Genomic DNA, 46,435 nt, shown 5'->3' on the forward strand with positions numbered 1-46,435 from the left:
CAGGGATTCTCCAGAGGAGACGCTACGCGTAGACGCGTCAGCGGCTTCTCATAGAGTACGGGGATTGGGGATTGGGGATCGCTTAGGGTGGGGTTCTCTCTGGGGATTGGGGATCGCAATTCGGATTGGGGATTGAGGATTATATTAAAAACCTATCCTAGTCTCCGTTCCCCTTTCCCCGATCCCTGATCCCTGATCCCCGATCTCCTTAGTACTTATACTTGCCGGACTAATTTTTTCATAGCGCACCAAAAGTCTATGCAAAAATTCCGCCGCAGTTAAACTTTGCTGGGATGGCGATTCCCCAATAGATGAGTCTACCCACCAACCTTGGACGGTCTGGGGCGATCGCCACATTTCTAAATGATCAACTGCTGGATCTGCATAAAAATTATTTTCACCGCTACCCAGTAGTTTAGAAGTCCAGTGAGTGAAGTAATCATGGCTCATTCTATGGATAGGAAAGTTTCCCCATAATGGTACTCCCCATCCATCTATAGCAATAAAAGCTTTTATTTTACCTCCTAGTAGTTGCCATAAAGATGCGGCTGCGATCGCTCCTACTACACCAGCACTAAAACTAATAAATATAAGCGGCGATTCCAGCCCGTCTCCTAAGTGTTTGTGTAAAAACTCTAAAATATGAAATGCTGATAACGATGAAAAAAAGTTACCTGGATATAGTAGTATATTTACTGACCCAGGGGACTGCAAACTGTGATCTACTGAGTCTCTCCAAGCCATAATAAAATTCTCAGTTAATTCTTGTGTATGTATACCTGGGCAAATAATTATACTCATTAGTATTTTGTGACAGCTTTTCTAATCATAATTATTTTTGAATTGAAATTTTGCAAATATAACGGTGTTTTATCCATCTCTACAACATAGAAGGAGTTGCTAGAAATTATAGAAAAGTCCCAGGGGTAAAACTCAAGTGCGGATAGCCCACCCATCTCTCATGTAAAATCAAATATCGAGCGATCGCACATCGGTTTCAAGTATCAAACTCAAACATTCTCATTTCAGACCCCAAAGCTAAGGGTTGATATCAGTAGGACTTACGCAAAAACTCTCCCAAACTGTTATTCCTACCTTTCAGGAAGCCACTGCGTGTCTACGTGTCCTACCCTACGGGAAGCCGCTTGCGCGTCTAATGCGTCCTACTCTACGAGAAGCCGCTGACGCGTCTACGCGGTTCGTTTTTTCATGATTTTGCGTAAGTCCTAATCAGGTTCGGATAATTAGTTATACTTCCCACAGTCATTGCACCCACCCCCAACAGGGGCTTTCAAGAGTAGGTTTTTGAACCTCAACATTCTCATTTCAAACCGGAACGTTCTGACTTCAAATTATTTTCCTGATCCCCAATCTCCCATCCCCAATTATCGGAACTCTAACCCAAATCACTGAATCTGTGGTTACTATTAGTTACGATTACTTGGATTTCATATATTAAATTTGGTCGGGTGTAAATGTCTGTCGGGTATCGTAAAAATCATATTATTGTTCCCATAACTGTAAGCCTGACTTTATTGCTAGTCGGTTGCAACGACAGCAAAACCTCCCAATGTCAGCGACTAATTAAGACTGTCAACGAAGGAAATTCTTTATTAGAAATTAATAAAGGTACTCAGGTTGCAACAAGCTTGAAACTAGCTAAGGATTTGGAAGCAGCAACCAAAAAAATTGAGCGACTAAACTTAAAAGATCCTAAGCTCAAAGAATACCAGACTCGGTTTGTCAAAGTATTTACAATACTCAGTCAAAATGTCAATAAAGCAGGTAAAGGGCTTAATACTGCAAAGCTAGCAAAAGCTTCAACATTTGGTAGACAACAAATACAAACATCCAGAAGTGAAATTGACAACGCTCTCAAAGCAGCCGAATTTGCTGGAAAACAATCAGATGTGCTTGCGGTACAAGTGAATAAATATTGTAGTCAGGCTGAATAGGGGAGTGTGGGGAGTGTGGGGAGTAAACAACCAACTTCTCTAATACCATTTCACGTTAATCACGATCCATATAAATTTTGTACCAGACGCGATATATCGCGTCTGGTACAGGGTCTGTATTTGTATCAGGTTTTTCGTGAAATGGTATAACATCTACTTGCAGACTGGGGACAGTATTTTGGTGGTGAGTATACATTTATAAGTGTTGGGCTGGATTTAAATTTGGGATGACTGTAATAAATTCTTCAAAGAGTTTCCTACTGCTAGTTTTACTACTAACTACAGTAGTAGGGTGCGAGCAAAATACTCGTGCTTCTGTCGATACTTCCACACCAGTAGCACAGAATTCTCCACAGTCTGAAAATGTTATCCCCACTAAACCACTCTCACCTCAACGCATTCGGATTAATTTGAAAAATTTACCAAAACCTTTTGCGACTAAAAGCGCCTCCAAATCACCTCAAGTTGTCTCAATTCCTGCTAACCCAACACTGCGGGTTCCACCTGGGTTTACAGTCAATGTTTTTGCAGAAGATTTAGATGCACCCCGTTGGTTAGCGTTAACCCCCAATGGTGATGTGTTGGTGACTGAAACCAGACAAAACCGCATTCGCTTGCTGCGTGATACCAACGGTGATGGTGTGGCTGATGTGAAAAAGACTTTTGCTACTACTAAAAATGGGCTGAATCGTCCTTTGGGTATGACTTTTGCAGCCAATTCTTTCTTTTTAGGTAACACCGATGCAGTGCTACGCTTTCCTTATACCCAAGGTCAGCAAGAACTTAATGGTAATGGTCAAAAAATAGCCGATATTCCTGCTAATGGTTACAATCAGCACTGGACACGCAACGTTATAGCCTCGACTGATGGTAATAAAGTATACGTTTCTATTGGTTCCGGTACAAACGTAGATGAGGAACCACTACCACGTGCTTCTGTGCAGGTGATGAACTTGGATGGTTCCAATCAACAGACTTTTGCTTATGGTTTGCGTAACCCAGTTGGTTTAGATTTTCACCCAGTAACTAAGCAACTTTACACAACCGTTAATGAAAGAGATGGTATCGGTGATGACTTAGTACCAGATTACTTGACACGCCTGCAACAAGGTCAATTCTACGGCTGGCCTTATGCATACCTAGCGCCCAACAATATTGATCCACGTCAAGCAAATAACGGTAAAAGTAAACGCGCGGATTTAGTCAAGACTACGACTACACCAGATGTCTTGTTTCAAGCCCATTCTGCGGCTTTGGGTTTGCAATTTTACAACGGACAAACTTTTCCGGAAAAATACCGCAATGGTGCTTTTGTTGCTTTTCGTGGTTCTTGGAATCGCGATCGCGGTACTGGTTATAAAGTTGTTTTTGTTCCTTTTGATGCTCAGGGACGTCCGCAAGGATACTATGAAGACTTTCTCACTGGATTTCTCTTAAACCCCACCGTTCCAACAACTTGGGGGCGTCCCGTCGGTTTACTAACTTTACCCGACGGTAGCCTAATTTTTACAGAAGAAGCCAACAACCGCATTTATCGAATTCAGTACAGTGGTTAGGGATCGGGGATCGGGGATCGGGGATTGGGGAAAAGGAGACAAGGAGACAAGGGAGAATTATTCAACAAGTCCCTTCCCAATCAATACCCAATTTCCTTATCCCCGATCCCTTATCCCCGATCCCTTATCCCCTTTTCCCCGATCAAAACCACCCTTCTTGTTCTAGGGTTTCGATCAACTGTAATCCTCGTGGATCGCCTACTCCTAAAAGTGCGGCTTTGGTGTCTTCCCGGACTCCTAAATCTTTGTCTTCGGCAAAAGCTTGAATTAAGGCATCAATTGCAGTGGCATAAACAATATTAGAAGGTAGTTCGCGACACAATTGTCCGATCGCCCAGGCGCTGTTACTCCGCACGGGTGCTACAGGGTCTTGTACCAAAGCTTCGATTAATGGTGGTATGGCTCCAACCACTGTTTCATAACCAATTTGTGCCATTTGTGCTAGGGAACTTGCAGCCCACAATCGGACTGCGGAAATATCTGTTCTCAGAGCATCGGCTAGAGGTGCTAAACAACGGCGATCGCGGCAATTACCCAAGGCCCAAACTACGCCTTTGCGTACGTACCCATTCCAATCTCGCCCCAATTGATTAATCAATGGTTCTACAGCGTCGGGGCTGGGGTTACGTCCGAGTCCATAAGCTGCACTTACCCGTACCAGAGGGCAAGTATCAGTCAGCAAACTAATCAAATGGGGAATTGCCCGTGCATCTTCGACGTCACAAAAGGCACGTGCCGCCAGCATTCTTTGCTGGGGTTGGGGATGCTCTAATAGTGGTAGCATTTCCTCTGGATCGGGTTTTGGCACTTCTGACTCTGGGGTCAGTGGTTCCATTTTATCTAGAGGACTTTCTAGCTCCACTTCTACATCAAGTAGGCTGAGGTCGTCTTCGTCATACATAAATAAAAAGTACCATTCCCTACTACCACTTACCAATTAATTCAAAATTTAAAATTAAAAGTCCAAAAAAATTAAAGTTATAAAAGTTTCTTCAGCCACAAGGACTGAGTTTCGTAACCCAAGTGACTGTAAAGATTTAATGCAGCTTGGTTAGATTGAAACACCTGCAACCCCATTTGGCGATCGCCTCTTTTTTTTGCCCAGTCTTCTGCATACCGCATCAAAGCTGTTGCAATCCCTCGTCGTCGATGTTCTGGTACGACGTAGAGTAAAAAAATGTGAGCATGGCGATCGCCTGTTACTTGATCAATCGCATTTCCCATCCACAGACAAGCTACGGAGGATGTAGAAGAGTGAGGGAATGATGATGTCCCCGTGTTTTTTTCCATTCCTAAAAAATCCACCCACCATAAAGGTGTTTGGCTAGAAAAGTATTGTTGTACTGTTTGTGCAAGATGAGAAAAATCCCCAGTCGAAAACATTTCTTGATAAGTCAATTGCATGAACTTTACCAACAATGCCCGATCTAAACTGGAGCCATGACGAATACAGTAACCTGGTAGCAGTTCCACAAATCAACCTCTAACAGGATTTTGGATTTTGGATTTTAGATTTTGGATTGACCACAGTCCCCATTCCCCCAAATTGGGGGTTAGGGGGAGGAGCTTTGGAATTTTTGGTTTTAGATTGCGGATTGATAGGATTTATCCGCTTTCTTGTATTCTGCTCGGAATTATCGGTCAAAATGCAAGTTTTTGCTGACTAGAATAATACCGGAGCTGAGGACGACATGGGAAATACAAAGGACACGCTTAATTTCTGTGCGTCTCCCACTTTTCCTATCCCCCCATTCTCTTCAACAGGTGCGGGTGCTGCCATATCCCCAGGTAAGAATATACGAGCACTGACTGCTACTAGCGCAAACAAAAATATCAACACTACGAGTAGAGGAGCTATGTATTGACGAAATATAGCCATTTTTGAGATATGAAGTTTAACTGAAGATTTGTGAAGTTAACATGATTTATTTTAGCGATGTTCAGGAGAAATCACTTATCAGTTATCAGTTATCAACTAGTAACTGTTCACTGTTCACTGATAACTGATTTCATCTACGATCGCGTTCTAAGTCCGCGATCGCTCTTTCCCAGTACCAACTTTCTGGCATTCCTGGGTAGTCCTGTCTTGCTTGTTCAACAAGGCGTTCTGCGGCGGCGGTGTCGCCAGCTACCATTGAAATTAGTTTATTTTTGAGACGATTCTCAGCTTCACGTGGGGTGGAAGGTCTGAGTGTTGGTTCGGTTGGTGAGTGTGTTACTGGCTCAATTAATGGCTGGGTTGCTGGCTGCGAGTTACTAGCTTTGGTTCGGTTAGACTGCTTACGCAATTCCCAAAATAAAACATAATAAAGTGTGCCGAAAATCAAAATCAGACTGAATGTTCCCAAAAAAGTTAGGAGGTTAAGTCCGAGAAATCCTAAAACTAATTGGGAAAGCACGTAGCCAAGTAACAATCCTGTAAATAATAGGATTGTTGTGGCAACAATAATTATTAGTTTTTGCCCCATATATCTTCTTCCTCATCATCTAATCCTGGTCTTGGCATTGCTATAGGTTGAGGGTTCCAAGGAGCGAAAACAGGTAGCAGCAGTAACCCTGGTACAGCAGCAATAATAGTAATTAAGAAAAATGTAGACCAACCTGTGCTTTTGGCGATCGCTCCAGCTGGAGCAGCCAAAATATCCCGGCTGACGGCCATTAAACTAGAAAGCAATGCATACTGGGTGGCAGAAAATCTCTGGTTACAAAGACTCATCAAAAAGGCAACAAAAGCAGCCGTTCCCAATCCACCACAAAAGTTTTCAATGTTAATAGTAATTACCAGTAATTGGTAATTTTGAGTAAATTGCGGTTGGGCAAGTATAAAGTAAGCAAGATTACTGAAAGCTTGCAACCCGCCAAAAACCCACAGTGAACGATTGATACCTATTCTGCTTAAAACTGCACCACCTACAAGAGCGCCAACAATAGTAGCAATTAATCCCATTCCTACTTGTATTGCTCCAATATCGGTTTTAGTGAAACCAATGGTGAGTAAAAAGGGTGTTGCCATATTACTCAATAAAGCATCACCTAGTTTATATAAGGTGATAAACACCAAAATCAATAAAGCTTGGATAACTCCTTGACGTTGGAAAAATTCTCCAAATGGTAGGATAACTGCTTCAGCTAAAGAAGCGGGAGGGCTAATTTGTCTTGGTTCTGGTGCAAGTAAAACACCAAAAATTCCAATTACCATCATTCCTGCCATAAACAAATATACCGACGACCAAGGCATCCGATCAGCTAGTATTAATCCTAAAGAACCAGCAACTAATAGCGCAACTCGATAACCTAAAATAAAAATTGCTGCGCCAGCACCCATTTCTAATTCTGTTAAAACATCGGTGCGGTAAGCATCAGCAGCAATATCTTGAGTTGCACTCAAAAAAGCAATAATTATGGCATTGATACCTAAAAGCTGTAACGCTTGTTTGGGTTGTTGAAAAGCCATAAAAGCGATCGCGACGACTAAAGCGATCTGCGTCACAATCAACCAACCCCGTCTTCGTCCCAAAAATGGCGGTGTAAACCGATCTAGAAACGGAGACCAAAGAAACTTTAACGAATAAGGTAATGCAGCAAGGCTTAACCACCCAATCACCGCCAAATCTACCTGTTCTTGAGTCATCCAGGCTTTAAGGTTATTCCCAATTAATAATAAGGGCAAACCCGATGCAAAACCTAGCAATAATAAAGCCGCCATCTTGCGGCTTTCAAATACCTTAAGCAGAGATTGAATTTGTTGCACAGTATTTTATTTTGTACGTTGATCAAGAATAAAAATTTAATTTACTTTTGAAAATGAGAATTTAAAGATAAAATTTTGTATTTCTTTATTGTGAGCTATAACTTGTGTATCTCTGTGTTTTTCCTGATCAGGGATTAAAATATATTGCCATAACCAGTGTGTAATTTAGTGCCAATTTGGCTCATACAATTTTGGATTTTGGATTTTGGATTGTGCATAGATTCTACATACAAATCCGGGGAATTTTACCATATATTACTCTCCAATCCCCGTTACCCCTTCGCCCCTAATCCCCACTCCCTTGGGGGAGTGGGGGCCGGTGAGTTCCCCAGAGGGGGCCCCACCTTAAGCGCTCCCCGCTCCCCAATTCATAAACCTGATGTCCTCTAATTTCTACCCCATGTTCAGCCAAACATTTTGTCCAACCTTCACGAGTACCGATATCGCTTTTGTTTTTGAGTAATCCTAATTCAATTTCTTGTTTGGTGAGTTGAGAAAATTCTTCGTAAAGATGATAGTCAGGAGTTACAAATGTTTCTTTGCGGTGGAGTATGGGTGGATTTGCTCTGCTAGCATAATCTCGGTGAGTTATGTATAAAGTTTTTAAGTCGATCACAATGCTTGTTTTTAAAGCCGGATGCGGATCAGTATCAAATTCTGGGTAAAGCAGATAAGAAATCTGTGATTTTTCGGTATCAAATTTTATTAATGTCGCATCATCAACACGTCCGATAGTCCTACTGGCACAGCCTTCGTAAATTCGTAACAAGGCATCAAGTTCACATAGAGCAGAAACGTGAACGTATAAAGCACTACGTGTACTTTTACCAATTTTACTTTTTTCGCAAGCAGTCTTTACGACTCCCGCTTTTCCTAAGCTAAACAGCTTCGCGTCAGCAACTTCACACGCTTCCTCATAGGAACCAAAAAAGGCTTTGATATCGTGGCGCATTTCTGGTGATAACTTGTGCCATGAGGGGCGAGTTTCAAAATGAGTCAAAGCGAGATAAACTTGAATATCGAGAGAACGACGGTAGGCGATCGCATCCCATTCTGCTTCATCAGTAGCTTGCAAAACCACAGCAAAAGCTCGACGGAAATTACCAAATTCTTTTAATAATTCCTGTTCATTCTCCAATTCGCCTTTGACTGGTAGTCTCCCGCGTTGAGCATGAAAATCCATTAACGGCTGAAGCATTTCTTGATAATCTTCAAACCGTTTAACTGGAATGCGGACTCTGGGCGTAGAATTTTTAGAGAAGAAGCGTAAAGCTTTGTAAGCTTCTTTTTCAGCTTCATCTCGAAACACAAAATAGATACCCAGCGCTACAGGTACAGCATCGACATTTAGTGTTTCATCAATGTATTTTTTGAGTTCTTCTTGCTGGTAATATTTCTGAAACGTGTTATGGCGGGTGACAACACCATCGCCATAGGGTATGAGATTGCGACTCGGAGCATTAACTAGGACTTGAGCAGCAACAATTAATACCTTTCGCGCCAGTGACCAGGCTTTTACAAGGGCTTGACGGCGTTCTTCTGTATCTTCAATCACATTCAGGATGTAACCCAAATTGACCACATCAGCAGGAATGCGATCGCGATCAGGAAAATAATAAGGGTCCCAGCCAGAACTGGTATAACCTAAATTGGTGATGCGATCGACATCACCACCGTATCCACAACCATAGTCAAAAAACGTAGTCTCTTTGTTTAGAATAGACCACTCGATTGCCAACCTTACAGGGCGAGACAAATCAATGCGGAATATCGCAGCTCTATGGCGTTCAATTTCGATGTAGCTCTCGGACATAAGAGCAATTAAATTTATTAGTAGTTGGTAGTGAGTAGTTAGTAGTGTTTGTATTAATCACTAACCATAATTTCAATTATTGGTCGCTAATTCAATCAAATCTTCAATTTTCTTGATATTTGGATCACCAGCTAAATACCCAATCCCACGATGCAAATGCAGGCGAAATTGGGTAACTAGGGTTTCTTTGTCTGTACCGTAACCGTCGTTATAACAGCGTTGTTTGAGAGCTAATAGCAGAATATCAGACATTTCGCCACCAAAAACGCGCCAAGTCATCTCGACATTACTATCTTGGGGAATTGGGACTGGGGAGGGTGCTGTGGGTTCTGCAAGAGAACGACAAAACGCCCAACGACACAGAATATTCCATTGGTCGATTTTGGTATTGCGTTTAAGTTTTGTCAGTTGTTCTTTGGCTGTTTGAGATAATTTGATGCGCTCGATAAGAGTTTCCATAATATTTTGAATAGTCCACACAGGGTGACTTTGCTTATTTAGTAGCAAATCTATAGTAATGATTTTGGCAAGTTTTTAAGACAAATTAACTTAAACGAGAGAATATACGGAATAATACAATAATTCCCCTGCAAATGTTCTAATCAGTAGGAGAGTCTCAATGAAACAAGTGTCACAACGCCTCGCTGTTATGTCACTTTTTGGAGGAGTACTGAAATAATTTATACCTTAATAACACCGCCAATTCTCTATAGTTCGTGCAACTAGATTGCGATCGCGGTAACGACTCAAATCAGCAGCAGATAACCTCAAACTCAGCATCAGGGGTTTTCAACCGTCCGCTGCATGTGACATTGTTGTGCCGCTTACACTGTTACCATTTCAGCTTTTGCATTGGGCGGTACTGGCTCGAAGTGCAAAACCATGATTTGCTCTGGACGTAACCCTAAAGACTCGTATGTACGCCCATTGCGATCGCTGAATTCAACTTCAAATGCAGTACCCTCCGCTAGTGTCTCAACAACTGTGCCAACCTGCCCACGCCACAAATTGTACTGGGGGAGGTCAACGACAAGAGCGACAACATCTAGCAACTTGACTGTATTGTTTATCATGCTTATCACCTCTGCCAATTATAGAGGATAGCAGGTCGTTAGTTTCGGAATCTCTGAATCATGCTCAATGATCCAGCCACTCCGAAGGGTTGCACTTTTATTTTGCCATTTGATCGTGAAATCTAGGGTGTAGCGTTGCCCAAACTCATCCCGTCTTCCCAACTGGGCTTCTTGAACTTTGACAACATCAAGAAGAATTTGACGCAGTTCCTCAGCATTATCAGCCGTCATTCCAAGAATTGACGAAAAAAGGCGTGCCTTGTGCTTGCCATCGTTGTGTTCCAAATTGAGGCAATAGTCACGCAGCTTACGAATAAAAATAACCTGCTTGTATGGTTGTTTGGCGGGTGGATGAGTCGTATTTGAGGAGATATTCGCGGGCGATCGCTTCGTTTTCGCGCAAAGTTTTCACTTCTTTTTCTCCGATTTCGGTATCAGTGGAAAGTAATATTACTTGATGAGAAGCTGACGGAAAGTAACGTTCGACTAAGTTAGTACGGTGCGATGAATCTAATCTTCCTAGTGGCGTATCAATTGCTACTGGTAAGCGCAGCCCGGAGACTCGTGCTAATCCCCAGAGGAAGGCGATCGCTAAAAGTTGTTTTTCCCCGGCGGAAAGGCGATGTTTGGGTACTGGTTGCGAGTGCAAATCAAATAGAGATAGGCTAAAAGTATTGGTATCAATGACGATGCGATGTACTAAGTCTGATTTGTGCAACAGATAGCGAAAGCATTCGGTGACTTCATTTTCTAATTTATTTAATTTTCTCAAAGTCAAGCGTTCACGAAACAGTTTGAGGGTTTCTTGAACTCTGGCTGAAGCTGTAATAATATGCTCTCTATTCTTCCGATCAATTGTTTGTTCGGTATATTCTTTTAAATCTTTTTTAGACTTTTCAATAGTTGTTTCTAATTCAACTAAGTAACGGCGTGCAGTTTCGCAGCTAGCTTTAATTTCAGCAACTTTTTGTTGTGCTTTTCGCACCACATCACGGAGTTGTTCATACTCTTCTGGAGATGCTGCGGTTTGCATTTGTCTCTCGATATTAATTATTTCTTCTTCTTTGTTTTTCAAATTTGATAATTGCTGTTTTGCAGAGTTTTTCGCATTTTGTAAATAATAAATTACATTACCTAGTTGACTTAAAGCTTCATCATCCGCTAACAACCAAGGTAGTTCTTTTTGTAAATTAGCATTTCGCGTCTTTTCGTCTTCTTTCAAAAAGAATTTGATTTTTTCAAGTTTTTGATTTTCGATTTCTAATTGACTAATTAAATTAATCAAACGTTGATCTCTTTCAAGTATAATATCCTGTGCTATTTGTGCTTGTCGGGTACGAAATTCTGTTTCTCCTTGTGCTTGGACTTGGGTAAGTAATGGTTGAATTAATGCTAACGGTAAAACATCAGCCGCAGATTCACATATTGTCTGACGAATTGCTTCTGCTGCGGTAGTTACTTCTTGTTTTTGTTGTTCTAAATGACTACGTTCTGCGGCTATTTTCCCGCCTTCCGAAAGGAATTTATCAACAGCCTCTTGTTCTTCTTTTTCTGATAATTTTAATTCTGCTTGTAGGGAAGTTAAATTTTGCTGTTGATGCTGAAATTCTTCCTGTAGCTGCTTGAGATTTTGTTCAATTTCTTCTAAGTTATCTAAGTCTTGTTTTTCGGCTATTTCCTTGCGTTTGCGATTGACTAAAATTTCTATATCTACCGCTAATTTTTCCGCCAATTCTAGTCCTAAAAGAGCGCGAATTGCATCCACTACCATTGGTGGCGGTACTTCCTGTTCTGCTAGTTCTTTTACCTGTTCACCATCAAATAGAAATAAGTTAGAAATTCCTAAAGGTAGGAGATTTTCAATATAATCATCCCAAGTATTAACTAAAGCTTCAACAGGCCATGTATCATCATCACCTAAAATTCCTAAATGGTCTTTACCATCTTTAGGATTTTTTTCCCAAGTTCTGACAATTCTATATTTGATGGGTTTGTCATTTTCAATATGTTCAAAGACTAACTCAACACGAGTTTTTTCATTCGGTTCTGCTTTACTATTAACACATTGAGTCAGAAAATGACTATAACTTAAATTTCCACGAGTAGAACATTGAGCGCGATGTCCATAAAGTGCAAGGCGAATTGCATCCATGAGTGTGGTTTTTCCACCACCATTCATCCCACCTAAAAGTAGAATTGGGCGAGTATAATCATGGTTTTTTGGATTCAGATTGATTATTTGACGTCCATTATAGGGACCAAAGTTTTGCAGAATAAGTTCAAGAAAAATCATAGTAATGTTTGATATTTAATTCTCATACAAATACGCAAAGTCGCAAATTTGATCTTAGCTGTTTGCGGCTTTGCGTAAATTAATTATTGATAGAGTTGGTATTGCCCACACTACCATATTTTTCACCAGCTGTTTTTAAAGTTCAGCTTGTGATTATATTTCGGGTCAAAATACTCATGACTTCGCCGGGATTAGAAGTTGGTAATAATGGACTCCACTCATTAATTTGGGCAAAACCAAGCTTATAAAGGCTAATAATTGTACTATTTACTCCTTTTTTTGAACCATATATTACCACTTTCACAGGTTCTCTGCCTGATGTTTTTTCTGTGGAAGTACTGTAGGAAACAGCAGGTGTGGAAGTAGGAAAGGGATCTGTTAAAAAGCTTTTAGTCATTGGGATTCACCTGTTTGTTGTTAAGATTGTTGTTACCAATAGGTAACATAACTATCTTACACCCATTGTTACCTATAGGTAACGTTTACTCAGTCATGAGCCTTTGACACAATCAAAGGCATGGGAAAAGCAGGAAAAGCGTTAAAACAGGTGTTAGAAACTCACGGAATCAGCCAAAATCAGTTAGCTGTGACAATGGGAACTGGACGACCAAACGTTCACCGTTGGGTGTACGAGATTAGAGATCCTGTTGCGGAAACGGTATTAGAAATTCGCGACGCGCTACAGAAAATTAATCCTGTAGCAGCCAAAGACTTTATCAGACTCTACTTAGGAGATGATTTTGAGGATGAGAAACAACTTTAATTATCAGTCAAGTAAGTCAACCTAATTAAATATAAAATCCTCACGAGATAGATCCCCGAATTCTCAAAGGATACAGCTGGCGAATCAGGGGTATTACCCTTCATTGAATGATTTTTCGTGATTCTACCAAATGTAGAGACGTAGCATTGCTACGTCTCTACATTTGGGTTAATGAGCGGTCAGATCCACAATTCGCCAACAGCATCCTCAAATAAGTCGGGGATCTAGGTATTATGAACGCTTCATTTTACGCATAAATTTAACTGATAACTGATAACTATTCACTGTCCTTTTTTTGGAATTTCATATTCGCCCAAGTTTTCGATTTAGCTACTGATTTTGTAGTTGATGGGTTCTCTGTAGGATTTTCAATTAACTCATCCGTTACATTTGTAATTTCATGAGTTGTAGTAACATCTCCTAAAGTCAACTGCTTGACTTTTTCGACATCGCCTTGAGTAATTGCTGTTTTCAAATCTCTTTTCATGTGAGCAATATCAATTGCTTCTTCACGAGAACGGGAACTAGTTTCAAAACATTTTTCTAGTGCATCATATATTCCCACGCGACGCGCTCTCTTACGAAATTGGCGTTCTGTATCTAATAACTTCGCCATTAGTTCAAGGTGCATAGCGTCATCTGCACAGATTTCTTCTAATACAGCCCATTCATCGCTACCTAAAAGACTGTAGTCAGCACCAGGGCGCGGATCTTGGAATTCTTCACCAGTCACTTCTTTATATATGCGGGGTAAACTATCATCGAATTCGTGTCTTTCTTCTAACCAAATGCGGCGAATTTCGCTCATTTCTTCTGAGGTTATTAATGTGATGTCGCGCATATTTTCTGGTGCTGTGCGACGCAATTGTTGTTGAATAGTTAGAAGTTTTCTGAGCCAATATTCTCGCGCTTCTTTAATGTATGGTCCAGGAATAGGCTCTACTGAAATTTCTTCATTGAGGTTACGTTCATAAAGTTGGACATCACCATTTCTACGCCGAAAATCTCGTCTTTCGCGGTTTATTGGTGCATCTAATTCTTGACGAAAATCAAGAAGAGGTTGTAACCATTCTTTTTCTTCGTCATTTTGAATCATTGCAGTTAGTGATTTATCTTCACTTACTAGCGTACAAACCCAGCAACCAAAACGAGAGCTACCACAACTAGGAGTAGATGTATCAACAACTAAAGGACATTCATTATCAGCGGTAGCACCTCTGTACATCGAGAATAAATCCTTGTTGCTATATCCCCAAGGATTTTCCCATTGCATGAGATAAAGCCAAACCTCATCATTTCGCCAATCTTCTACAGGACTGTAAACTAGAGAATTTGGCAAATTCATGTTAGGACTGAGGCGATCGCGTACCCGTTTGCTTTCCCATTGTTTCATTCTATAAGCACGTTTTGTACTTTCGGCTTTGCGAGTACCTAAAACAAGAATAGCTTCTCCACAACTACGAATAACATTACGAATAAAGCGGTTAGATGGATTTATTTTCAGACGTTCTGTACACCACCTAAATTTTGGTTTTGGTGCTGGATAACCTTTACCTATTAAACCGACCCAGAATGTTTCTTTGGGTTCTGGTTGTAGTAAATGGGGTTCAAATGGTAGCTTTTGATCAAGAGCAGCCAATTTCATTTGCTTGAGAGAGTTGCGTACCCAAACAGAGACATAGGGATTTTCTACTAATGTATCTGTTGTAATTACATGAATAGTTTTAGTTCGCTTTTCGGGTGGAAGTTGTGCGATCGCATTCCATACCAGTTGTAATACACACGAACTATCTTTTCCCCCGGAATAACCCACAACCCAAGGTATTTCGTCCAAACAATACAAATCTTGTATTTCTGTAGTCAAAGCTTGGATCTCTTCTACTAACTCTGCTACAGTACGCGATTGCTGACTTTTATTTTCTGGCTGTTGTGCGATGACCATTTCTCCCTTCCTCTGGAATCACAGGTGATAGATCGCTCGATTCCCCCAAGCTTGGGGAAATAGTGCAATATTTTACTCACCCTTCCTATGTGTACTGTAAACTTAACCCTAATATTCTAAATATTTAACGTTTTTAAAAACTTTATCAGTAAAATCAATTTTTGTAGAACAATATTTTGATCACAACTTGAAATTTTCAAAATTAACATGAATCCAAGCGCAAATAACCCAACTGCTGACATTGCAAGTGAGTATTTAGAACGGGACAACAAAGATAAACAGGTACTAGCTATTTTGCTAGAAAAGTTTATGAACCAAAAAAACCAGATTCTAGTTCAGAAAACTGAGATGGGTGGTACTGAAGCTTATATCAGTTCTGTTACCTTGGAATGGTTTGCGGGTCGGGTTCGCTTTGCGTCTGCTTTACCTTTGCTTCAGCAAAAATATAATCCTCAGACAGATAATATTGATATTGATGCAGAAAGTATTGACGAAATTCAGCAACGTCCTTTGGATTGGTCACGTCAATTACCCCTCACACAATATTTAGCAGGTCGAAAAAACCATAAGTTTCCACCTGTGCTAGTAGTGATTAACCAAGCGTGGGTTGATGACCCCAAAGCTGCTGAGTGGGATAGTCAAGGACGAGCTGTACAATCTACCACAGCTTTTACAGCTCTAGATCAAGAAGAAAAAGTTGGTTTACTTAATGTTTCTGAAGAGGATGTAACAATTTACGCATTAGATGGTCAACACCGACTCATGGGGGTACAGGGGTTGATGGAGTTATTAAAAACTGGCAAACTTCAGCGTTATAAGAAGGAAAAAACCCCAGATGACACTTTCATTACAGTTGATGATTTAATTGAACAATATCACCTTCAACCAGCTTATCTGCAAACCTTACCGAAAGAAAAAATAGGGATTGAATTTATTTGTGCAGTTGAAAAAGGCGAAACTCGCGAACAAGCAAGACGACGGGTGCGATCAATATTTGTTCATGTAAATTTAATGGCTGCACCTTTAACAAAAGGTCAGTTAGCACAGTTAAATGAAGATGATGGTTTTTCGATTGTTGCAAGAAAAATTGCTGTGGTACATCCACTTTTGGAACAGCGTGAAGGTAGAAAACCTCGTGTTAATTGGAATAGTGCAACAGTTGCAGCCAAATCAACTGTTTTGACGACGCTACAAGCTCTTACAGATATGTCTGAGCGATATTTAGGGCAAAAATTTCCTCATTGGAAACCTTTGGATAAAGGTCTAATTCCCAACCGTCCAGAGAATCAGGAACTTGAAGAGGGAATACAAGAATTTCACAAGCTTTTTGATGGTTTGGCAAGTCTTTCGAGTTATAAGCTTTTAGAAGATGAGGAGACACCAGCTCTGCGAAAATTCAGCTTTGAAAAGGACGGAGGTGAAGGAAATATGCTTTTCCGTCCTGTTGCTCAAGTAGCTGTTGCACAAGCTTTGGGTATTTTGGTTTTCCGCAAAGGTTTCAAATTGGACGAGCTTGTTAAGAAATTGCGAAAATTTGACCAGCAGGGTGGTTTTAGTGGAATGGAGTTTCCCCAATCTTTATGGTATGGCGTTTTGTATGATCCAAATAAAAAGCGTGTCCAAGTTGCTGGAAGGGATCTCGCAGCGAAGTTACTAATTTATATTTTGGGTGGTATTCAAGATCAAATGGAACGTGCTGAACTTCGCAAAGCTTTGGCTGATGCTAGAACAATTGAGAATAAAACTATGGGTTTTGATGGTAATTTTGTTGAGCCAAAACAGGTAGGACTTCCACCGATTCTTTCTTGAATTTTTGCGGTAATAGCTTGAATATCTTTTAAAAGTCATGTTCTAAAAGTTCCAGGATGTACTTTTACATTGCTTTTTTGCTTCTTATGTCATTTTTGATAGCCGAAAATTTTATATTAGTTATAATAAGCATGAAACAATTTATACTAAGATCCAATTATTTATATGGACGAAACGAACAATATTGTTACGAACAATGTCTCACATGATGTCAAAGCTAAACTCAATGCATTGCTTGAGCCATTCTTTTCAGAACATTATCGGGAACCTTGCTATCCTGGGCTAATTTTTCAGCAAGGGAAACGAAAAATGCTACAAATTAATGTACCAGCCAAGGATTTACCTACTCTTCTCTAAGCTAAACCCTCCACTAACAATGATCCTGAATCAGGAAAAAATCGTCCAGAGGTTAAAGGTCATGCTGATGAAATAAAAGATTATGTTATTGATCGAGCTAAAGCAGATAAACCCTGGGTTCTAGGGACAATTACAGCAAATGTTGATGAGGAGTATATTAAAATACACGATTTGGGTAGGGGAATTTGTATAGTTGTTATCCCTAATGGAGTTAAATTAGATATCACCGATGGTCAGCATCGTAAAAGTGCAATTCACCAATTGATATTCAGTGATGAAAGCCACTTAATTAGTCATGACGATTTTGCAATTACGTTGATTTTAGAGGGAGATAAGCGTCAGTGCCAAACGGACTTTCGAGATATGGCTCAAACGAAACAATTGGATAAATCTTTATTGTTGTCGTTTGGTGAGTTTGAAGGTAGAGTTGGAATCACTAAAAACTTGATAGAACAAGTGCGAATGTTCCAAGGAAAAGTAGAGAAAATCAAAAAATCTCCAGCTACTAAACAAAAGTTGATTTACACAACTAACTACCTAGCTCGTTTCGTAAGTTGTGTTTTTGCTGACAATCCAAATGATGAATTACAGGGTTGTGATGTTGAACAATTATCAGAATCTCTAGTTGATTGCTTAAATAACTTTTTCTCAGAATGCAAAGATACAAAGGATATTTTTGAGACTAATTTTGAAAGACTTACAATCAACCAAATAACTGCTTTTAAAGAATATTCTTTATTAGGAGTAAGTGTTGGTCTCGAAGTTCTGGGAAGATTACTACACTGGACATATAACGTTGATAGAAATTATTTTGATTTACAACAAGTTTCATTACTTGCACAAATAGACTGGTCGCGGAATAACAGTCTTTGGGAAAACAATGTAGTTAGAAAAGCTGTAAATTCCGATGGTATAGCCTATAAAGTTTCTACCAGCCCTACTGCTGTGATGGATGCAGTTAGAATGGTAAAAGCCAAATTGGGATGGACATAAATATTTGTTGTTTAGCAGAAATTAAATTAAGAGAGGAATTTACTTAAATCGAATTCCTCTTCTTGCTTATCTTTATTAGTTCTTATATGAGTCAGAATTAACAAAATTCGTTCTGTATAGTCTACTGCTCCTCGCAATTCACCTTGCAAAATTTCTAATCCGCCATTAGCATACTCTTCAAAAATATGGTTGCGGTTAGTTTCATATTCTTCTTCGCCTAATGAGAGGATTTTGATATCTTGAGTTTCGGTAATTCCCAGTAGTTTGATCACCCAATCATTACCCACAGATGCAAAGTATTCTAGCCTGATTGGTGATGGTTCTCTTTTAGAAATTTCTCCTAAAGGGACTCGCTTTTTATGCTTTGCACCTAAAGCAGCAGCAAACACTATTACATCAGCAAAGGTTTGAAAAGGCCCAGTTCCACCATCAGCTGATGTTAAAGCCTTGACCAACTCAGCTTTGTCTTTTGCAACTCTAATTCTACCTGTTTCCGCCATTGTTCTCAAGTATACATTGTTGCAATTTTAACCGAAGCTTAAAGCTATGTCTAACGACAAACTGTAAAGTATTTGCTGAGTTTGCTCTGTCTGCGTTCTCTGGGCTAATCATCACTACGAACACATACTATATTGATGCGATCGCACATGGTTTCACCAATGACAACTCTCACCAGTAATTTTAGTGTCCCAACCTACTTATCTAATTTTATATTTTCACTTTTTAATTTGCTCTTAATTTGTGGTTAACACCGTCCTCGTAGAATCTTACTCAACAAAGTATCAAACCTTTTTTCAAAATATCGATTTTTAAATTAGGGTGTTAATTTCAGTAAAATTCATCACTAATTGTCTATCTATTTATTACTTCTCTGTTAAACACCTTATTTGTAGCGTTACTCAACTTAATAACGCAATTTTTGACTGACAATATTTTATCAAAAAAGGTCGCACAAAGATGCAAATCAAAAAACTATTTAAACTATTAATTCCATTCTGTTTATTTATTGTATCTGCAACCTTTGTTGCTTCTACTATTGCACAAGCATCATTTGATCCTAGTGAACCAAAACGTTTTGAAATTGCTCTCATTGGTGATTTACCCTATGATGCCGAGCAAGAAGCAAAGTATCAAGATTTAATTCAAGATATTAACAAATCTCGAAGCCGTTTTGTAATTCACGATGGAGATTTTAAAAGTGGCTCAAGTCTTTGTTCTGATGAGCTTTTCCAACAAAGATTCCAACTATTCCAGCAATTTAAACATCCTCTGATTTACATATTTGGTGATAATGAATGGACAGATTGTCATCGTCCTGCTGCTGGTGGATATGATTCAATTGAACGCTTGACAAAATTACGCGAACTTTTTACACAAGGAAATCAAAGTCTGGGACAAAGAACAATTACCCTTACTCGTCAAAGCGATAATCCTAAGTATACCAAGTTTCGTGAAAATGTCCGTTGGACACTAGGCAATGTTTTGTTTGTTGGTATCCACGTTGTTGGTAGTAATAATAACTTGGGGCGCAATGCAGAAAATGATGCAGAATACGCTGAACGTAATAGTGCTAATCTCGCTTGGTTAAAAGAAGCATTTGCACTAGCTAAAACAAGTAATAACCTTGGTTTGGTGCTTGTGATCCATGCTAATCCAAACTTTGATCTACCACCAACAGATGCACAACGAACTGGTTTCAATGATTTTATCAATGTATTGCAAACAGAGTTGCAAGAGTATAGTCAGCCAGTCATACTTGTTCATGGAGATAGCCATTATTTCCGAATTGACAAACCTCTCAATACCTCAAATGGGAAGTCGATTACAAACTTCACTCGCGTTGAAACATTTGGTTCTCCCAACGTACATTGGTTAAGAGTCACTGTTGAACCACGCAATTCAAATTTATTTGAGGTAACTCAAGAAATTCTGCCATAACATTAACATTTTCTTGCCAACAACACCTCGCTTCTCTATCACCTTGGCTTGCTTTACTAAAATTAAAGTAGCCAAGGTGGTTTTTTAGTTATTTTCGTTATTTGGCAATTGCGATCGCACTTCCTTTTCTTTGTGCGTCTATGTGGTTCGTTCCTCTCAATAATTGCGATCGCAGATTTTGTAACTTTATTTTAAGATGAGGTAAAAACCTATTTTGGCAGAATAATAACGATACCAACTAGAATCGAAGAGTAATCAGAACTACGCCTACTCAGAGGCTGTATTATGGAAGACTTAGACCAACGCAAACTTTTGTCAGCACTGAGTCATGGAGCAATATTTTTTAGCTCTTTGATTGTATCTATCGGTATACCCATTGCAATCTTGTATATCAGCAATGATCCTATAGTTAAGGAAAATGCGAAAGAATCCCTAAATTTTCACATCAACCTTTATATTTATGCGGTCATTTTTGGATTGTTGTCGATCATTCTCATTGGTATTCCATTCTTAATTGGTCTATTGATTATTAGTTTTATCATGCCAATTATTGCTGTTGTTCGAGTTCTCAGTGAACCCAATATACCTTACCGCTACCCATTTATCTTTCGTTTAATTTAAAAAAGTAGTGTTTTATACAGATAATAATTAAACACTTATACTATCCGCCTGTGTCGGTAATTGTCCCCCTTGTCTTCCTTGTCCCCCTTGTCCCCGCGTCTGTTCCATCTGTCCATCTCTACAATTTTTTAGCAAGACTTGACTAGTGATGATTTGTATAGTATTTTTGTACTATACAAATTGAGTCCTGCATAAAAATCTACCAGAAATAGAAACTGTTGTGCCAATAGGAGAGGAAATTATAGATGAAGCTATCGAAACTTGATTTAAGCAATGTAGTAGCGATCGCTCACTCTCAAGGACATTTACAGTTATTACTCGATCTCGGTCATGAGCTAGAGTTTATAGAAATTCCTGCACCCGTTGAAGCTTTTGAAGGACTGCAACATTTAAACGATATTGTTGCAGAAGCTAAAGATTTACCTTCATATGAAGAATCAATCCCAATGTTACCAATTAATTCATCAATGGCGACTGCTGTCGGCTATAACGACGACAAAAATATTTTACAGATTGAGTTTCACAACGGTGCAGTCTATCAATATTCAGATATAGACCAAGATACTTGGCAAGATTTACACCAAGCTGATTCTATTGGTTCATTTTTCAATGAAAATGTCAGAGGTAAATATCAGTATGAGCGTGTAAATGATGATTTTTGCTGCTAATTACCTCGTTTAAACGTTCCTGGTGCTTCTGGCTAATTGCTAATAGCGAATTGCTATTGGTAATTAGCCTTTACTTTTTTTGTCAGACTCATACCATTTTACGTTAATCGCGATACACATAAATTTTGTACCAGACACGATATATCGCGTCTGGTACGGATCTGTATTTGTATCAGGTTTTTTGTGAAATGGTATAAACCCTTTGCTAATACCACAAGTCGTCTTTATACGACTTCATAAAATCAAACAATCTGCTTAAAGCAGATTTTCACTATAAGACTGCGATTTCAATCGCAGGCGTTTTGTAAAGAGAATCATTATTTGCGATCGCGTAGCGGTGCTTTGCAGCATCGCTTTCCCGTTTGTTGTGAATGGGTTCTCGTTAATAAGCAACGTTGAAGCAAATTGAACAAACGCTTTAATGTTCTCTATGGATCAAGGAAGGTTAATAAGCAACGTTGAAGCGGATTGAACAAACGCTTTAATGTTCTCTATGGATGAAGGAAGGTTAATAAGCAACGTTAATCTCAGTGTTCATAAATGATTGAGGAACGCTGTAGTACTAATCCCACCTAAAAAACTACATTCTCTTCACAAGTTCCTCATATTATTTCTCTAAATTTAGAATTGAAGCCTATTTATCTCCGATCTCTGGTATCGCTATATCACCAATAAATTTAATAAACAGGATAATTACAAGCTGAGGGTTAAGAAATCATGTCTAAAACTATTTTTAATTTAACATTGCCAGTCGTAGTAAGCTGCATAGAGGATGTTCTCGAAACTTATCCTCATCATCCTTATCAGCAAGCTTTCTCAATTCCTGATTTCCGTCAAGAACTAATTGCTCATGTCCTTAGTCAAGTATCAAATTGCTATGTGGTTGGGGAAGAAAGTCAACAATCATATGGAAATTTCCAATCTTTGATTTGTGCGATCAAAGACAAGTATTGCATCGAAGATTTAATCCGTCGCGGGATTGATAACATTATGTACAAACGGGAAAAACAGTTAAGTCTGCAAATTCCAGAGGAAGTTGATTCTGGTTTAGCCCCTTCTCATTGGTTTGGTTAAGTTGAAACACCCAGATCAGAGGAATTTTTATCCAAAAATTTTACCCACTTTGACCAAGGTAGTAGTAAACTACTAACCATTTACGACCAAAATTTTGGAAACCGAAAAACCTCTGACTATGGCTTGTTTTGCCAGTTTAAATCAACTAATTGATGTTCTTGCTGCCAAAGGAACTAATTTATCAGATGCAGCTTTAGCAAAATTTAGTCACGGAATACAAACAGATAGCCGTATCCTCAAACCGGGTGAAGTTTTTTTAGCTTTACGCGGTGAAAAGTTTGATGGACACGAGTTTATACCAATGGCGATCGCCAAAGGTGCATTAGCAGCAATTGTTGATTTTGAATACAAAAACTCAGAATTTCCTATATTACAGGTTAAAGATACTCTCCAGGCTTATCAAAAAATTGCCAGATGGTGGCGCGATCGCTTTGATATTCCGGTAATTGGGGTGACAGGTTCTGTAGGTAAAACTACTACCAAAGAATTAATCGCTGCGGTTTTGGCTACTCAAGGAAAGGTTCACAAAACTTATGCTAATTTCAACAACGAAATTGGTGTGCCGAAAACTCTATTAGAGTTAACTACAGAACATGATTTCGCCGTTGTGGAAATGGCAATGCGGGGTAAAGGACAAATTGCGGAACTAACGCAAATCGCACGTCCCACAATTGGTGTGATTACCAACGTTGGGACAGCACATATAGAATTACTCGGTTCGGAAGCGGCGATCGCAACAGCCAAGTGTGAGTTATTGGCAGAAATGCCCAAGGATAGTGTAGCAATTCTCAACTATGACAATCCCTTGTTAATTGAAACAGCAGCAAAAGTTTGGCAAGGCAAAATCATCACTTTTGGCTTTACTGGCGGAGATATTCAAGGTGAGTTGATTGATCACGAAACTTTGAAAGTCGCAAATATGCAATTACCTCTACCAATGCCCGGTCGGCACATCGCCGCTAACTACATGGCAGCTTTGGCAGTGGCGCAAGTGCTGGGTATTGATTGGTCATGCCTGCAATCTGGTGTGACAGTAGATATGCCAAGTGGGCGATCGCAACGGTTTGCATTACCCAATGATGTGGTAATCTTAGATGAGACTTATAATGCTGCACCAGAAGCTATGGTAGCAGCGTTAAATTTATTAGCACAAACACCGGGTAAACGACGCATTGCTGTACTGGGTGCAATGAAAGAATTGGGAGAGCGATCGCGCCAATTGCATCAAAGAGTCGGTGAAACTGTAGAAAAATTGAATTTAGATGCTTTGTTGGTTTTAGTAGATGGACAAGACGCCGAAACTATAGTTAAGAGTGCTGAGGGTGTCCCTTGTGAGTGTTTTACAACTCATGCAGATTTGGCAGCGAGATTAAAGACTTTAATGAAGGAAGGCGATCGTATTCTTTTTAAAGCAGCACATTCCGTAGGATTGGATCGGGTTGTTAGTCAATTGCGCGCGGAATTTTCCAATTCTTATACCGTTTCACAAAAATCCTGATACATTTTGGATTTTTATAGGGGCGTACACCTATACGCCCTTATCGATGTATTTTGAGCATATTTAAAGACTGCTAAGAGACTTTCTTAGTGAGAATAATTTACTATATCTGAAGTTAGATGGTATTTTTTGGAAAAAAATCTATCATTAGTATTTGCATAATAATATTCTAAAACATTTTAAATAATAAATATTGCTTAGATTTGAGCAAGAATGAAGCTTATCAGTCTAAATTCACGAACATAAAATATAAAACTAAATCACAAAAATTAAATATTACAAGTCAATTTAGCATGATAAAAACAGAAACTTTTAATTCTATTTTTGATAAAAATTAAACCTGTAATATGACTGAGAAAAAACGGTATAATCCTCACAAAAGTCCTCTTCCCAATCCATCTAAAGGTTCTCGGCAGAAAAACTCTACTTTACCTAAGGATGCAACGCCAAGGGAAAATATATCCTATAGAGTTGCCCATGTAATTCCTGGACGTATCCGTTTTCATATTCCTCGGCTTGGTAAAGATGCTGAGTATGCTGAAAAACTCAAGTCGGTGATCCAATCGACTCCCAATATTAGTGATGTTCGTATTAACCCAGCTGCTGCATCGATTGTGATCAAATATCAACCAAGCACAATTTCAGATCAAGAAATGCGATCGCATCTGGTGAATCTCATCCAGACTGCCCCAAATCTAGTTGTACCACAGCAAGGAACAGCACAAACATTTGTAGGGGCTATTTTTGACGCTCTTGTCAATTTAATTGACAGTATACGTAATATTAATAAGGCACGTAGCGCCGTTGTACATCAGCCTCCCAAGACGAACGCTGTAGAGCGAATGCTTTCAGGTGCGAAAAAGATGATAAATTGGCTAAAATCAGCGATAATATTTACTCTGCCTAAGCGATCGCCTGTTGCAAATTCTACCTTTTTTCCAGAAAATAGAGCGATTGCTAAGAGGGCAATAGGCTGATAAAAATAAATAATAGCGATCACTTTTTACCCAATAACCACGGTAAAAATCAGCAATAACAGTTAATATTTTATATATTTAACAGCATCTGTGGATAAATTTTTAAGTCAATTTTGTGTAAAATTTAACAACAAAATATAGTTAAGAGTTATGAATAGTAAGTAATATTCTCAACTCTTAACTATTAATTCCTAATTTTATGAGCAGCATCTATCCACTTTTAGAAACCCAACGTTTAATCCTTCGAGATTTTGTAGAATCAGATTGGCAAGCAGTACATGCATATGCTTGTGATCTAGAAGTTGTTAGATATTTGCCCTTCGGCCCCAATAGCGAAGAAGATACTAAAAACTATTTGCATACAGAGATTAAGAGCCGACGGAAGAAAATACGTGAGCATTTTACATTTGCGATCGCACTCAAAGCAGATAAACAAGTAATAGGTTCGTGTCGGATTTCTATCACTGATCGCAATAAGCAAGAAGGTTCGATTGGATACTGCTTGGGTAGGGAGTTTTGGGGACAAGGGTATGCAACAGAAGTGGCACGGAAGTTATTAGAGTTTGGTTTCAAGCAGTTAAGTTTACACCGGGTTTTTGCTTTGTGTCATCCCAAAAATAAAGCTTCGATGCGAGTGTTGATTAAAATTGGGATGCGACAGGAGGGTTATTTGCGAGAGTATGAATGGAGCAGAGGAGAATGGCAAGACAGATTACTATTTGCGATGTTGGATCGGGAAATGATGCAGATGCAATTGCTTGGTATTGAGACTGAAAAAGTGTAGAGCGATCGCACTATTACGGATTTATACAAAAATTTTAAATGATAAAACCGCCTATGTGTCACAAAGAACAACACAATAAGCGGTTTTCTATATACTATTTAGCAGCTTTAATTCATTGCTCCAGAAGCAGCAAGTTCAGCCAAGCGTTCTTGCTGGTCTTGAGAGATACAAGACTGAATCAGTGATTCTATATCACCTTCGAGAACTGGGTTGAGGGAGAAGTTTTGACCAAGACGATGGTCAGTAACTCGGTTATCTTTATAATTGTAAGTGCGGATTTTTTCGGAACGTGACCCTGTACCTACTTGCGATCGCCGCATGGAAGTTACTGCTTCTTGTTGTTCGCGTAACTTCATTTCATACAACTTGGCTCGCAAAATCTGCATAGCCCGTTCTTTGTTTTGTAACTGGCTGCGTTCTTCGGTACAGAAAATCCGAATCCCCGTTGGTTTGTGCATCAAGTCAACAGCAGTTTCTACTTTGTTGACGTTTTGTCCACCAGCACCACCGGATCGCGCTGTAGTCATTTCAATATCTTTGGGATCAATGTGGATTTCCACATCATCGACTTCTGGCATGATCGCCACAGTGGCTGTAGAAGTGTGAACTCTTCCTCCCGCCTCGGTGACTGGTACACGCTGAACGCGATGGACTCCCGCTTCAAATTTTAATTTGCTATAAACGCTATCTCCCTGAATTTCTAGGATTGCTTCTTTAAAGCCACCCATTTCTGCTAGGGATTCACTGACTAGCTTGACTCGCCAACTCTGAGTTCCAGCATAGCGTTCGTACATCCGTACTAAATCAGCAGCCCAGATACTAGCTTCTTCACCTCCAGTCCCGGCACGAATTTCCAACATGATGTTTTTATCATCGTTGGGGTCACGGGGTAGCAATAATATCTTCAGGCGGTTTTCTAAGTATTCTATTTTCTCTTCTAATTCTTGAACTTCCAGGGCTGCCATTTCTTGCAGTTCGGCATCTCCCTGAGATTCTTTCAGTATTTGCCGCGCCCCGATGAGTTCTTCTTGGGCTGTTTTCCAAGTTTCATAAGTATTAACTACCTCTTCTAACCCTGAACGCGCCTTTGCCACTTTCTGATATTCATCAGGGTTTTTGGCGGTATCGGGGTCAGCAAGACGACGGGTTAATTCATTAAAAGTTTGTTCAACAGATCTAAGTTTCTCCAGTAAATATTGTTCAGCCATGATGAGTGCGATCGCTCCTTAAAATAACAAATTGGCCTGAGCATTTATGACAAGCGACCCAGCAGATGCAGGGTCGTCATTACCAGCAACAGAGCCAAATCGCTACTTTTTCTTTTTGCCACCAGAAGCTTGATCGCCGCCTCTCATGCCATACTTCCGCATAAAGCGTTCAACACGACCTTCAGTGTCAATAATCTTTTGAGTGCCGGTGTAAAAGGGGTGGTTCCCAGACCAAACGTCTACGTGCAGTTCCGGCTTGGTGGAGCCGACAGTCATTACAACTTGACCGTTGCAGTAAACTTTAGCCTCTGGATACCACTCAGGATGAATACCAGATTTAGCCATTGTTCCTTATGTGGTGAATATACTAAAATTATAGCTTTGCTGTTCGATTAGAACTAGGGATCAGGGATCGGGGAAAGGGGAAAGGGAGAGGGGGGAGTGTGGGAAGTGTGGGGAGAATAACCAATGCCCAATGCCCCATGCCCAATGACCAATGCCCAATGCCCCATGCCCAATTATCGCTTCGAGTACTGCGGTGCTTTGCGAGCTTTGTGCAAACCGTATTTTTTCCGTTCTTTGGCACGGGGATCGCGGGTGAGATAGCCTTCACCTTTTAGAGGTGAGCGGTTATCGGGGTCGAGTTGGCATAAAGCACGAGCCACTCCCAAACGTATCGAATTGGCTTGTCCAGTCAAGCCACCGCCTTCGGCTTTCACCAAAATATCATATTCGTTTTCCAATCCAAGAGTTTCTAGAGGCGCTTTGATGCCTCCGAGATAATTAGGATTGAATTGGAAATATAAATCTCCAGGTTTACCATTGACGGTCAATTGTCCAGTACCTGGAACTAGGCGTACTCGTGCGACTGCGGACTTACGTCGGCCAGTACCCCAGTACATAGCGCGACCGCTAGTGTTTTCTGTTGCTTGCATTAGTCTTGTGCTCCTGGAATAGTATTAATTTTTAGCTCTTTGGGTTTTTGAGCATCATGGGGATGAGTCGGTCCAGCGTACACTTTTAACTTGGTGAATAACTGTCGTCCCAAGCTATTTTTTGGTAGCATTCCTTTGACAGCCTGTTCAATAATCCGTTCTGGGATACGTCCTTGAAGTTTGGCAAAAGTTTCTGTCTTCATCCCACCAGGACGACCGGAGTGACGACGGTAAAGTTTTTGGGTACGCTTTTTACCAGTTACAGCTATTTTTTCGGCATTGACTACAATCACGAAGTCGCCTGTATCCAGGTGGGGGGTGAATTCAGGTTTGTTTTTGCCTCGCAGAACCATAGCTATTTCGCTAGCTAGGCGACCAAGACGTTTGTTGGTGGCGTCTACGACGTACCAATCACGCGTTATAGAATCAGTAGGAGGAAGATATGTTTTGTTCATTGTTAATTGTTAATTGTTGTTTGTTATTTGTCCTTTGTCATTAGTAATTTGTCCTTTGTTTTTTGTTTAATACTAATAACAAATGACACTTGACCAATGACCATTGTACAGACGCGATGTTCCTCGCGTCTCTACTAATGACTAATGACAAATAGAGGCTGAGTGTCAAACCAGACTTCTTTTAAAAAGGGAAAATCTGGATAACCAACTCGTAATAAACATAAGCCATGGGCAGGTGCAGCATATTTCACTTCTTCCCGACGTTCATTTTTCCAGAGGTCAGTGAATTCAGCAAGCGATCGCTCTCCATTACCTACCTGCACCAACATTCCTACTAATAGTCGCACCATGCCATACAAAAATCCATTTGCTTGGATTTCAATATGAATAAACGCCCCATTTCGATAACATTCTACTGCTTGCACTTCGACCCAAGAATGCTTACGTGCTGAGTTGCTGCGGTGAAACGCTGCTAAGTGATGGTTTCCGAGTAAGGGTTTCAATGCAGCCTGAATTAAAATTTCATCCAGGGGTGCATGGTAGTAATGCCAACAGAAGTACTTTACAAACAGGTTAGGCTGTTTTCCAGTGTATATGGTGTAGCGATAACGCCGATACGCTGCACTAAAGCGAGCGTGCCAAGTTTGGCTGACACCTGCCGAAGCTAAAATTAATATGTCTTTGGGCAGGTAACTATTTAGCACCGTTGCCCATTTGTGAGCTGGAATTTTACCAGTCGCATCAAAATGAGCTACTTGAGCGGCGGCGTGAACCCCACTATCAGTACGTCCCGCACCGTGTAGTGTCACAGAATGACCTAGTAAATTCGCTAAGACTTTCTCTATTTCTTCCTGTACGCTACGGTGTTCTGGTTGCCTTTGCCAGCCATGAAAATGAGTGCCCAGGTATTGAATTACCAGGGCGACTCGCTGTTTTAGTGGAGGCTGGTGGCTTTCTAACATAGGATTTTGTCATTTGTCTTTTGTCATTTGTCACTTGTCCTTTGTCCTTCGTTGGCTGTTCTCATCAATTATCAACGACTAACCGCCAACTACTAACTGCTCACTAATGACTAATGACCAATGACCAATAACTTAAACTAGTTCAATAATTGCCATCTCAGCATTATCACCACGACGAGGTATGGTATGCAGGATGCGGGTATAACCGCCCTGACGATTGCCGTAACGAGTGGGAGCTTGCTCGAACAGAGCATGAACTAGTTGTTTGTCGTAAATGTAGCCAAGGGCTTGACGGCGTGATGATAAGGAACCGTCTTTGGCTAAAGTGATCATTTTATCGACTTCGGATCTCAGCACCTTAGCTCGTTGTAGAGTCGTGGTGATTCGGCCATGACGAATTAGCTCAGTTGTGAGGGAGCGCAACAGGGCGCGGCGTTGATCAGCTGGTTTGTTGAGTTTTTTAACACGACAAAGATGACGCATAACTATGAACCATTTAAAGATAGTACTTACTAAGAAAGTTGTTAGTCCATAGTTTAGTCATTAACTAACTATTGACTGTTGACTATTGACTAACCGTGTTTAGAAGCCCTTTCAGTTGGTAAGGTAATGCCCAAACGTCGCTGTAGTGCTTCAACAACTTCTTCTGCTGACTTCTGACCAAAGTTTTTAATTTCTAATAGGTCTTCTTGGGTGTAATCCAACAAGTCCGCTACAGAGTTAACTTGAGCGCGCTTGAGACAGTTATAAGCTCTGACAGAAAGCTGTAACTCTTCAATTGGAATCTGAGCTGTAGGATCATCTGGGATATCAGAATCTGTATCTGTTTGCCTGATATCAATATCTTTTAAGGGATTGAATAACTCTACCAAGATTCCTGCTGCTGAGGAAAGGGCTTCTTGAGGGCTAAGACTGCCATTTGTCCAAACTTCTATCAGCAATCTATCTCTTGGCATTCCATTATCGCCACGAGTTTCTTCAACGCTGTAGTTAACTTTCCTGACCGGCATGAACACCGAGTCAATTTGGAGAAAGTCTAGAGATGTGGCTTCCTCACGACCTCGTTCTACGGTGCGATAGCCTTTACCTCTTTCGATCCGAAATTCCATTTCTAGCTTTCCTCCTTCTGCGAGGGTCGCTATATATTGAGTCGGATCGATAACTTCTACTTCACTCGGTAAATCAAAGTGTGCTGATGTGACTGTAGCCGGTCCTGTAACGAGCAAACGACCTATCTGAGGTTGAGAAGAATAACTTTTGAGGATTATTTCCTTCATTTTCATGAGGATTTCTAGTACATCCTCTCTCACACCGGGAACGGTGGCAAATTCGTGCGTTACTCCTGCAATACGTACTGCTGTCACAGCCGTACCTTCTAAATTTGACAACAATACCCGTCTGAGGGCGTTGCCAACGGTAGTTCCTTGACCCCGCTCTAGAGGTTCTAGGATAAATTTACTGTAGTGGCTCCGACTTTCCTCTGTACTGGACTCTATACATTCAATTTGAAACTGCGCCACGGAGTAGCCTCCCTTGCTTTCAGGTCTTACGAGTAGACAGACTATCTGCCTACAAATTTGGATTTTTGCCTTATGTTTGAGGTTAATTAAACTCAATACTTTAGTTAATTAAGTAGTAAGTTTAAATATCTACAAACTTTACAGGCGCTACTATTTCTAGGTTTTCCGAAGTTTAGTAGCCTTTCGTCACGACTAAGGCTTTTCAGACTTCGGACGGCCACTATACGTGTGAGGGAAACAGTTATCAGTTATCAGTTATCAGTTATCAGTTATCATTGACTGTTCACTGATTACCTTTACCACTCGTCGTATTTAAACTCGACGGCGTTTGGGAGGGCGGCAGCCATTGTGAGGAATTGGAGTAATATCCCGAATGAGCGTAATTTCGAGTCCTGCTCCTTGCAGTGCGCGGATTGCTGTTTCCCGACCTGCTCCTGGGCCGCTCACCATGACCTCAATTTGGCGCATTCCCTGATCTATAGCTCGACGTGCTGCACTTTCAGCAGCGGTTTGAGCTGCAAAGGGAGTTCCCTTTTTTGCTCCTTTAAAACCGCTAGAACCAGCACTCGCCCAAGAGATCACATCTCCGTTTTGATCAGTGATGGTGACAATGCTATTGTTGAAAGTAGATTGGATGTAAGCAACACCATTTGGTACGTTGCGTTTTTGCTTTTTGCTCCCGGTCTTTTTGCTTGGTTGTCGCGCCATATCGTTGTGATTGGATGAATGTAAAACTTGCCAGCAGCAAGCGTTGTCAAAATTTTATTTCCCTGGTGCTTTCTTCTTACCAGCGACTGTTTGTCGTCTACCCCGACGGGTACGGGCATTGGTTCGAGTTCTCTGTCCTCTTACCGGTAAGCCCATGCGATGACGACGCCCTCTGTATGTACCAATTTCAACTAAGCGCTTGATGTTCAGTGCTTCCCAGCGCCTCAAGTCACCTTCGACTTGATAGTTTTGTTCTACTTCTCCCCGTAGGGCTGCTACGTCAGCATCACTGAGATCTTTTACACGGGTGTCTGGATTTACACCTGTAGTCTTTAGAATCTCCTGCGATCGCGATAGACCAATTCCATAAATATAAGTCAGACCGATTTCAACACGCTTGTCGCGTGGTAGGTCTACTCCGGCAATACGTGCCACAACAATTGTCTCCCTAAATTTGCTTGCTAGTGATGTAAGTTAATGTATTGACGATGATTTTGTCGTTTCACTTCACCAAGTTTTAAGAGTCGTGCCTTAAATTCGCTCTAACCTTGGCGCTGCTTGTGCTTCGGATTGGAACAGATCACCATAACGCGACCCCGACGACGGATCACGCTACACTTGTCACACATTTTTTTGACGGAAGCTCTAACTTTCATGCTCTGCTAATTGACTCCAAATGTTAAATTATAGCATTTTTAGATAAATGTTCAGTTAAATGAGGTTTAGAAAACCAATTAATTTGAACATGTGGTATATTAACTCACATAATATCTATTTCTTCCGCAATCGATAAGTAATTCTACCCTTTGTCAAGTCGTAAGGAGTTAGCTCTACCTTGACGCGATCGCCAGGTAAAATTTTGATATAGTTACGGCGAATCTTGCCAGAGATATGAGCTAAGACATTAAAGCCATTGTCTAAATCGACACGAAACATAGCGTTCGGCAATGATTCTGTAACTGTACCTTCCATTTCAATTAGATCTTGCTTAGACAATTTATTTTTCCCTCAATTCAACACTTATTTATTCATTTACAGATATTTATAGTCTGCAAATGAACATATTTTTAGAAAAATATCAACAGTTTATTAATATATCTTATCTAAGATTTACGTCTATCTGCTTGGGTATCAGGGATCAGGGATTGGGGATCAGGGATTGGGGATCAGGGATTTGGGGCGAAGAGGCAACAGGGAGCGCTTAAGCTGGGGTTCCCTTTGGGGGTAAGGGGTATGAGCATTAGACATTGGTATTTACTCTTGGTGTGTCTTTGGATCCCCGATCCCCGATCCCCCCTAACTTTTTTTTGTTAATTTTAAGATGCTATGGCATTTTTGAGATGGGCAGTGACTTCTTCTAGGGACTGATTGCCGTTAACCGTAATCAGTTGGTGGCGATCGCCATAGTAGTCAATCAAGGGAGCAGTTTCAGATCGGTAGACTTCCAAACGACGGCGAATCACCTCTTCTGTGTCATCAGCACGCCCTCGTTGTAAGAGACGACCAACTACAATATCATCTGGCACATCTAGATTAACTACCTTTTCCCCTTGCTGTTCTAGTTTTTGCAGTAATTCTCCTAAAAAAGCTGCTTGCTTCACAGTCCGAGGAAAGCCGTCCAAAATCCAACCTGACTTGGTATCCGGTTTAAAGAGGCGTTCTTCAACCATTTCCTCTACAAGCTGATCAGGAACCAGTTCACCCCTATCCATATAACCTTGGGCTTTTATACCCAGAGGAGTTTGGTCTTTCAATGCTTGCCGCAAAATGTCACCTGTGGAAATATGGGGTATATCACAGTGATGAGCCAAAGTTTTAGCTTGAGTTCCTTTACCAGCACCCGGCGGTCCCAAGAAGATTAATCGCGTCACTATTGCTTCACCATTCCTTCATAGCGCTGAGAGATTACATAAGTTTGGACTTGTTTAGCTGTATCAATCGCAACACCCACTAGAATCAGCAGAGAGGTAGCACCCAATCCTCTAAAAGTCGGTACTCCTAAAGCTGTTTCTACAGCAGTGGGGATGATAGCAATCAAGCCTAAAAAGATAGCACCCAAAAAAGTCAGTCGATTCAAAACGCGCTCTATATACTCGCTAGTAGCTTTCCCCGGACGAATACCAGGAATACTAGAACCCATTTTTTTCAGGTTCTGTGCCACATCAACTGGGTTTACTATCAAAGAAGAATAGAAATAACTGAAAAAGACAATTGAAACTAGGTAAACAAGAGCGTATACCCAAGACTGAGAACCACCAGGGCTGAGATAGGTGTTGATGATATTTGCCAATTCGGGATTTTTGGTGAAATTGGCAACAAACAGTGGCAAACTCAAGATTGCAGCCGCAAAGATGATGGGCATAACTCCACCTTGATTCAGACGCAAGGGAAGATAGCTACGTTGTTCAGCAAAAATCCGCCGACCGACTTGACGACGAGCAGAAATAATGGGAATGCGGCGAATTGCTTCTTGAACAAACACAATCCCAACAATAGTGAAGAGAAAAACTAGGACTAATACAATTACTGGGCCTACTCTTTCCCGAACAATCTCTTGACCACTACCTTGAATATAAGCGATCGTATCGCTTAGAGATTTAGGCAGTGTTGCGACAATGTTGACAAAAATCAACAAAGATGCACCATTACCAACACCACGCTCTGTAATCACTTCTGATGCCCACATGACGAACATTGAACCAGCTACAAGAGCAACAGCTGTTTCAATTACGAAAATCGGGCTAAAGCTTAAAGCAAAAGGTCTTAACCAAAATGCTGCTAAGAACACACTTTGTAAAATTCCCCAACCCAAAGCTACATAGCGCGTAATTTGGGAAATTCTCCGCCTTCCTGCTTCTCCCTCATTTTTTTGTAAGTTTTCTAAATATGGAATCGCAGCAGTGAGCAATTGGATAATAATCGAAGCATTAATATAAGGCAAAATGCCCAAGGCAAATACTCCCAATGCTGAAAGACCGCCTCCGGAGAAGATATCCAAAAAGCTGAATATTTGATTATTACCATTAATTGCAGCGGCAAACTGCTGTCGATCAATTCCTGGTATAGGTATATGTATACCTAGACGAATCAAAATCAGAATACCGATTGTGACAAGCAGCCGACCTCTTAGCCCTGCTGCTTGTGCCATCTGCATAAAAGTTTCTTGAGCCGTTGGGGGTTTGTCTCGACTGATCATATAGCGCTACCTTTGAAGAATGAAGCATGAAGTCAGAAGTGTGAAGAATATCTAAGTGTGAAGCACGAAATTTGAAGTACTAAGTTTTTTATCCTTCATTCTTCATCCTACCCTGCACCGTCGGTGCGTAGATATGAAGTGGCTATAGAGTAGTGACTTGGTAAAAGTAGTTGCCTTAAAGGACGTCTACAGTCTTCATATCACCTCACAACTTCCGCCAGCTGCCTCAATTTTGCTACGAGCTGTACCTGTAAAAGCCGCCGCTTGTACTTTCAGCGGAACATTTAATTCCCCATTTCCCAAAATTTTCAATGGCCCCTTGGCAGCAGTAAGGATACCTGCTTCTTGTAAAGAGGTCAAAGTAACTTCTGTGTTAGCTGGAAGTGAGGCTAGCTTCTCTACATTAATCGTAGTGTAAACTTTACGGTTAATTAGGGGAAAGCCCTTGAGCTTGGGTATGCGACGGTACAATGGCTGTTGACCACCTTCAAAACCAGGTCTAGTACTGCTACCAGAGCGAGCTTTTTGACCCCGCATACCTTTACCGGCACTTGCACCTTGACCAGCAGAAACGCCTCTACCTAAACGGCGACCGCGTTTTTTAGAGCCTTTTTGGGGCCGAACATCGTTGAGTCTCATAAGCAATAAATTAAGCAAATTTTGTCATTTGTCATTTGTCATTTGTCGTTTGTCATTTTTTCAGAACAAAGGACTAGGGACAAATGACTTTTTAAATGTAAAGATTCTCCAGAGGAATACCCCTGTCTTCGGCTACTTCTGAGAAAGTGCGTAAAGCAGTGAGGGCATTTACGGCAGCTCTGGCATTATTCAGGGGATTGTTAGAACCAAGTTGTTTGGCTAAAACATTACGTACGCCTGCCAACTCTAGTACGGTACGAACCGCACCACCAGCAATTACACCAGTACCAGGAGCTGCTGGTCGCATCATTACTTTTGCACCGCCGCCAGCACCATCAACGGGATGGGGGATGGAATTGGATTTCGTAATAGGAATGTCAATCAGATGTTTTTTTCCATCGGCTACACCTTTTTTCACCGCACCAATTACATCTGAAGCTTTACCTACTCCGACACCAACTTGACCGCGTTCATTACCAACAACGACGATCGCGCGGAAGCTGAGTTTTTTACCACCTTTAACTACTTTACTAACCCGGCGGATCTGAATAACCCGTTCTTGCCAGTTAGTTTCTTCTTTTTTGACGCGGTTAGTTTTACGACGATTTGTTGCCATGCTCGATAGTCCTTAGTCATTTGTCATTTGCCATTTGTCATTTGTCATTTGTCATTTGTTGGTAGTTGTGTGCAGCAAGTAACCACGAATTACTAACTACTAACTACTCACCATTGACTAATGACCATTGACCAATGACAAATTAGAAATCTAACCCAGCTTCACGTGCTGCATCAGCGAGTGCTTTAATCCGGCCATGGTAAAGATTACCACCGCGATCAAAAACTACTTTGGTTATACCTTTTTCTAACGCTCGTGCTGCGAGCAGTTTGCCAACTTCAGTTGAAGCTTTAGCGTTTCCTCCAGAAGTTAATTTAGATTTGAGTTCTGGTTCTACGGTGGACGCTGCTACCAGAGTGTGATGCTGAGTATCATCTATCACCTGAGCGTAGATATGCTGATGTGAGCGAAATATAGCTAAACGTGGACGTTCTGGAGAACCGCTCACTTTTCCACGGATACGCCGATGGCGACGCTGTTTTGATTCTCTACGAGTAAGTTTCATGTTTACTTTTTACTTCTTACCACTCTTACCGGTCTTACCAGCTTTACGTCTAACTACTTCGCCAGCGTAGCGAATACCTTTACCTTTGTAAGGTTCTGGTGGACGAACAGCACGAATTTTTGCTGCTGTGTTACCTACGACTTCTTTGTCGTAACCACTGACAATGACGTTAGTATTATTTTCAACCGCAAATTGAACTCCCTCTGGTGGCACAATTTGTACTTGGTGACTGTAACCCATATTCATCACTAGGTTACGACCTTGTACTTGCGCCCGATAACCAACCCCTTGGATTTCCAAACGGCGTTCAAATCCTTTGGAAACTCCTTCAACCATATTGGAAACCAAGGTGCGGAATAAGCCATGTAACTGGCGAGAGACGCGTGACTCATCCCGGCGATTGACTGTGAGTATTTCCCCTTCTTGGGACAAAATCACATTAGCGGGAAGTTCGCGCGAAAGCTCACCTTTTGGACCTTTGACAACGACCTTGGTGTTATCAAATGTTACTTGTACTTTTGCGGGAACTGTAATTGGGCGTTTACCAATTCGAGACATAATTATTTATCCTTTGTCCTTTGTCCTTTGTCCTTTGTTATTTGTCCTTTGTCTTTAAATCATGACAAATGACAAATGACACTTGACCAATGACTACCAAACGTAGCAAAGTACTTCACCACCCAAGTTTTGACGCCGTGCTTCCCTGTCGGTCATGATGCCACTAGATGTAGAAATAATGGCAATACCAATGCCACCTAATACCCGTGGTAATTCTTTTTTATTGGAGTAAACGCGCAAACCTGGTTTACTAACCCGTTTAAGGGTGGTAATAATAGGTTGACGATTTTTACCTTTATATTTAAGTGAAATTACCAAGTTTCGTTTGATTCCTTCTCCGACATCTTCGTATTCACTGATGTAGCCTTCTTCTTGAAGTACTTTAGCGATACTACGGGTCATTTTTGTGGATGGCACTTGTGTAGTTTGATGCCGCGCTAAAGTGGCATTACGAATGCGCGTCAGCATGTCAGAAATAGTGTCGTTAGTCGCCATCGTCTCCTCGTTTAATTGAACTTATTGTTCCCGGAAGGGCATTCCCATTTCTTTTAATAAGGCACGACCTTCTTCATCAGTCTTAGCTGTGGTGATGATGGAAATATCCATCCCGCGAATTTGGTCAATGCTGTCGTACTCGACTTCTGGAAAAATCAACTGTTCTCTAACCCCAAGGGTATAGTTACCACGGCCATCGAAGCTTTTGGGACTGATACCACGAAAGTCGCGAATTCTAGGCAGAGTCAAGTTGATTAATCGGTCGAGAAAGGCATACATCCGTTCGCCTCTGAGAGTAACCATGATCCCAACGGGCATACCTTGACGGATTTTAAATCCTGCGATCGCTTTTTTTGCTCTTGTCACTACAGGTTTTTGCCCCGTGATCAAAGCAATTTCACTTAAAGACGCTTCCAGGGCTTTTGCATTTTGAGCTGCTTCTCCTAATCCCCGGTTGACAGTTACTTTCACCAATTTTGGTACTTGATGAACGTTGGTGTATCCAAACTGTTTGGTGAGATTGGAGACTATTGTTTCTTGGTATAAACTTTTAAGTCTTGTTGCCATAGTCTTTTGTTCTGGTTGTCCCTGGGCTTGGTCAGGGAATACTTTTGTCATTATGTCTTACCTTTCGGGTAGACACGGAGTGGCTACTTGTACGCCTGTCGCTAACGCGCCTACGAAAGATAGCCGCTAAAGCGTCTATGTCATTTGTCATTTGTTTGAACTCATGACCAATGACTAATGAGCAATAACTATTTATCAATAATTTCGCCTGTTTTCTTGAGCATCCGTACCTTCTTACCGTCATCGGTAAAGCTGTAGCAGATGCGACTGGCGACGTTCTGCTTAGTCGAGTAGAGCATGACGTTGGAACTGTGGATTGGGTATTCCTGGGTAACAATGCGCCCAGATTCACCTTCCGCTTGGGGTTTGACGTGCTTGGTTTTGATATTGACGCCTTTGACAACGACTTTGCTTTCTTGAGGTAAAGCTTTGATAATCTCGCCAACTTTGCCTTTGTCTTTTCCAGTAATTATCTGGACGGTATCCCCAGCTTTGACATGCATTTTATAGAACTTTGGCTTTTCTTTTTTGCTTGCCATTACAGCACCTCCGGAGCCAAAGAAACGATTTTAGTAAAGTTTTTATCACGCAGTTCGCGAGCAACGGGGCCAAAGACGCGAGTTCCTTTTGGGTTGCCGTCTTTGTTAATAATCACTGCGGCGTTGTCGTCAAAACGGATACTCATACCACTATCACGATTAATATTGTGGCGGGTACGAACAATCACTGCTTCTACGACATCTGATTTTTTGATAGCCATGTTTGGCTGGGCATCTTTAACAACAGCAATAATTCTATCGCCCACAAAACCGTAGCGACAGTTACCTGCTCCTAACACACGAATACACATGAGTTTACGAGCGCCGCTGTTGTCTGCAACATTAAGGTAACTTTGGGGTTGGATCACAATAATTCTCCTTGTGGTTGGTAATTGTAAATTGGTAATTGTAAGGTGGTAATTGCTAATCGCTTTTAACCCATTACCCATTACCTATTACCCATTACCCATTAAGTGTTTTTTGTAGTCAGAATTTCTGCGACTTGCCAGCGCTTGGTTTTGCTCAGGGGTCTAGTTTCTTGAATACGGACGCGATCGCCGATTTTACAGCGATTTTCTTCGTCATGAGCCTTATAACGGCGGGTATTGACCACAATTTTGCCGTACTTGGGATGAGGAGCGCGGTTTTCAATAGCGACTACAACTGTTTTTTGCATTTTGTCGCTTACTACCAAGCCAATTCGTTCTTTAACTGCCATAATCTCCTACTCTTGTTTTTCTGTGGCTTGACTGGCGGCCCGTTGGCGCTCTGATTCCACCGTTAGCAATTGGGCTAGGCGGTGTCGAGCATGTCGGAACTGGTGTGGTTTTTCTAGCTGTCTAGTTGCTTTTTGCAAGCGCAACTGAAATAACTGTTTTTTGACAGCAAGAATTTCCTCAGCCAGTTTTTCGTCACTTAATTCTCTTGCTTCCGAAATTTTGGGAAGAGGCATAACCTACTCCTGCTCCTGTGGCTCTATTTCAGAGCGTGAAATGAACTTAGTTTTAATTGGTAGCTTGTATGCAGCTAAACGCATTGCTTCGCGGGCGGTAGCTTCAGGTACACCAGCAATTTCAAACAAAATCCGTCCTGGCTTGACTACTGCTACCCAATATTCGGGAGAACCTTTACCGGAACCCATCCGTGTTTCCGCGGCTCGCATTGTTACAGGCTTGTCGGGGAAAATACGAATCCATATTTTCCCACCCCGACGGATGTAACGGGTCATGGCTCGACGAGATGCTTCGATTTGGCGAGCGGTGATCCAAGCGGGTTCTTGAGCTTGGAGAGCAAAATCACCAAAGTTCAGGGAACTGCCAGCAGTAGCTAGACCTTTCATGCGTCCGCGCTGCTGTTTGCGGAATTTCGTTCTTCTTGGACTTAACATGGTTTGTCATTTGTCATTGGTCGTTTGTCATTTGTCATTGGTCAAGACTCATTCACTAATGACTCTTGTACAGACGCGAGGAACATCGCGTCTACTAATGACTAATAACTATCCTTCGTTAGAGCGGTCTTCAAATTGCTGACGACGACGTTGTTGACGGCGACGTGGTTCACGCTCCCGTGTTGATGGTGGGGGAGGTGTTTCTTCTTGTCCAGGAATAATTTCTCCCTTGAAGATCCAGACTTTGATACCGAGAATTCCGTAGATGGTTTTTGCTGTGCAGTAAGAGTAGTCAATGTCAGCTCTTAGGGTATGTAGAGGAACTCGACCTTCGCGAGTCCACTCTGTGCGAGCAATTTCTGCACCGTTGAGACGACCACTAACTTGGACTTTGATACCTTGTACACCTGCACGTTGGGCGCGTTGAATTGCTTGACGTACAACCCGACGGAAGGAAACACGGCGTTCTAGCTGTTGAGCGATGTATTCAGCAATTAGGTAAGCATCAGCATCAACACGTTGTACTTCTACAACGTTGATGCGGATTTGACGATTGCTACCCAACAGTTCTTGAAGTCCGCTACGTAATGAATCAATACCTTGTCCACCGCGACCGACAACTACACCTGGGCGTGCTGTGCGTACTTCAAGATCAATTTGATCGGCTTTACGCTCAATCCGGACTTCGGAAATTCCTGCATTATTCTGAGCGTATCTACCCAGTTTTTCTTCAATGAAGTTACGAAGTTTGTGGTCTTCTTGTAAGAGTTCTGGATAGCGACTAGGGTCTGCAAACCAACGAGATTGATGCTCTTGGGTAATTCCTAGACGAAAACCAATTGGATGTATTTTCTGTCCCACAAATGCTTTCCTCTAAAATTTCTGGCTTTAAGCTGTCGGTGTCAGCACTTATTTTGCTGAGGCTCCAGGAGCAACAGCAACTGTAATATGACATGTTGGTTTGCGAATCTGGTACGCTCGACCTTGCGCCCTTGGTTGAAACCGTTTTAGTACTGGCCCTTGATCTGCATAGGCCTTAGTAATCACTAGATCAGCTCTGTCAAATCCTTCATTATGCTCTGCATTAGCAGCAGCGCTTCTGAGAACCTTTAATATTGGTTCACAAGCACGATAGGGCATAAATTCCAGAATGATCAGTGCTTCTCGATAAGACCGCCCACGAATTTGATCGAGTACGCGACGCACTTTATAAGGAGACATGCGTATGTAACGGGCGATCGCTTTTACTTCATTAGTAGTATCAACATCCATAGTTTTCTCCATTTGTCAATAGTCAATAGTCAATGGTCAATAGTCAATAGTCATGTTCTTTACTATGGACTATTGACTTTGGACTAATGACTACCTACCTGCTTTTTTATCTTTGGAATGACCTCTAAAAGTGCGTGTGGGAGCAAATTCGCCCAGCTTATGTCCCACCATTTGGTCGCTGATGAAAACGGGTACATGCTGCCGTCCGTTATGAACGGCGATGGTATGACCAACCATTTCTGGCAGAATTGTGGAAGCTCGTGACCAGGTTTTGATCACTTCTTTTCGATTGCTATCGTTAAGCTTTTCAATTTTGCTTAACAAATGATCTGCGACGAAAGGACCTTTTTTAAGAGAACGACCCATAATTCGATTTTGGATTTTGGATTTTGGATTTTATGATTCACGACCACCGCGTCCGCGTTTAGAAGATTTACGGCGACGACGTACAATCAATTTGCTACTTGGTTTTTTGGGTTTACGTGTCTTCAGACCCAATGCTGGTTTACCCCAAGGAGTAACAGGTCCAGAGCGACCGATGGGAGCGCGACCTTCACCACCACCATGTGGGTGATCAACTGGGTTCATGACGCTACCTCTAACATGGGGACGGCGGCCTTTCCAGCGATTTCTACCTGCTTTACCTGCACTCAAGTTTCTGGCATCTACGTTACCCACTTGCCCAATGGTGGCATAGCATTCCCGGCGGATCATGCGGACTTCTCCTGAAGGTAACTTCAGGGAGACATAATTACCTTCTTTGGCTACGACTTGGGCGGTTGCTCCAGCAGAGCGAACGATTTGACCACCTTTACCAGGAGTTAACTCAACGTTGTGAACAGTTGTACCCAAGGGAATATTTGACAAAGGTAGGGCGTTGCCATCTTCAATGGGAGCATTGACACCAGCAATGACTGTTGTGCCAACTTTTAAACCGTTGGGTTGGAGAATATAACGCTTTTCGCCGTCTTGATACTGCAAAAGCGCGATGCGGGCGTTACGGTTGGGATCGTATTCAATGGCGATGACTTCTGCGGGAATATCACGTTTATTACGTTTGAAGTCGATGATGCGGTAAAGCCGCTTGTGTCCGCCCCCCCGAAAGCGGCTGGTTATCCGCCCTTGGTTATTGCGACCTTTGGCACGATGTACAAATTTAGTTAAAGACTTTTCTGGCTCAGTTTTAGTAATTTCTGCAAAGTCGGAAATCGTGACCTGGCGAGTACTGGGGGTATAAGGGCGATAAGAACGAGTACCCATAATTTCAATTTTGGATTTTGGATTTTGCGAAAAGTTTGAGCGGAGGTTTCCTCCGATCAAAGCTTTTAAAGACGGATTTTGGATTTAGAATCTTTGATTTTGGATTTTAATTTCGGAATTTAATGAGTACCAGTTCAATTACAACAATCTTTGTCACCCACTAATAACCCTTAATCTAAAATCCAAAATCTAAAATCTAAAATTCTTAGACTTCAGGGAATAGAATTTGTCTGATCTTGTTCTCGTCCCCTGTCGCCACTGTGACAATGGCTCGCTTGTATTGGGGCTTGAAACCAATAAATCTTCCGACGCGACGCTTTTTGCGGGGACGATTACAGGTATTAACTTGTACGACTTTGACATCAAACAGACTTTCGATCGCTGCTTTGATTTCTGGTTTAGTCGCTTTGGGAGAGACTTCAAAAGTATACTTATTTTGCTCCATGAGTATGGTCGCCTTTTCAGTCACAATGGGGCGACGCACTAGATCAGGGAGTTTGCGGGGGTCGAAGTTAGGCACTGTAGACCTCCTGAATTTTTTCTAGGGCTGATGCGGTAAGGACGATTTTGTCTGCGTGGAGTAAATCGTAAACGTTGAGGTTATCAGCAGCGATGAGTTTGAGATTCTCAACGTTACGGGCTGACAAAATTACGTTGTCGCTTTTCTCGGACAATATCAACAGTGTCTTACTTTCTGGCTCGACACCCCAACGGGCGATCGCTGATACTAATTCTTTAGTCTTGGGACGCTGTAGCTGTTCGCTAAATTCTTCTACCACAATTAAGTCATCAACGCGACCAGCAAATGCTGTCCGCAGTGCCAACTTCCGCTCTTTGCGGTTCATCTTAATTTCATAGTCTCTGGGTTTGGGACCAAAGATGACACCGCCACCACGCCACAGTGGAGAACGAATAGATCCTGCACGCGCTCGACCAGTACCTTTTTGCCGCCAAGGTTTGCGACCACCACCTCTGACTTCAGAGCGGGTTTTGGCGCTAGCTGTCCCTTGACGAGCATTAGCCATTTGTCTAATCAAGGCTCTATGCACAACATGAGCCGCCGTTTTTTCTTTGGCAACTTGCAAGTCAAAGCTTTTTTGCCCGACTTGTTCTCCCTGCCAATTTTTGACTACACATTCAAACATTTTTCATGTCCTTTGTTTTCTGTCATTTGTCATTTGCTCAAAGTCAACATTTTCATCACTATTGACAATTGACCATTGACTATTGACTATTGACTAACCAACTACCTTGGCAGGCACAATATTTACCAAAGACCCAGGTTTCCCAGGAACAGCGCCCTTGATGAGCAATAAGTTGCGGTCTGAGTCTACTCGCACTACAGTGAGTTTCTTGATTGTGGTGCGGCTACCTCCTAAACGTCCTGGCGCCCGTTTACCTGGATAAACACGACCGGGGGTTGTACCAGCACCGGTAGAACCAGGCGCTCTATGGTTTTTGGAACCGTGCGACATCGGCCCACGAGCGAAGTTATTGCGTTTTTGGTTACCTGCAAAACCACGACCGATGCTTGTACCTATGACATCTACTTGTTGACCTGCGCTAAAAATATCTGCTTTAATCTCTTGACCCAGGGTATACTCACCAGAATTATCAATGCGATACTCATTTAAATGACGCACTGCTGGGGCTGAGGACTTCGCTAGATGACCTAACAATGGTTTATTCAGCGCTTTTGGCTTAACTTCGCCATAGCCTACTTGGATGGCGGAGTAACCGTCGGTCTGTTTTGTTTTAACTTGAGTCACTGTACATGGTCCCGCCTGAATGACTGTTACAGGAATAGCTACTCCTGCTTCGTCAAAAATTTGGGTCATGCCCAGTTTGGTGCCGAGAATACCTACAGACACAGTTACTGGCTCTCCTTTCTACTTTTTTCTTAGGAAATTGGATTCTTCAGAACACTTGTATGGAAGCTTTGTCAGCTACTTTCCGCTATTTGCGGCGCCTTATGAAGTCAGGAACGGCTTAGGTAATTGCGGTTCCAACTTACCCGGTCTTTCACCAAGTATCCTTACTATGATGTGAATCCGTTTGCTTTCACTTACATGGGATTAGAACTAGCAAAATACTTTCCTGAATAGAAAGTACATTGTTTGGGTTTAATACAAGGCTTTGCAGCTTTGTGCAACAATGCTTTTATCTCAGCAATTGCTCTGGCACTTTACTTGCTTGTAGCTGGACTTAGGCAGCAAGCTACCCAGTATCCTTGTAACTGAGACTTACGCCATGCTACAAACCAACATCACTGCTCAGTTTCTACCCCTCCAATTACCTTAAAATGAACTTTTAAGGTTTTGCCCGTGGTTTCGCTCTGTTGCAAGGGCGAATTTGTTCTACTGACTGGAATGAGTTTGAGTTTTTCACTCTACTCGTTTTTGTTGACCTGAAAGCTTTTATAGTTTACCAGTCTCTTGTCAATTGTAGCTAGCTAATTCTGTTTAGAACTTTGATTTTTAGCTTAAAATGCTAAATCATCGCTAGCAATAACAACGAAGGGGTATCCTAAGTTTGGTCACGATCTAAGATTATAGATAAAATATTGATTTTTGTCTATTGATATTTTCAATAGTAATCAGAAGTCAGAAGATGAAAAACCAAGCGATCGCCTAGCTAAACTCTTTTAAGCTTCAAAAATAGAGGTTGTGCAAAAGTTAGCGTTGGTCATTGGTCATTGGTCATTGGTCATTGGTCATTGGTCATTGGTCATTGGTAAAGGTTTCTGTTTCTTCCCGATGATTAACTTATCCTGTGCATAAGTTAATCGTTTTACTTAATTTGATGACTAAAAGTAAATAATAGAGATATCTAAGTCGGACAAGACGAAAACCTATGGCACTAATTACCACTGGTAACACTTTAATTCGTGATCTAGAAAAAAATGGCGCTCTTGGTGTCTACGCACCTCTAGAAGGAGGTTTTGAAGGTCGCTACAGACGCCGACTACGTGCAGCAGGCTATACAACTCTCAATATCACTGCGAGAGGACTAGGTGATTTAGCTGCTTATCTCACAGGTGTTCATGGAGTTCGACCTGCACATCTTGGTAAAAAAAGTACTGGTAGTGGAGCAGCAGTTGGTTATGTATACTATGTACCACCAATTGTTAACTATCAGCTAGAGCAGTTACCGCCAAAATCTAAAGGATTGGTATTGTGGATTATTGAAGGATATATCCTTTCTGATCAAGAAGTTGAGTACTTAGCGAACTTACCCAAGCTCGAACCACGAGTCAAAGTCGTCGTCGAAAGAGGTGGCGATCGCTCCTTCCGTTGGATACCTTTGGAAAAAACTCTGTTAGCTAGCTAGACGGGGGAGGGGAGCATCCCCATTTTTTCCAAATACCGCCAAGCAAAGGGTTTAAACCCTTTGCTAATAGCGCAAATCGTCTTTATACGACTTCATAAAATCAAACAGTCTGCTGAAGCAGACTTGAGCTATCAGACTGCGATTTCAATCACAGGCGTTTTTTTGAACATTTGGAATGCTCCCGCTAAACGCTCATGTGATAAAAGATATCCTCTGGGTTAGCCGAAATCATTTCTGAGTTAGCCGAAATCATTTCTGGGTTCGCCGAAATCATTTCTGGGTTCGCCGAAATCATTTCTGGGTTCGCCGAAATTATTTCTGGGTTCGCCGAAATCATTTCTGGGTTCGCCGAAATCATTTTTGGGTTCACCGAAATGATATGACTCCAAATACTGCTCGGTTAAGGATTTTTCGTCAT

58 protein-coding genes and 1 pseudogene are annotated in these 46,435 nt (G+C 41.4%); 14 read left to right on the forward strand and 45 right to left on the reverse strand.

The features are described from left to right. Nucleotides 1-144: 144 nt before the first annotated feature. Nucleotides 145-801, reverse strand: coding sequence for a hypothetical protein (locus B4U84_RS17740; protein ID WP_131119827.1), 657 nt, complete (start codon nucleotides 799-801; stop codon nucleotides 145-147). 674 nt (nucleotides 802-1,475) lie between these two features. Between B4U84_RS17740 and B4U84_RS17745 the strand changes: the two genes are divergently transcribed. Both B4U84_RS17745 and B4U84_RS17750 read left to right on the forward strand, forming a co-directional pair. Continuing rightward, nucleotides 1,476-1,955 carry a hypothetical protein gene (locus B4U84_RS17745; RefSeq protein WP_131119829.1) on the forward strand — a complete coding sequence of 160 codons (480 nt, stop codon included), beginning with the start codon at nucleotides 1,476-1,478 and terminating at the stop codon, nucleotides 1,953-1,955. 227 nt (nucleotides 1,956-2,182) lie between these two features. Further along, on the forward strand, nucleotides 2,183-3,511 hold the full coding sequence (locus B4U84_RS17750) for a PQQ-dependent sugar dehydrogenase (RefSeq protein WP_131119831.1): 1,329 nt from the start codon (nucleotides 2,183-2,185) through the stop codon (nucleotides 3,509-3,511). A 142-nt stretch (nucleotides 3,512-3,653) separates the two neighbouring features. Here the strand turns inward: B4U84_RS17750 and B4U84_RS17760 are convergent, their stop codons facing one another. The 11 genes from B4U84_RS17760 to B4U84_RS17810 form a co-directional block, all read right to left on the reverse strand. Further along, on the reverse strand, nucleotides 3,654-4,412 hold the full coding sequence (locus tag B4U84_RS17760) for a HEAT repeat domain-containing protein (RefSeq protein ID WP_131119833.1): 759 nt from the start codon (nucleotides 4,410-4,412) through the stop codon (nucleotides 3,654-3,656). 77 nt (nucleotides 4,413-4,489) lie between these two features. Then, on the reverse strand, nucleotides 4,490-4,984 hold the full coding sequence (locus tag B4U84_RS17765; RefSeq protein ID WP_017310441.1) for a GNAT family N-acetyltransferase: 495 nt from the start codon (nucleotides 4,982-4,984) through the stop codon (nucleotides 4,490-4,492). A gap of 190 nt (nucleotides 4,985-5,174) precedes the next feature. Further along, nucleotides 5,175-5,390, reverse strand: a complete 216-nt coding sequence (locus B4U84_RS32130) for a DUF8624 family small hydrophobic protein (RefSeq protein WP_017310443.1) — start codon at nucleotides 5,388-5,390, stop codon at nucleotides 5,175-5,177. Nucleotides 5,391-5,520: 130 nt separating this feature from the next. Further along, the gene (locus B4U84_RS17775) at nucleotides 5,521-5,979 is read right to left on the reverse strand and encodes an ABC transporter permease (protein ID WP_131119835.1); all 459 of its coding nucleotides are present in this window, start codon (nucleotides 5,977-5,979) and stop codon (nucleotides 5,521-5,523) included. Next, a complete protein-coding gene (locus B4U84_RS17780) occupies nucleotides 5,964-7,262 on the reverse strand; it encodes an AmpG family muropeptide MFS transporter (RefSeq protein ID WP_017310445.1) in 1,299 nt (432 codons plus the stop codon). Before B4U84_RS17780 ends, B4U84_RS17775 begins: the two co-directional genes overlap by 16 nt. Before the next feature lie 286 nt (nucleotides 7,263-7,548). After that, complete coding sequence (locus tag B4U84_RS17785) at nucleotides 7,549-9,075, reverse strand: DNA phosphorothioation-associated putative methyltransferase (protein WP_131119837.1); 1,527 nt, start codon at nucleotides 9,073-9,075, stop codon at nucleotides 7,549-7,551. 72 nt (nucleotides 9,076-9,147) lie between these two features. Continuing rightward, on the reverse strand, nucleotides 9,148-9,534 hold the full coding sequence (gene dndE, locus B4U84_RS17790) for a DNA sulfur modification protein DndE (protein ID WP_131119839.1): 387 nt from the start codon (nucleotides 9,532-9,534) through the stop codon (nucleotides 9,148-9,150). Between the two features lie 365 nt (nucleotides 9,535-9,899). Continuing rightward, a complete protein-coding gene (locus B4U84_RS17795) occupies nucleotides 9,900-10,148 on the reverse strand; it encodes a DUF4926 domain-containing protein (RefSeq protein WP_131119841.1) in 249 nt (82 codons plus the stop codon). An 18-nt stretch (nucleotides 10,149-10,166) separates the two neighbouring features. Continuing rightward, nucleotides 10,167-10,433: a DUF6883 domain-containing protein gene (locus tag B4U84_RS31660; RefSeq protein ID WP_476425843.1), complete on the reverse strand. Its 267-nt coding sequence runs from the start codon at nucleotides 10,431-10,433 to the stop codon at nucleotides 10,167-10,169. Nucleotides 10,434-10,455: 22 nt separating this feature from the next. Beyond that, the gene (gene dndD, locus B4U84_RS17805) at nucleotides 10,456-12,441 is read right to left on the reverse strand and encodes a DNA sulfur modification protein DndD (RefSeq protein ID WP_131119845.1); all 1,986 of its coding nucleotides are present in this window, start codon (nucleotides 12,439-12,441) and stop codon (nucleotides 10,456-10,458) included. 142 nt (nucleotides 12,442-12,583) lie between these two features. Then, nucleotides 12,584-12,838 carry a hypothetical protein gene (locus tag B4U84_RS17810; protein ID WP_017310452.1) on the reverse strand — a complete coding sequence of 85 codons (255 nt, stop codon included), beginning with the start codon at nucleotides 12,836-12,838 and terminating at the stop codon, nucleotides 12,584-12,586. Between the two features lie 120 nt (nucleotides 12,839-12,958). On the opposite strand from B4U84_RS17810, the gene B4U84_RS17815 reads away from it, so the two are divergent. Next, nucleotides 12,959-13,204 carry a helix-turn-helix domain-containing protein gene (locus B4U84_RS17815; protein ID WP_017310453.1) on the forward strand — a complete coding sequence of 82 codons (246 nt, stop codon included), beginning with the start codon at nucleotides 12,959-12,961 and terminating at the stop codon, nucleotides 13,202-13,204. A 277-nt stretch (nucleotides 13,205-13,481) separates the two neighbouring features. On the opposite strand, the gene dndC is transcribed toward B4U84_RS17815, so the two are convergent. Next, complete coding sequence (gene dndC / locus B4U84_RS17820; protein WP_017310454.1) at nucleotides 13,482-15,146, reverse strand: DNA phosphorothioation system sulfurtransferase DndC; 1,665 nt, start codon at nucleotides 15,144-15,146, stop codon at nucleotides 13,482-13,484. A 207-nt stretch (nucleotides 15,147-15,353) separates the two neighbouring features. Here dndC and B4U84_RS17825 point away from each other — a divergent pair, with 207 nt between their 5' ends. From B4U84_RS17825 to B4U84_RS17830, 3 genes and pseudogenes are all read left to right on the forward strand, one after another. After that, nucleotides 15,354-16,955 (forward strand): DGQHR domain-containing protein, encoded by a 1,602-nt coding sequence (locus tag B4U84_RS17825; protein WP_131119847.1) that lies wholly within the window; start codon nucleotides 15,354-15,356, stop codon nucleotides 16,953-16,955. A 165-nt stretch (nucleotides 16,956-17,120) separates the two neighbouring features. Continuing rightward, nucleotides 17,121-17,312, forward strand: coding sequence for a DNA sulfur modification protein DndB (locus B4U84_RS31665; protein WP_242677660.1), 192 nt, complete (start codon nucleotides 17,121-17,123; stop codon nucleotides 17,310-17,312). A gap of 27 nt (nucleotides 17,313-17,339) precedes the next feature. Continuing rightward, nucleotides 17,340-18,305: pseudogene (locus B4U84_RS17830) on the forward strand (DNA sulfur modification protein DndB); the annotation flags it as partial. A gap of 26 nt (nucleotides 18,306-18,331) precedes the next feature. On the opposite strand, the gene B4U84_RS17835 reads toward B4U84_RS17830, so the two are convergent. Further along, entirely contained in the window at nucleotides 18,332-18,805 is a 474-nt protein-coding gene (locus tag B4U84_RS17835) for a DNA phosphorothioation-associated protein 4 (protein ID WP_017310458.1), read from the reverse strand. Between the two features lie 457 nt (nucleotides 18,806-19,262). On the opposite strand from B4U84_RS17835, the gene B4U84_RS17840 reads away from it, so the two are divergent. The 7 genes from B4U84_RS17840 to B4U84_RS17870 all read left to right on the forward strand — a co-directional run bounded on the left by B4U84_RS17840 (nucleotide 19,263) and on the right by B4U84_RS17870 (nucleotide 25,865). Next, nucleotides 19,263-20,243 carry a metallophosphoesterase gene (locus B4U84_RS17840; RefSeq protein ID WP_017310459.1) on the forward strand — a complete coding sequence of 327 codons (981 nt, stop codon included), beginning with the start codon at nucleotides 19,263-19,265 and terminating at the stop codon, nucleotides 20,241-20,243. Nucleotides 20,244-20,528: 285 nt separating this feature from the next. Beyond that, complete coding sequence (locus B4U84_RS17845; RefSeq protein WP_017310460.1) at nucleotides 20,529-20,864, forward strand: DUF4870 domain-containing protein; 336 nt, start codon at nucleotides 20,529-20,531, stop codon at nucleotides 20,862-20,864. A gap of 245 nt (nucleotides 20,865-21,109) precedes the next feature. Continuing rightward, the gene (locus B4U84_RS17850; protein WP_131119849.1) at nucleotides 21,110-21,532 is read left to right on the forward strand and encodes a KTSC domain-containing protein; all 423 of its coding nucleotides are present in this window, start codon (nucleotides 21,110-21,112) and stop codon (nucleotides 21,530-21,532) included. A gap of 717 nt (nucleotides 21,533-22,249) precedes the next feature. Then, entirely contained in the window at nucleotides 22,250-22,606 is a 357-nt protein-coding gene (locus B4U84_RS17855) for a hypothetical protein (RefSeq protein WP_044449307.1), read from the forward strand. A gap of 118 nt (nucleotides 22,607-22,724) precedes the next feature. After that, entirely contained in the window at nucleotides 22,725-24,104 is a 1,380-nt protein-coding gene (locus B4U84_RS17860; RefSeq protein WP_131121001.1) for a UDP-N-acetylmuramoyl-tripeptide--D-alanyl-D-alanine ligase, read from the forward strand. A gap of 347 nt (nucleotides 24,105-24,451) precedes the next feature. Further along, entirely contained in the window at nucleotides 24,452-25,081 is a 630-nt protein-coding gene (locus B4U84_RS17865) for an HMA2 domain-containing protein (RefSeq protein ID WP_017310465.1), read from the forward strand. Between the two features lie 199 nt (nucleotides 25,082-25,280). After that, nucleotides 25,281-25,865, forward strand: coding sequence for a GNAT family N-acetyltransferase (locus B4U84_RS17870; protein ID WP_044449310.1), 585 nt, complete (start codon nucleotides 25,281-25,283; stop codon nucleotides 25,863-25,865). 107 nt (nucleotides 25,866-25,972) lie between these two features. Here B4U84_RS17870 and prfA read toward each other — a convergent pair whose 3' ends face one another. The 31 genes from prfA to rplC all read right to left on the reverse strand — a co-directional run bounded on the left by prfA (nucleotide 25,973) and on the right by rplC (nucleotide 44,558). Next, on the reverse strand, nucleotides 25,973-27,073 hold the full coding sequence (gene prfA / locus B4U84_RS17875; RefSeq protein WP_017310468.1) for a peptide chain release factor 1: 1,101 nt from the start codon (nucleotides 27,071-27,073) through the stop codon (nucleotides 25,973-25,975). A 102-nt stretch (nucleotides 27,074-27,175) separates the two neighbouring features. Continuing rightward, nucleotides 27,176-27,418: a 50S ribosomal protein L31 gene (gene rpmE / locus B4U84_RS17880; RefSeq protein WP_016859422.1), complete on the reverse strand. Its 243-nt coding sequence runs from the start codon at nucleotides 27,416-27,418 to the stop codon at nucleotides 27,176-27,178. 173 nt (nucleotides 27,419-27,591) lie between these two features. Further along, a complete protein-coding gene (gene rpsI, locus B4U84_RS17885; protein ID WP_017310469.1) occupies nucleotides 27,592-28,008 on the reverse strand; it encodes a 30S ribosomal protein S9 in 417 nt (138 codons plus the stop codon). Beyond that, complete coding sequence (gene rplM, locus B4U84_RS17890; RefSeq protein WP_017310470.1) at nucleotides 28,008-28,463, reverse strand: 50S ribosomal protein L13; 456 nt, start codon at nucleotides 28,461-28,463, stop codon at nucleotides 28,008-28,010. Before rplM ends, rpsI begins: the two co-directional genes overlap by 1 nt. Nucleotides 28,464-28,597: 134 nt before the next feature. Beyond that, nucleotides 28,598-29,425, reverse strand: coding sequence for a tRNA pseudouridine(38-40) synthase TruA (gene truA, locus B4U84_RS17895; protein WP_044449313.1), 828 nt, complete (start codon nucleotides 29,423-29,425; stop codon nucleotides 28,598-28,600). A 132-nt stretch (nucleotides 29,426-29,557) separates the two neighbouring features. Next, nucleotides 29,558-29,908: a 50S ribosomal protein L17 gene (gene rplQ / locus B4U84_RS17900; RefSeq protein WP_017310472.1), complete on the reverse strand. Its 351-nt coding sequence runs from the start codon at nucleotides 29,906-29,908 to the stop codon at nucleotides 29,558-29,560. An 89-nt stretch (nucleotides 29,909-29,997) separates the two neighbouring features. After that, complete coding sequence (locus B4U84_RS17905; RefSeq protein WP_017310473.1) at nucleotides 29,998-30,945, reverse strand: DNA-directed RNA polymerase subunit alpha; 948 nt, start codon at nucleotides 30,943-30,945, stop codon at nucleotides 29,998-30,000. Nucleotides 30,946-31,257: 312 nt separating this feature from the next. Then, the gene (gene rpsK / locus B4U84_RS17910; RefSeq protein WP_009455552.1) at nucleotides 31,258-31,653 is read right to left on the reverse strand and encodes a 30S ribosomal protein S11; all 396 of its coding nucleotides are present in this window, start codon (nucleotides 31,651-31,653) and stop codon (nucleotides 31,258-31,260) included. 54 nt (nucleotides 31,654-31,707) lie between these two features. Then, nucleotides 31,708-32,088 carry a 30S ribosomal protein S13 gene (gene rpsM, locus B4U84_RS17915; RefSeq protein WP_017310474.1) on the reverse strand — a complete coding sequence of 127 codons (381 nt, stop codon included), beginning with the start codon at nucleotides 32,086-32,088 and terminating at the stop codon, nucleotides 31,708-31,710. 107 nt (nucleotides 32,089-32,195) lie between these two features. Further along, on the reverse strand, nucleotides 32,196-32,309 hold the full coding sequence (gene rpmJ, locus B4U84_RS17920) for a 50S ribosomal protein L36 (protein WP_071524757.1): 114 nt from the start codon (nucleotides 32,307-32,309) through the stop codon (nucleotides 32,196-32,198). A 115-nt stretch (nucleotides 32,310-32,424) separates the two neighbouring features. Further along, nucleotides 32,425-32,649: a translation initiation factor IF-1 gene (gene infA, locus B4U84_RS17925; RefSeq protein WP_006276978.1), complete on the reverse strand. Its 225-nt coding sequence runs from the start codon at nucleotides 32,647-32,649 to the stop codon at nucleotides 32,425-32,427. 320 nt (nucleotides 32,650-32,969) lie between these two features. Next, nucleotides 32,970-33,524: an adenylate kinase gene (locus tag B4U84_RS17930; RefSeq protein WP_131119851.1), complete on the reverse strand. Its 555-nt coding sequence runs from the start codon at nucleotides 33,522-33,524 to the stop codon at nucleotides 32,970-32,972. Then, on the reverse strand, nucleotides 33,524-34,849 hold the full coding sequence (gene secY, locus B4U84_RS17935; RefSeq protein WP_017310476.1) for a preprotein translocase subunit SecY: 1,326 nt from the start codon (nucleotides 34,847-34,849) through the stop codon (nucleotides 33,524-33,526). The genes B4U84_RS17930 and secY overlap by 1 nt, the downstream gene beginning before the upstream one ends. 195 nt (nucleotides 34,850-35,044) lie before the next feature. Then, on the reverse strand, nucleotides 35,045-35,488 hold the full coding sequence (gene rplO, locus B4U84_RS17940; protein ID WP_131119853.1) for a 50S ribosomal protein L15: 444 nt from the start codon (nucleotides 35,486-35,488) through the stop codon (nucleotides 35,045-35,047). A gap of 91 nt (nucleotides 35,489-35,579) precedes the next feature. Next, complete coding sequence (gene rpsE / locus B4U84_RS17945) at nucleotides 35,580-36,104, reverse strand: 30S ribosomal protein S5 (RefSeq protein WP_017310478.1); 525 nt, start codon at nucleotides 36,102-36,104, stop codon at nucleotides 35,580-35,582. Nucleotides 36,105-36,246: 142 nt separating this feature from the next. Then, nucleotides 36,247-36,609 carry a 50S ribosomal protein L18 gene (rplR, locus tag B4U84_RS17950; protein ID WP_017310479.1) on the reverse strand — a complete coding sequence of 121 codons (363 nt, stop codon included), beginning with the start codon at nucleotides 36,607-36,609 and terminating at the stop codon, nucleotides 36,247-36,249. A 9-nt stretch (nucleotides 36,610-36,618) separates the two neighbouring features. Then, nucleotides 36,619-37,167, reverse strand: a complete 549-nt coding sequence (gene rplF / locus B4U84_RS17955; RefSeq protein WP_131119855.1) for a 50S ribosomal protein L6 — start codon at nucleotides 37,165-37,167, stop codon at nucleotides 36,619-36,621. 93 nt (nucleotides 37,168-37,260) lie between these two features. Next, nucleotides 37,261-37,662, reverse strand: a complete 402-nt coding sequence (rpsH, locus tag B4U84_RS17960; RefSeq protein WP_017310481.1) for a 30S ribosomal protein S8 — start codon at nucleotides 37,660-37,662, stop codon at nucleotides 37,261-37,263. Nucleotides 37,663-37,683: 21 nt separating this feature from the next. Next, a complete protein-coding gene (rplE, locus tag B4U84_RS17965) occupies nucleotides 37,684-38,229 on the reverse strand; it encodes a 50S ribosomal protein L5 (RefSeq protein ID WP_026081884.1) in 546 nt (181 codons plus the stop codon). 188 nt (nucleotides 38,230-38,417) lie between these two features. Then, the gene (gene rplX, locus B4U84_RS17970; RefSeq protein ID WP_017310483.1) at nucleotides 38,418-38,768 is read right to left on the reverse strand and encodes a 50S ribosomal protein L24; all 351 of its coding nucleotides are present in this window, start codon (nucleotides 38,766-38,768) and stop codon (nucleotides 38,418-38,420) included. Further along, nucleotides 38,768-39,136 carry a 50S ribosomal protein L14 gene (gene rplN, locus B4U84_RS17975; RefSeq protein WP_016859438.1) on the reverse strand — a complete coding sequence of 123 codons (369 nt, stop codon included), beginning with the start codon at nucleotides 39,134-39,136 and terminating at the stop codon, nucleotides 38,768-38,770. The genes rplX and rplN overlap by 1 nt, the downstream gene beginning before the upstream one ends. Before the next feature lie 101 nt (nucleotides 39,137-39,237). Next, on the reverse strand, nucleotides 39,238-39,486 hold the full coding sequence (gene rpsQ / locus B4U84_RS17980; RefSeq protein WP_131119857.1) for a 30S ribosomal protein S17: 249 nt from the start codon (nucleotides 39,484-39,486) through the stop codon (nucleotides 39,238-39,240). A 6-nt stretch (nucleotides 39,487-39,492) separates the two neighbouring features. Further along, complete coding sequence (gene rpmC / locus B4U84_RS17985; RefSeq protein WP_017310486.1) at nucleotides 39,493-39,720, reverse strand: 50S ribosomal protein L29; 228 nt, start codon at nucleotides 39,718-39,720, stop codon at nucleotides 39,493-39,495. Between the two features lie 3 nt (nucleotides 39,721-39,723). Next, complete coding sequence (rplP, locus tag B4U84_RS17990; RefSeq protein ID WP_026081885.1) at nucleotides 39,724-40,155, reverse strand: 50S ribosomal protein L16; 432 nt, start codon at nucleotides 40,153-40,155, stop codon at nucleotides 39,724-39,726. A gap of 108 nt (nucleotides 40,156-40,263) precedes the next feature. Next, nucleotides 40,264-41,016 carry a 30S ribosomal protein S3 gene (gene rpsC, locus B4U84_RS17995; RefSeq protein WP_017310488.1) on the reverse strand — a complete coding sequence of 251 codons (753 nt, stop codon included), beginning with the start codon at nucleotides 41,014-41,016 and terminating at the stop codon, nucleotides 40,264-40,266. Nucleotides 41,017-41,064: 48 nt separating this feature from the next. Next, entirely contained in the window at nucleotides 41,065-41,427 is a 363-nt protein-coding gene (rplV, locus tag B4U84_RS18000; RefSeq protein WP_044449345.1) for a 50S ribosomal protein L22, read from the reverse strand. Between the two features lie 90 nt (nucleotides 41,428-41,517). Beyond that, nucleotides 41,518-41,793: a 30S ribosomal protein S19 gene (gene rpsS, locus B4U84_RS18005; protein WP_017310490.1), complete on the reverse strand. Its 276-nt coding sequence runs from the start codon at nucleotides 41,791-41,793 to the stop codon at nucleotides 41,518-41,520. Nucleotides 41,794-41,823: 30 nt separating this feature from the next. Next, nucleotides 41,824-42,687, reverse strand: a complete 864-nt coding sequence (gene rplB, locus B4U84_RS18010) for a 50S ribosomal protein L2 (RefSeq protein ID WP_017310491.1) — start codon at nucleotides 42,685-42,687, stop codon at nucleotides 41,824-41,826. 205 nt (nucleotides 42,688-42,892) lie between these two features. After that, nucleotides 42,893-43,207, reverse strand: coding sequence for a 50S ribosomal protein L23 (locus tag B4U84_RS18015; protein ID WP_017310492.1), 315 nt, complete (start codon nucleotides 43,205-43,207; stop codon nucleotides 42,893-42,895). Continuing rightward, on the reverse strand, nucleotides 43,200-43,832 hold the full coding sequence (gene rplD / locus B4U84_RS18020; protein ID WP_017310493.1) for a 50S ribosomal protein L4: 633 nt from the start codon (nucleotides 43,830-43,832) through the stop codon (nucleotides 43,200-43,202). Before rplD ends, B4U84_RS18015 begins: the two co-directional genes overlap by 8 nt. Nucleotides 43,833-43,925: 93 nt before the next feature. Then, nucleotides 43,926-44,558, reverse strand: coding sequence for a 50S ribosomal protein L3 (rplC, locus tag B4U84_RS18025; RefSeq protein ID WP_017310494.1), 633 nt, complete (start codon nucleotides 44,556-44,558; stop codon nucleotides 43,926-43,928). A 982-nt stretch (nucleotides 44,559-45,540) separates the two neighbouring features. Here rplC and B4U84_RS18030 point away from each other — a divergent pair. Continuing rightward, nucleotides 45,541-46,017: an NAD(P)H-quinone oxidoreductase subunit N gene (locus B4U84_RS18030; RefSeq protein ID WP_044449347.1), complete on the forward strand. Its 477-nt coding sequence runs from the start codon at nucleotides 45,541-45,543 to the stop codon at nucleotides 46,015-46,017. The last annotated feature ends 418 nt before the right edge of the window (nucleotides 46,018-46,435 follow it).

The sequence above is a fragment of the Westiellopsis prolifica IICB1 genome, from assembly GCF_004323185.1.
In the GTDB taxonomy this organism is placed as follows: domain Bacteria; phylum Cyanobacteriota; class Cyanobacteriia; order Cyanobacteriales; family Nostocaceae; genus Pelatocladus; species Pelatocladus prolificus_A.

Excerpts from the sequence above, each read along its gene's own strand:
- B4U84_RS17740 (WP_131119827.1), bottom strand. The coding sequence starts at position 801 with ATGAGTATAATTATTTGCCCAGGTATACATACACAAGAATTAACTGAG.
- B4U84_RS17745 (WP_131119829.1), top strand. The coding sequence starts at position 1,476 with ATGTCTGTCGGGTATCGTAAAAATCATATTATTGTTCCCATAACTGTA.
- B4U84_RS17750 (WP_131119831.1), top strand. The coding sequence starts at position 2,183 with ATGACTGTAATAAATTCTTCAAAGAGTTTCCTACTGCTAGTTTTACTA.
- B4U84_RS17760 (WP_131119833.1), bottom strand. The coding sequence starts at position 4,412 with ATGTATGACGAAGACGACCTCAGCCTACTTGATGTAGAAGTGGAGCTA.
- B4U84_RS32130 (WP_017310443.1), bottom strand. The coding sequence starts at position 5,390 with ATGGCTATATTTCGTCAATACATAGCTCCTCTACTCGTAGTGTTGATA.
- B4U84_RS17775 (WP_131119835.1), bottom strand. The coding sequence starts at position 5,979 with ATGGGGCAAAAACTAATAATTATTGTTGCCACAACAATCCTATTATTT.
- B4U84_RS17785 (WP_131119837.1), bottom strand. The coding sequence starts at position 9,075 with ATGTCCGAGAGCTACATCGAAATTGAACGCCATAGAGCTGCGATATTC.
- dndE (WP_131119839.1), bottom strand. The coding sequence starts at position 9,534 with ATGGAAACTCTTATCGAGCGCATCAAATTATCTCAAACAGCCAAAGAA.
- B4U84_RS17795 (WP_131119841.1), bottom strand. The coding sequence starts at position 10,148 with ATGATAAACAATACAGTCAAGTTGCTAGATGTTGTCGCTCTTGTCGTT.
- dndD (WP_131119845.1), bottom strand. The coding sequence starts at position 12,441 with ATGATTTTTCTTGAACTTATTCTGCAAAACTTTGGTCCCTATAATGGA.
- B4U84_RS17810 (WP_017310452.1), bottom strand. The coding sequence starts at position 12,838 with ATGACTAAAAGCTTTTTAACAGATCCCTTTCCTACTTCCACACCTGCT.
- B4U84_RS17815 (WP_017310453.1), top strand. The coding sequence starts at position 12,959 with ATGGGAAAAGCAGGAAAAGCGTTAAAACAGGTGTTAGAAACTCACGGA.
- dndC (WP_017310454.1), bottom strand. The coding sequence starts at position 15,146 with ATGGTCATCGCACAACAGCCAGAAAATAAAAGTCAGCAATCGCGTACT.
- B4U84_RS17825 (WP_131119847.1), top strand. The coding sequence starts at position 15,354 with ATGAATCCAAGCGCAAATAACCCAACTGCTGACATTGCAAGTGAGTAT.
- B4U84_RS31665 (WP_242677660.1), top strand. The coding sequence starts at position 17,121 with ATGGACGAAACGAACAATATTGTTACGAACAATGTCTCACATGATGTC.
- B4U84_RS17835 (WP_017310458.1), bottom strand. The coding sequence starts at position 18,805 with ATGGCGGAAACAGGTAGAATTAGAGTTGCAAAAGACAAAGCTGAGTTG.
- B4U84_RS17840 (WP_017310459.1), top strand. The coding sequence starts at position 19,263 with ATGCAAATCAAAAAACTATTTAAACTATTAATTCCATTCTGTTTATTT.
- B4U84_RS17845 (WP_017310460.1), top strand. The coding sequence starts at position 20,529 with ATGGAAGACTTAGACCAACGCAAACTTTTGTCAGCACTGAGTCATGGA.
- B4U84_RS17850 (WP_131119849.1), top strand. The coding sequence starts at position 21,110 with ATGAAGCTATCGAAACTTGATTTAAGCAATGTAGTAGCGATCGCTCAC.
- B4U84_RS17855 (WP_044449307.1), top strand. The coding sequence starts at position 22,250 with ATGTCTAAAACTATTTTTAATTTAACATTGCCAGTCGTAGTAAGCTGC.
- B4U84_RS17860 (WP_131121001.1), top strand. The coding sequence starts at position 22,725 with ATGGCTTGTTTTGCCAGTTTAAATCAACTAATTGATGTTCTTGCTGCC.
- B4U84_RS17865 (WP_017310465.1), top strand. The coding sequence starts at position 24,452 with ATGACTGAGAAAAAACGGTATAATCCTCACAAAAGTCCTCTTCCCAAT.
- B4U84_RS17870 (WP_044449310.1), top strand. The coding sequence starts at position 25,281 with ATGAGCAGCATCTATCCACTTTTAGAAACCCAACGTTTAATCCTTCGA.
- prfA (WP_017310468.1), bottom strand. The coding sequence starts at position 27,073 with ATGGCTGAACAATATTTACTGGAGAAACTTAGATCTGTTGAACAAACT.
- rpmE (WP_016859422.1), bottom strand. The coding sequence starts at position 27,418 with ATGGCTAAATCTGGTATTCATCCTGAGTGGTATCCAGAGGCTAAAGTT.
- rpsI (WP_017310469.1), bottom strand. The coding sequence starts at position 28,008 with ATGCAAGCAACAGAAAACACTAGCGGTCGCGCTATGTACTGGGGTACT.
- rplM (WP_017310470.1), bottom strand. The coding sequence starts at position 28,463 with ATGAACAAAACATATCTTCCTCCTACTGATTCTATAACGCGTGATTGG.
- truA (WP_044449313.1), bottom strand. The coding sequence starts at position 29,425 with ATGTTAGAAAGCCACCAGCCTCCACTAAAACAGCGAGTCGCCCTGGTA.
- rplQ (WP_017310472.1), bottom strand. The coding sequence starts at position 29,908 with ATGCGTCATCTTTGTCGTGTTAAAAAACTCAACAAACCAGCTGATCAA.
- rpsK (WP_009455552.1), bottom strand. The coding sequence starts at position 31,653 with ATGGCGCGACAACCAAGCAAAAAGACCGGGAGCAAAAAGCAAAAACGC.
- rpmJ (WP_071524757.1), bottom strand. The coding sequence starts at position 32,309 with ATGAAAGTTAGAGCTTCCGTCAAAAAAATGTGTGACAAGTGTAGCGTG.
- secY (WP_017310476.1), bottom strand. The coding sequence starts at position 34,849 with ATGATCAGTCGAGACAAACCCCCAACGGCTCAAGAAACTTTTATGCAG.
- rplO (WP_131119853.1), bottom strand. The coding sequence starts at position 35,488 with ATGAGACTCAACGATGTTCGGCCCCAAAAAGGCTCTAAAAAACGCGGT.
- rpsE (WP_017310478.1), bottom strand. The coding sequence starts at position 36,104 with ATGGCAACAAATCGTCGTAAAACTAACCGCGTCAAAAAAGAAGAAACT.
- rplR (WP_017310479.1), bottom strand. The coding sequence starts at position 36,609 with ATGAAACTTACTCGTAGAGAATCAAAACAGCGTCGCCATCGGCGTATC.
- rplF (WP_131119855.1), bottom strand. The coding sequence starts at position 37,167 with ATGTCTCGAATTGGTAAACGCCCAATTACAGTTCCCGCAAAAGTACAA.
- rpsH (WP_017310481.1), bottom strand. The coding sequence starts at position 37,662 with ATGGCGACTAACGACACTATTTCTGACATGCTGACGCGCATTCGTAAT.
- rplE (WP_026081884.1), bottom strand. The coding sequence starts at position 38,229 with ATGGCAACAAGACTTAAAAGTTTATACCAAGAAACAATAGTCTCCAAT.
- rplX (WP_017310483.1), bottom strand. The coding sequence starts at position 38,768 with ATGGCAAGCAAAAAAGAAAAGCCAAAGTTCTATAAAATGCATGTCAAA.
- rpsQ (WP_131119857.1), bottom strand. The coding sequence starts at position 39,486 with ATGGCAGTTAAAGAACGAATTGGCTTGGTAGTAAGCGACAAAATGCAA.
- rpmC (WP_017310486.1), bottom strand. The coding sequence starts at position 39,720 with ATGCCTCTTCCCAAAATTTCGGAAGCAAGAGAATTAAGTGACGAAAAA.
- rplP (WP_026081885.1), bottom strand. The coding sequence starts at position 40,155 with ATGTTAAGTCCAAGAAGAACGAAATTCCGCAAACAGCAGCGCGGACGC.
- rplV (WP_044449345.1), bottom strand. The coding sequence starts at position 41,427 with ATGGATGTTGATACTACTAATGAAGTAAAAGCGATCGCCCGTTACATA.
- rpsS (WP_017310490.1), bottom strand. The coding sequence starts at position 41,793 with ATGGGTCGTTCTCTTAAAAAAGGTCCTTTCGTCGCAGATCATTTGTTA.
- rplB (WP_017310491.1), bottom strand. The coding sequence starts at position 42,687 with ATGGGTACTCGTTCTTATCGCCCTTATACCCCCAGTACTCGCCAGGTC.
- rplD (WP_017310493.1), bottom strand. The coding sequence starts at position 43,832 with ATGTTTGAATGTGTAGTCAAAAATTGGCAGGGAGAACAAGTCGGGCAA.
- B4U84_RS18030 (WP_044449347.1), top strand. The coding sequence starts at position 45,541 with ATGGCACTAATTACCACTGGTAACACTTTAATTCGTGATCTAGAAAAA.